The organism is Nocardia sp. CY41, assembly GCF_009829325.1.
GTDB lineage: Bacteria > Actinomycetota > Actinomycetes > Mycobacteriales > Mycobacteriaceae > Nocardia.
This window is the reverse complement of record NZ_VUOS01000029.1, coordinates 1-57,671: the sequence shown is the minus strand read 5'-3', so window position 1 is coordinate 57,671 and position 57,671 is coordinate 1. Positions and strand designations below refer to the sequence as shown.

Annotated in this window: 54 protein-coding genes and 1 pseudogene (1 of these 55 running past the window's edge); 34 read left to right on the top strand and 21 right to left on the bottom strand. The window is 67.0% G+C overall.

The annotated features are described in order from the left end of the window. From GVY64_RS29600 to GVY64_RS29510, 19 genes are all read left to right on the top strand, one after another. On the top strand, positions 1-1,022 hold the 3' portion of the coding sequence (locus GVY64_RS29600; protein ID WP_159848565.1) for a DNA cytosine methyltransferase. It extends 679 nt beyond the left edge of the window; 1,022 of the gene's 1,701 nt are visible here — the last part of the coding sequence; its start codon lies beyond the left edge, outside the window; the stop codon is at positions 1,020-1,022. 78 nt (positions 1,023-1,100) lie between these two features. Beyond that, on the top strand, positions 1,101-1,574 hold the full coding sequence (locus GVY64_RS29595; protein WP_159848562.1) for a hypothetical protein: 474 nt from the start codon (positions 1,101-1,103) through the stop codon (positions 1,572-1,574). Positions 1,575-1,615: 41 nt separating this feature from the next. Further along, positions 1,616-2,410 (top strand): hypothetical protein, encoded by a 795-nt coding sequence (locus GVY64_RS29590; protein ID WP_159848559.1) that lies wholly within the window; start codon positions 1,616-1,618, stop codon positions 2,408-2,410. Positions 2,411-2,484: 74 nt separating this feature from the next. Beyond that, the gene (locus tag GVY64_RS29585) at positions 2,485-3,084 is read left to right on the top strand and encodes a hypothetical protein (protein ID WP_159848555.1); all 600 of its coding nucleotides are present in this window, start codon (positions 2,485-2,487) and stop codon (positions 3,082-3,084) included. 138 nt (positions 3,085-3,222) lie between these two features. Continuing rightward, positions 3,223-3,879, top strand: coding sequence for a hypothetical protein (locus GVY64_RS29580; RefSeq protein ID WP_159848552.1), 657 nt, complete (start codon positions 3,223-3,225; stop codon positions 3,877-3,879). An 87-nt stretch (positions 3,880-3,966) separates the two neighbouring features. Continuing rightward, a complete protein-coding gene (locus tag GVY64_RS29575; protein WP_159848549.1) occupies positions 3,967-4,236 on the top strand; it encodes a hypothetical protein in 270 nt (89 codons plus the stop codon). A 102-nt stretch (positions 4,237-4,338) separates the two neighbouring features. Beyond that, positions 4,339-4,632 (top strand): hypothetical protein, encoded by a 294-nt coding sequence (locus GVY64_RS29570; RefSeq protein ID WP_159848546.1) that lies wholly within the window; start codon positions 4,339-4,341, stop codon positions 4,630-4,632. Then, positions 4,629-5,270: a hypothetical protein gene (locus GVY64_RS29565; protein ID WP_159848543.1), complete on the top strand. Its 642-nt coding sequence runs from the start codon at positions 4,629-4,631 to the stop codon at positions 5,268-5,270. Before GVY64_RS29570 ends, GVY64_RS29565 begins: the two co-directional genes overlap by 4 nt. Before the next feature lie 96 nt (positions 5,271-5,366). Further along, the gene (locus GVY64_RS29560; RefSeq protein WP_159848540.1) at positions 5,367-5,858 is read left to right on the top strand and encodes a hypothetical protein; all 492 of its coding nucleotides are present in this window, start codon (positions 5,367-5,369) and stop codon (positions 5,856-5,858) included. Between the two features lie 321 nt (positions 5,859-6,179). Continuing rightward, positions 6,180-6,548: a hypothetical protein gene (locus tag GVY64_RS29555; protein ID WP_159848537.1), complete on the top strand. Its 369-nt coding sequence runs from the start codon at positions 6,180-6,182 to the stop codon at positions 6,546-6,548. A 123-nt stretch (positions 6,549-6,671) separates the two neighbouring features. Next, the gene (locus GVY64_RS29550; RefSeq protein WP_159848534.1) at positions 6,672-7,070 is read left to right on the top strand and encodes a hypothetical protein; all 399 of its coding nucleotides are present in this window, start codon (positions 6,672-6,674) and stop codon (positions 7,068-7,070) included. Between the two features lie 64 nt (positions 7,071-7,134). After that, positions 7,135-7,446, top strand: coding sequence for a hypothetical protein (locus tag GVY64_RS29545; protein ID WP_201298215.1), 312 nt, complete (start codon positions 7,135-7,137; stop codon positions 7,444-7,446). 2 nt (positions 7,447-7,448) lie between these two features. After that, on the top strand, positions 7,449-8,015 hold the full coding sequence (locus tag GVY64_RS29540) for a hypothetical protein (RefSeq protein WP_159848531.1): 567 nt from the start codon (positions 7,449-7,451) through the stop codon (positions 8,013-8,015). Then, a complete protein-coding gene (locus tag GVY64_RS29535) occupies positions 8,012-8,401 on the top strand; it encodes a hypothetical protein (RefSeq protein ID WP_159848528.1) in 390 nt (129 codons plus the stop codon). The genes GVY64_RS29540 and GVY64_RS29535 overlap by 4 nt, the downstream gene beginning before the upstream one ends. Before the next feature lie 24 nt (positions 8,402-8,425). After that, a complete protein-coding gene (locus tag GVY64_RS29530) occupies positions 8,426-8,962 on the top strand; it encodes a hypothetical protein (protein WP_159848525.1) in 537 nt (178 codons plus the stop codon). A 138-nt stretch (positions 8,963-9,100) separates the two neighbouring features. Next, a complete protein-coding gene (locus GVY64_RS29525; RefSeq protein ID WP_159848522.1) occupies positions 9,101-9,658 on the top strand; it encodes a hypothetical protein in 558 nt (185 codons plus the stop codon). Positions 9,659-9,789: 131 nt separating this feature from the next. Beyond that, positions 9,790-10,077, top strand: coding sequence for a hypothetical protein (locus GVY64_RS29520; RefSeq protein WP_159848519.1), 288 nt, complete (start codon positions 9,790-9,792; stop codon positions 10,075-10,077). Positions 10,078-10,121: 44 nt separating this feature from the next. After that, complete coding sequence (locus tag GVY64_RS37405; protein ID WP_201298214.1) at positions 10,122-10,595, top strand: hypothetical protein; 474 nt, start codon at positions 10,122-10,124, stop codon at positions 10,593-10,595. Positions 10,596-10,777: 182 nt separating this feature from the next. Next, positions 10,778-11,098: a hypothetical protein gene (locus GVY64_RS29510; RefSeq protein ID WP_159848516.1), complete on the top strand. Its 321-nt coding sequence runs from the start codon at positions 10,778-10,780 to the stop codon at positions 11,096-11,098. Between the two features lie 20 nt (positions 11,099-11,118). Here GVY64_RS29510 and GVY64_RS29505 read toward each other — a convergent pair whose 3' ends face one another. Beyond that, positions 11,119-11,697, bottom strand: coding sequence for a hypothetical protein (locus GVY64_RS29505; protein WP_236567334.1), 579 nt, complete (start codon positions 11,695-11,697; stop codon positions 11,119-11,121). 4 nt (positions 11,698-11,701) lie between these two features. Further along, the gene (locus tag GVY64_RS29500; protein WP_159848513.1) at positions 11,702-12,328 is read right to left on the bottom strand and encodes a hypothetical protein; all 627 of its coding nucleotides are present in this window, start codon (positions 12,326-12,328) and stop codon (positions 11,702-11,704) included. 509 nt (positions 12,329-12,837) lie between these two features. On the opposite strand from GVY64_RS29500, the gene GVY64_RS29495 reads away from it, so the two are divergent. The 9 genes and pseudogenes from GVY64_RS29495 (at position 12,838) to GVY64_RS29460 (ending at position 24,573) form a co-directional block, all read left to right on the top strand. Continuing rightward, positions 12,838-13,962, top strand: a complete 1,125-nt coding sequence (locus GVY64_RS29495; protein WP_159848510.1) for a tyrosine-type recombinase/integrase — start codon at positions 12,838-12,840, stop codon at positions 13,960-13,962. Next, positions 13,959-14,300, top strand: a complete 342-nt coding sequence (locus GVY64_RS29490; RefSeq protein WP_236567333.1) for a helix-turn-helix domain-containing protein — start codon at positions 13,959-13,961, stop codon at positions 14,298-14,300. Before GVY64_RS29495 ends, GVY64_RS29490 begins: the two co-directional genes overlap by 4 nt. 65 nt (positions 14,301-14,365) lie before the next feature. Then, positions 14,366-15,757, top strand: a complete 1,392-nt coding sequence (locus GVY64_RS29485; RefSeq protein WP_201298213.1) for a hypothetical protein — start codon at positions 14,366-14,368, stop codon at positions 15,755-15,757. 126 nt (positions 15,758-15,883) lie between these two features. Beyond that, a complete protein-coding gene (mobF, locus tag GVY64_RS29480; protein ID WP_159848507.1) occupies positions 15,884-22,504 on the top strand; it encodes a MobF family relaxase in 6,621 nt (2,206 codons plus the stop codon). 168 nt (positions 22,505-22,672) lie between these two features. Beyond that, positions 22,673-23,464 (top strand): annotated as a pseudogene (locus GVY64_RS39230) (bifunctional DNA primase/polymerase); the annotation flags it as partial. Between the two features lie 50 nt (positions 23,465-23,514). Continuing rightward, positions 23,515-23,709 carry a bifunctional DNA primase/polymerase gene (locus GVY64_RS38125; RefSeq protein ID WP_236567332.1) on the top strand — a complete coding sequence of 65 codons (195 nt, stop codon included), beginning with the start codon at positions 23,515-23,517 and terminating at the stop codon, positions 23,707-23,709. Between the two features lie 8 nt (positions 23,710-23,717). Next, entirely contained in the window at positions 23,718-23,897 is a 180-nt protein-coding gene (locus tag GVY64_RS38120; protein WP_236567331.1) for a hypothetical protein, read from the top strand. Between the two features lie 104 nt (positions 23,898-24,001). Beyond that, positions 24,002-24,247, top strand: coding sequence for a hypothetical protein (locus tag GVY64_RS29465; protein ID WP_159848501.1), 246 nt, complete (start codon positions 24,002-24,004; stop codon positions 24,245-24,247). Then, positions 24,244-24,573, top strand: coding sequence for a type II toxin-antitoxin system PemK/MazF family toxin (locus tag GVY64_RS29460; protein ID WP_159848499.1), 330 nt, complete (start codon positions 24,244-24,246; stop codon positions 24,571-24,573). The genes GVY64_RS29465 and GVY64_RS29460 overlap by 4 nt, the downstream gene beginning before the upstream one ends. A gap of 167 nt (positions 24,574-24,740) precedes the next feature. Here the strand turns inward: GVY64_RS29460 and GVY64_RS29455 are convergent, their stop codons facing one another. Beyond that, the gene (locus tag GVY64_RS29455; protein WP_159848497.1) at positions 24,741-25,214 is read right to left on the bottom strand and encodes a hypothetical protein; all 474 of its coding nucleotides are present in this window, start codon (positions 25,212-25,214) and stop codon (positions 24,741-24,743) included. 432 nt (positions 25,215-25,646) lie between these two features. Here GVY64_RS29455 and GVY64_RS29450 point away from each other — a divergent pair, with 432 nt between their 5' ends. The 3 genes from GVY64_RS29450 (at position 25,647) to GVY64_RS29440 (ending at position 34,868) form a co-directional block, all read left to right on the top strand. After that, complete coding sequence (locus GVY64_RS29450) at positions 25,647-26,288, top strand: hypothetical protein (RefSeq protein WP_159848495.1); 642 nt, start codon at positions 25,647-25,649, stop codon at positions 26,286-26,288. A gap of 224 nt (positions 26,289-26,512) precedes the next feature. Continuing rightward, complete coding sequence (locus GVY64_RS29445; RefSeq protein WP_159848493.1) at positions 26,513-34,252, top strand: helicase; 7,740 nt, start codon at positions 26,513-26,515, stop codon at positions 34,250-34,252. Positions 34,253-34,400: 148 nt separating this feature from the next. Beyond that, entirely contained in the window at positions 34,401-34,868 is a 468-nt protein-coding gene (locus GVY64_RS29440) for a hypothetical protein (protein ID WP_159848491.1), read from the top strand. Positions 34,869-34,970: 102 nt separating this feature from the next. Here the strand turns inward: GVY64_RS29440 and GVY64_RS29435 are convergent, their stop codons facing one another. The 12 genes from GVY64_RS29435 to GVY64_RS29380 all read right to left on the bottom strand — a co-directional run bounded on the left by GVY64_RS29435 (position 34,971) and on the right by GVY64_RS29380 (position 49,941). Continuing rightward, positions 34,971-36,155, bottom strand: a complete 1,185-nt coding sequence (locus GVY64_RS29435) for a DUF1173 family protein (protein WP_159848489.1) — start codon at positions 36,153-36,155, stop codon at positions 34,971-34,973. A gap of 178 nt (positions 36,156-36,333) precedes the next feature. After that, the gene (locus tag GVY64_RS29430; RefSeq protein ID WP_159848487.1) at positions 36,334-37,065 is read right to left on the bottom strand and encodes a hypothetical protein; all 732 of its coding nucleotides are present in this window, start codon (positions 37,063-37,065) and stop codon (positions 36,334-36,336) included. Then, on the bottom strand, positions 37,062-38,942 hold the full coding sequence (locus tag GVY64_RS29425) for a type IV secretory system conjugative DNA transfer family protein (protein ID WP_159848485.1): 1,881 nt from the start codon (positions 38,940-38,942) through the stop codon (positions 37,062-37,064). Before GVY64_RS29425 ends, GVY64_RS29430 begins: the two co-directional genes overlap by 4 nt. Further along, complete coding sequence (locus GVY64_RS29420) at positions 38,939-40,387, bottom strand: ATP/GTP-binding protein (protein ID WP_159848483.1); 1,449 nt, start codon at positions 40,385-40,387, stop codon at positions 38,939-38,941. The genes GVY64_RS29425 and GVY64_RS29420 overlap by 4 nt, the downstream gene beginning before the upstream one ends. 14 nt (positions 40,388-40,401) lie before the next feature. Further along, positions 40,402-42,006, bottom strand: coding sequence for a hypothetical protein (locus GVY64_RS29415; protein ID WP_159848481.1), 1,605 nt, complete (start codon positions 42,004-42,006; stop codon positions 40,402-40,404). Positions 42,007-42,025: 19 nt separating this feature from the next. Then, the gene (locus GVY64_RS29410; protein ID WP_159848480.1) at positions 42,026-44,362 is read right to left on the bottom strand and encodes a hypothetical protein; all 2,337 of its coding nucleotides are present in this window, start codon (positions 44,360-44,362) and stop codon (positions 42,026-42,028) included. Further along, positions 44,244-44,987 carry a hypothetical protein gene (locus tag GVY64_RS29405; RefSeq protein ID WP_159848479.1) on the bottom strand — a complete coding sequence of 248 codons (744 nt, stop codon included), beginning with the start codon at positions 44,985-44,987 and terminating at the stop codon, positions 44,244-44,246. Before GVY64_RS29405 ends, GVY64_RS29410 begins: the two co-directional genes overlap by 119 nt. Before the next feature lie 41 nt (positions 44,988-45,028). Continuing rightward, on the bottom strand, positions 45,029-45,385 hold the full coding sequence (locus GVY64_RS29400; RefSeq protein WP_236567330.1) for a hypothetical protein: 357 nt from the start codon (positions 45,383-45,385) through the stop codon (positions 45,029-45,031). 76 nt (positions 45,386-45,461) lie between these two features. Then, entirely contained in the window at positions 45,462-46,775 is a 1,314-nt protein-coding gene (locus GVY64_RS29395; protein WP_159848478.1) for a MinD/ParA family ATP-binding protein, read from the bottom strand. Positions 46,776-46,812: 37 nt separating this feature from the next. After that, positions 46,813-47,277, bottom strand: coding sequence for a hypothetical protein (locus GVY64_RS29390; RefSeq protein WP_159848477.1), 465 nt, complete (start codon positions 47,275-47,277; stop codon positions 46,813-46,815). 248 nt (positions 47,278-47,525) lie between these two features. Next, positions 47,526-48,359, bottom strand: a complete 834-nt coding sequence (locus tag GVY64_RS29385) for a DNA adenine methylase (protein ID WP_159848476.1) — start codon at positions 48,357-48,359, stop codon at positions 47,526-47,528. 115 nt (positions 48,360-48,474) lie between these two features. Further along, on the bottom strand, positions 48,475-49,941 hold the full coding sequence (locus tag GVY64_RS29380) for a peptidoglycan DD-metalloendopeptidase family protein (RefSeq protein ID WP_159848475.1): 1,467 nt from the start codon (positions 49,939-49,941) through the stop codon (positions 48,475-48,477). Positions 49,942-50,062: 121 nt separating this feature from the next. Here GVY64_RS29380 and GVY64_RS29375 point away from each other — a divergent pair, with 121 nt between their 5' ends. Further along, a complete protein-coding gene (locus GVY64_RS29375) occupies positions 50,063-50,302 on the top strand; it encodes a hypothetical protein (RefSeq protein ID WP_159848473.1) in 240 nt (79 codons plus the stop codon). Between the two features lie 18 nt (positions 50,303-50,320). Here GVY64_RS29375 and GVY64_RS29370 read toward each other — a convergent pair whose 3' ends face one another. The 4 genes from GVY64_RS29370 to GVY64_RS29355 all read right to left on the bottom strand — a co-directional run bounded on the left by GVY64_RS29370 (position 50,321) and on the right by GVY64_RS29355 (position 54,566). Next, positions 50,321-52,276, bottom strand: coding sequence for a cutinase family protein (locus GVY64_RS29370; protein WP_159848471.1), 1,956 nt, complete (start codon positions 52,274-52,276; stop codon positions 50,321-50,323). Positions 52,277-52,288: 12 nt separating this feature from the next. Continuing rightward, complete coding sequence (locus tag GVY64_RS29365; RefSeq protein ID WP_159848469.1) at positions 52,289-52,798, bottom strand: hypothetical protein; 510 nt, start codon at positions 52,796-52,798, stop codon at positions 52,289-52,291. A gap of 164 nt (positions 52,799-52,962) precedes the next feature. Further along, positions 52,963-53,235 (bottom strand): hypothetical protein, encoded by a 273-nt coding sequence (locus GVY64_RS29360; protein ID WP_159848466.1) that lies wholly within the window; start codon positions 53,233-53,235, stop codon positions 52,963-52,965. A 32-nt stretch (positions 53,236-53,267) separates the two neighbouring features. After that, entirely contained in the window at positions 53,268-54,566 is a 1,299-nt protein-coding gene (locus tag GVY64_RS29355; protein ID WP_159848463.1) for a hypothetical protein, read from the bottom strand. A 271-nt stretch (positions 54,567-54,837) separates the two neighbouring features. On the opposite strand from GVY64_RS29355, the gene GVY64_RS29350 reads away from it, so the two are divergent. After that, on the top strand, positions 54,838-55,326 hold the full coding sequence (locus GVY64_RS29350) for a helix-turn-helix transcriptional regulator (protein ID WP_159848460.1): 489 nt from the start codon (positions 54,838-54,840) through the stop codon (positions 55,324-55,326). Between the two features lie 165 nt (positions 55,327-55,491). Here GVY64_RS29350 and GVY64_RS29345 read toward each other — a convergent pair whose 3' ends face one another. Beyond that, positions 55,492-55,692, bottom strand: coding sequence for a hypothetical protein (locus GVY64_RS29345; RefSeq protein ID WP_159848457.1), 201 nt, complete (start codon positions 55,690-55,692; stop codon positions 55,492-55,494). Positions 55,693-56,415: 723 nt separating this feature from the next. On the opposite strand from GVY64_RS29345, the gene GVY64_RS29340 reads away from it, so the two are divergent. Next, positions 56,416-56,895, top strand: coding sequence for a helix-turn-helix domain-containing protein (locus GVY64_RS29340; RefSeq protein WP_159848454.1), 480 nt, complete (start codon positions 56,416-56,418; stop codon positions 56,893-56,895). A 114-nt stretch (positions 56,896-57,009) separates the two neighbouring features. Here GVY64_RS29340 and GVY64_RS29335 read toward each other — a convergent pair whose 3' ends face one another. Next, entirely contained in the window at positions 57,010-57,528 is a 519-nt protein-coding gene (locus GVY64_RS29335; protein ID WP_159848451.1) for a hypothetical protein, read from the bottom strand. Positions 57,529-57,671: the final 143 nt, after the last annotated feature.

Sequence of the window (57,671 nt, the reverse complement as noted above, 5' to 3'; positions counted from 1 at the left end):
TGTGGAAGAAGGAAGGCGCGGACATGGGCCGCTACCGCGCCCAGTACGTCTACCGCTGCCCGCGTGTGAAGTGCCGCAACGCCATCCTCGAGCCGCCCGCCGTCCCGGCCGCCGCCGCGATCGACTGGAGCCTGCCCGGAACCCGGATCGGTGACCGGGAGACCCCGCTGGCCGAGAAGACGATGGAGCGCATCCGGATCGGGTTGCGCCGCTACGCGACCGAGATGCCGATGATGGTGCCCGCCGGTGGCACCTGGCGTGATGCCGCGATGCCGGTGACCGACCCCATGGCCGCCCGCACGACACGTGAGAACGACGGCGTGGCGATCCCGGCACCGTTCCTGGCGCTGCTGAGGTCCGGCCGTCCCCGCACGATCGGCCTGGACGAGCAGCTGGCCACGATCGTGGCCGACGGCAGCGGCCACGGCCTGGTCGTCCCGCCGCCGCTGGTCGTGCCCATGGAGGGCCGCGAAGGCAAGGAAGCCCAGCTCGCTACCAGCCCCTTGCGCACCCAGACCACCCGCAACGAGACCGCTCTGGCCTTCATGCCGTTCGTCGCGGAGTTGCGTGGCGGCGGCTCGGATGCCCGCTCGGCGGCCGAGGCCCTGGCCACGGTCACCGCGTCGGGCAACCACCACGGTTTGGTCACCCCGTCTGGCACGTCGGTCGAGACGTGGAAGGCGATGCTGCTGCCCTACTACGGCAAAACCCGCCCCCGCAGCGTCGCCGAGCCGGTCGGCGCGCTCACCAGCCGCGACCGCTACGCCCTGGTCGACGTCATCACCGAAGACCAGATCGCCGACGTGCGGTTTCGCATGTTGGAGCCGCACGAGATCGGGACCGCGATGGCGTTCGCCCCCGGCTACATCGTGCTCGGCAACAAACGCCAAAAGGTCCGCCAGCTCGGCAACGCGGTGACCCCACCCGCCGCCGAGGTCATCGTCTCCGCGCTCGTCGAAGCAGTGACCGGCCAGGACATCGAGCGCTGGCCCTCAGCAGACCAACTCACTCTCGCCGCCTGATCGACCCACGGGTGGGCCCGGCCACGCCGGGCCCACCCAGAACCTGCCCGAAATCACTGATACAGAACAGGACTCCCCATGATCGACGTGACCACCAGCCGCGACGAATTCGGCAACCCCGTCGTCATCGCCCGTAACGCGCGCGCCGAAGGCCGGATCCACATCCTGCCCGACGGCACCATGGCCTTGAGCGGCGACTTCGGCAACCCGATGCCGACCACCCTGATCGAGCTCGTGCTCATCGCGATGGAGAAGGCGCGAGTCACCGCACCACCGCGGCCCGTGATCGCCGCCGACGCAACGTTCACCGCCCGCATCGTCACCGACGAGTCCGTCGACCCCGACGACCGACCCCGCCAGATCGCCGATGTCGTGATCACCGCCGACGGCTACGGCGGCCCGCCGATCGCGACGTACACGCTGCACTCCAACCCGCTCGTCCCCATCGGCAACGACCCCGCCGACGTCCTCGCTCAGCACGGCTGGCGAATGGTCGGCGTCGGCCAGCTCGACACCGACAGCTACCTCATCGTGCGCGTGGAACGCGCCTGACTACTCCGCTCCCCCAGTCATTTCACGAAGGGAACCGAACCGTGAGCACCATCCCCGCGACCGCATGGCGTGCCGACTACAGCAACGGCTACGTGGACTACTACCCCGCTCGTTCGGCGGCCGAGGCCGCCGCCGCCTCCGCAGCGCAATACCCCGACACCGAAATCATCTCGCTGGAGCGGATGACCGTTTGGGGGCTGCTGGCCGAATCCTACGGCGACGAAGAGTGGACGACCACGCTCAAGGGCGTCGTGGACACCGAACATCCCCGGCTGCCCCGCCAGACGTGCGGACACGACTGGCTCGTGCTGGCCTTCACCGTCGGCATCGACCAGACCGGCCGGATCGTCCCCGAGGCGATCGCGCACTTTCGCATCCTGCAACAGCGCTGGGCAGGGCTGGACTCGGTGCGCTTCGACGGCGGGCGCGTTTCCCTCAACGCCAACGGCGCGGCCCCGGCCGACCTCATCAACGTTCTCGAATCCGCGATGGCGGGCGAACTCGTCGGCCCGCCGATCGAGGACGTCCGCGCCGAACTCGGGCTGGGCCGCAACACATTTGTCCGGGTCGCGGTCAGCGAACTGCTCGACGACGGCACCGACCGGTGGCGGGTGATCGAGGTCCCCGCCGAGGTGATCGGGGAAGTCGACATGGAGCCCGACGTGGTCGGCAAGCACCTGCAGGGCGACTGGAACAGCGACGTCATCCTGCTCGACCCGCTGCCCGGCTTCCGCGTCGGGTGCGCGACTTTCTCGCAGTATTCCGGCGTCGAGGCCGACGAAGCCCGCCGCGGGCACTGGGGATGCGCCCACCACCTGTTCCGGCCCGCCTACTGACCCACCCGGGCACCGGGCGACCACCGCCCGGTGCCCGGCCGTGAGCACTCCATCGAAACGAAAGAGACACCTCGATGTTCGACTCCGACACCCGGCCCACGCCCACCACCAAGGTCATGCGGTTCCTGTCCGAGGTCGCAGAGCAGCAGGCGGTCCTGAACGCCGACGGCATCATCGACTACGCCGCCGAGCTGACCGTCCGTGCGCTCGCCGCGTCGGTCGCCACCGGCCACTTCCACGGCGACACGGAGATCAACGGCGTGGTCGCCGTCCTGGCCGACGAGCGCGACACCTACACCGACGCCGCCCGCGCGTACATGGACCTCGCGCGATCCGGACACAACGACCTCTACAAGCGCGCTTCCGCCTTCGACACGGCGTCTGCGCGGCTGACCGCGATCATCGACGCTCTCGCCGCCGAGTTCCGAGGCGTGATCTCACTGCGCGCCCGGTGGCTCCCGGGTGGCGTAGTCGAGGTCTTCGACTACGAGGGCCGCCCGGGAGGCGCCAACGTCCCTCTCGACCCGCCCGCCACTCCCGCCGCAACGCTGGATGAAGTTACCCGCCAGCTTGCCCAGGCGGGCTTCGTCGTCGTCGGCGAATGGGAACTGCAGCTGGTCACCTCCCAGGTCGAGGAGTACATGGCCGCTCTGCGCTTGTCCTTGTCCTTCTAGCCCTTCGCCGGAAGTGGGGCGGCGACCCGATTCCCGCGTCCGCCGCCCTCCTTTCCTCTCCGCATCCCACCGCACCCCCGAGCAGCCGGTTTCAGAACCCGATCGGCTCGCCGACATCAAAACGAAAGAGACACAGAGATGTTCGACTACGAAACCTGGCACCGCACCTACTCCGGCGTGCTGTCCAAGATGGCCACTGGTCGCGAGGCCGAGCTGGGCGAGCTGGAAGCGAAAGCCGTTCCGCAGCGCTGGTTCACCGACTACGGCGGCTACACCGCCTGGGACGGCGAGCCGTTCCCCAACCTCGACGCATGGGCCGATGGCGGCCCCCACGCCGACGAGATCAACCGATCGGTGCTGATCGCCGAGGCCGAACGGATGCTGCGCGAGGTCACCGACCCCGCTCTGTCCAAGCCCTGGCACCGCGAGGACATCGGCAGCCAGGAAACCGCCACCGCAGCGGTGCGCGCCCTGATCCGCTACCTGCGCGAGGAGCCGACCTACCAGAGCGTGGCCCAGCGGATCTACACCGACGACAGCGCGGACATCGCGATCAGCGAGGGCGAGGCCAAGATCATTGCCGCCGGATGGGCCGGTGACCACTACTGCCCCAGGTTGGCCCAGTGGGTTGACGGCCGCGACGACATACCCCGCGCAGAGCTGGCCGCCGAAGCCCGACAACTGGTCGACGACCTGAGCCTGCACCGCGACAGCTGGCCGCACGAAGGCGAGCCTGGGCCCAACATCGCCGCCGTGGCCGCATTGATCGACCACCTGACCGCCGAGCGCGGCTGATCCCAGCGGGCCAGACCCCCGCCGACCCCGGCACCGGGCGACCGCACCCGGTGCCCCAACCCTCACCGATTCATGGAGGACAACGTCATGAGCACCAACCTGGCTTGCGAATTCATCGAGGTGCAGCCCGGCCGCTGGTACTACCTGCTCGAGAACTGGGACGCACCGCAATCCGCATTCGACTGGCGCGAGTACGCCACCGCGTACGGCCCGTTCTCATCCATGGCCGCCACCGACGCGCATCTGAGCGCCAATCATCCCAACCCCGGCGGCATGGCCGTCAGTCGCTACGAGCCCGGTTTTGAGCCCGACAAGGTACTGGCCGCCCTGATCGCCAAGGCCGAACCGCCCCGCTAGCCGGGATTCCTGCTGGTGAGACCCCTCAACCCCGTGGGGATCGGGTGGCGCCCGAGACCACTCGATCCTCACGTCCTTCCTGACCAGAAAGAAACATCTCCGATGCTCGAACACGAACACGAACGCCGCCACCGCCAGCAATGGGAGCAGGGCAAGCAGGTCCAGGTCGATGCCGCCGCCGTCGGTGTGCTCGCCGGGATCTGTGTGTTCTTCACGCTCGGCATCGTGCCGAGCACGAACCCTGTCTTGGTCGTGGCTCTCCTGACGCCGGTACTGCTGGTGTGCGCGAACAACGCGCGTCTGAGCTGGGCCGAATACCGGCGGATAAGCACCGCGCTGCGCGAAGACGGCTGCACCTGCACGAATTGGACGCCACGAACGGATCGGCAGCGATGAGCAACCACCCGCCGATCTACCTCACCCCACCGAGCACACCAGCGATCCGCGAAGCCATCCGCGCCGGGAAGCTCGCCGCGATCGCGACGCCGGCGCAGGGCAACCGCATCACCGCGGACTACCCGGCGTGGTGCGCCGACAACGGCGCGTTCACCGGCCGATACCCCGGTGACGAGGCCTACCTGCGCTGGCTGAAGACGATGCGGCCCTACGCCGACCAATGCCTGTTCGTCACCGCGCCCGACGTCGTCGGCAACCACTGGGCGACGCTGGCGCGTTCCCGCGACATGCTGCCCCGCATCCGGGATATGGGGTTCCCCGCAGGGTTCGTGGCGCAGAACTTCATGGAGTACTGCACGTGGGATCCGTGGGAAGAAATCGACTGCTTGTTCCTCGGCGGGGACACCGCCTGGAAGCTCGGCGAGGAAGCCGCCAACCTGGCGGCCGTCGCCGCGAGCATGGGCATCTGGGTCCACATGGGCCGGGTGAACTCTCGGCGCCGCTACCAGTACGCCGCCGCAATCGGATGCCACAGCGTGGACGGCACCTACCTCACCTACGCCCCAGACGCCAACCTGCCCACCGTCCTGTCCTGGGCCCGTGACACCGCCGCCCAGCCACCCCTGTTCCACCTCTGACCACACACGCACAGGAGACGGCCCCGGACAGCGGCTATCTGCCCGGGGCACTCCCCAAGCCCCACATTCCCACAATGCAGCGAAAGGACACAGATCATGCCCGTGCGCCCCGACGACCCCACCGGTAGCTACTTCTACAGCTGGGGAGTGCCCACCCCGCCTGGCGAATGGAACTACCGCCTGGACGAGTTCGTCCACTACGGGCCCGGATGGTGGCCGTTCTACACCTTCTTCCCCGCCAGCCGCGACACACCGGAGGGACTGCTCCAAAGCGGCGTCCGCATCTGCCCCGACACCGAGAAACGGGCCTGGGGCAGCGAGACCGTACTGCTATGGCCCAACCGCCACAGCGACCCCGCAATCGCCACCGCCACCTTGCATCTGTGCGTGCGCCCCCAAGGGCTCGGAGTAATCGCAGTCGACACCAAACTCACCATCGACCTGCGCGCCAAGACGTTCTGCGTCTCTCCCAACTGCCCGCAGCCCGTTCGCGAGCAAGCCGAAACCAAAGCCGCCCGCATCCTCCGATTCGTGCAGCACCACCGCAGCCGACGCCGAGCCGGAAAGAAGAACTCCGACACCGAATAGGACAGGATCTGGCGCTGGCTCAACCTGTCCGCCGACGACCCCGATGCCCCTGAAAGTCCCGGTGACCCCACCACTTGGGTCGGAATTGCGGTTACCGACTGCACTCGAGACCGCCTCCTCGGTGGCGAAGACCAACCTCCACAATTTCGCCCTGCACAACGACGAATGAACCCGGCCGCCGCCTAACACCTGCCCGACGCCGCCAATCCGCCCGCCACCAGGCAGGGAACCCATCAAGTTGCGAAAGGTTGGTAAGGTTGGTAAGGTTGGTGTTGTTCGAGTTTTCGAGCAACACCAACCCACCTAGTCGAAGGAGCCCACGTGTACGTCCTGCCTGCCGAGTACACCTTGACGCGCGAGACATTCGACATCCTTTCCGCCGCTGTTGCCGACCGGATTCCGGCCAGCCCCAACACTCCCTGGCGGTCGGCGTGCACCCTCGCCGACTGGCGGCACTTCGGTGAGGACGGCCGACGGAGGAAGTGCTTCGCCATCCAGTGCCCGTACGAATGGGTCGCATACGCCGTTTTCATCACCGCACACGCGATCCTCGCCGCCGAACTCCCGGCCCCTGCCACCACGACCGAGATCGACGCGATGATGCTCGAACTCAACACCCGGCAACATCTCCTCAACGGCGCCGCGGGCGCGCTCGTCTCCTGGCCGACGATCACCGTCGCCTCGGAGTAGTAGCCAGGACCCTTGCCGCAATCGCGGCAACCATCCCCTTGCATGCGAGATCGGCCCGGACAGCGGCTATCTGCCCGGGCCGCCCCTCGAATGCTCCCCCCAGCAATCGAATTGAGGAATGCAATGCCATTCAATCTCAACCAGGCGGTGTACTCCCACAGCGTGGGCCTGCTGCCGTGGCCGCTGCCGCTCGCCGCGGCCGTGGCCCGCCGCGACCTCTACAGCGACATCCGTCGCGCCGCCCCCAGCTTGTCCCGCAGCGGCATCGTGCGCGGTCGCCAGATCGTCGGCGTGGAAGCGACCTGGTACTCCCCCAGCGGCGACGACCGAGGGCATCTGGACCGCATCACCGGGGGCGCACTCAGGGCAGCGGCCGACTGCGGACTTACCACCGCCGCAATCGCGCAGGTGCTCCTTGCACGGTGCGAAGTGCCCGCCGCCGAGGCACGGATCGAGATCCGCTTCTACGTCGACTACCCGTCGCCGCCGGGCGCCTCGCTCCAGCCAGCGCGCCCGCACTGACCGACCACTCCTCGGCTGGGAGGCCACGCGCGGCCTCCCAGCCTCTCGCACCAGGAATCGATCAATGACCGAAAGACCGACCCGCCCACGGTTGTTCATCCTTCGCCGCGACACCGACGTGACGGGCTACTCCGGCACGGGCGACGTTGCCGACATTGTGGAATGGCCCGACGGCACCGTCAGCATGCGTTGGCGCGGCAAGGTGCGCACATTCCAGAACGCCGACCGGCTCGCCGACATCGCCGATATCCACGGCCACGACGGCGCCACCCGAATCGTCGAGGACTGCTTCGTCCGTCTCGCAGACCTCGATCCCGAGCTCGCCACCGCCGTGCAAGCAGCGATCAGCTCCGGCCACCAGGCGGAGGCGCGGTAGCAATGATCCTCACCGACCAGGCCCCGCCCCGCCGCCCCATCACTAGCGGCTGGCAGATCCCTACCTGTGAGCGCTGGGTCTGGACCATCGAGCCCAACCACGACACCGGCCAGGGCGGTGAAGGCTACACATGCAAGCAGCGCGCCACCCACAAGATCCGCGTTGTGCGATACCTCTCCGGGAAGCGAGGGCCCTGGGAGGTCTGCGTGTGCCGGGCACACCTCGCCGATGAACTCGACTACCACAACCGCGACCGCGCCTGGACGCTGAGATTCCAACGCGAGGACCTGCCTGCCCCCCGCGTCGCCGCGCTGGATTTGACGGTGGACATCCGCGCGTACGCGCACGGCAAGCCCCGGCTATGGCTCACCGAGCACGATGCCACCACCGATGCCATTCAACTTGAGTTGTTCGGCAACTCCCCGCGGATCAGGGCGCCGCGACGAACACGCAGGCCCCCCTCGCGGCCAGCACCCGCAGCACCTGAGGTCTCCGCCCTAGTCGATGAAAACGGCCACCTCAATCAACTCGCCCTTTCGGGCCCCGACCGCCAACAAGGAGCGTTATGACTACCCTGCCCGCGCAGCTGCGCATCGACCCGCTCGGCACCCTGGACGGCCGGATCGTCCTGAGCCTGATCCACCTGCTGCGCACAGCTCGCGACGACATCTACGCGGGTACCACCACCCTGGCCGACGTCCTGGACGCCAACGCCCCCATCCTGGCCAGCACCATCGCCATGCATGGACTCGGCGACAACCTCGCCTACACGCTCCACGATTCCATGGCCTATTTCCTGGGCAAGGTCGCCCAGGACATCGTTCCTGGGTTCGCCGCGACCGACGAGCCCGACCACATCGACGTCTTCCAGTTGACCACTCTGCCGCGTCGCGCCGCCTATGACCTGCTCGCGCACGCCTGCGGCCGGGTCAACGCCACCCTCGCCCAGTTCTGAACTCCCGACGAACGAAGGAACCTGATGTCCATCGACAATGCGTTCAACGACGACGATTCGGTGACCGGCCGGATCCTGACCACCTCCGCGCACCTGATGCTCTACGGCATCGCGATCACCATCGCGACGCGCACCTGCTACTACCTCGGCATCGAGCACTGGACGATTCGGGTGGTCGGCTTCCTCGCGTCACTGCTGTATCTGGCTGGGGTCCTGCACAACAGCCTGACGCGGCTGTGTGTGCGGTGCATGAGCGAGGTACCCGCCGATGCGGGGGCCAGAGCCCAGTGCGAGAAGCCGGTTCTGTGGCTCAATCACCGGCTGTCCGGGCGCATGGGAATCCTGATCCTTGTCGCGATCGGGATCGAGGTTCTGGTGAGAGGCTTCGGACTTCCCGGCCAGGTTGTCAGTCTGCCGTTCGACCTGCTCGCGGTGCTCTACATGTACTCGGTCTGGCTGCACCACCGGCTGCGGCCGTGGTGCCCGTACTGCCGCCGCTGGGATGACGGCGGCGGAATCACCGAGCCATCGCCCGTCCCCGTGGTCGAGGCGACTCGCTGACCGTACCGCTATCTCGGCGGGGCGGGCCATCCCGCCCCGCCGCTCAATCCGACCCACACCCGGGCGCCTTCCCCACCCGGGAGGAGCCGACTCCGGAAACGCCGACCGCCGGCGCGACACCAGAAGGAAGACGAGACCATGTCGAACCACGACCACTGCACCGCGGCCGAGACCGCAGAAGATCAGCGCCGCATCGAGTTCGCTCGATGGTGCCGAGACCGCGCTGAGACGGACCCTTGGACGGAAGAGGAGAAAGATCGCCTACGCAACGGCGATGACATCGCGCGGCTGCGTAAGGCACTCGCACGCGAGCTCGACTTCATCGACCAGCGGTGTCGGCGGGCCCAAGACATCATCGGCGAACTGCGATCGCCAGCTGTCTACGATGTCGAGTTCGAAGGCGGATCCGACACCGAGACACGAGTAGCGGATGCCCGCCGCGCGATCGCTGAGGCAATCAAGGTCAACCCGGGCCGAGAGGCCGACGAGACCGAACAACACCACGCCGCCCAACAGCGACTGTCGACCATCGCCGCGCACATCACACCATGCCCGCGACCCATTGACGAGGCCACCGTGTGTGAGCACAACGAACCGTGGCCATGTGCGATGACCAGGATCGCATGGACAGCGCGCGGCTGGGACATCGACGAGGGAACCTGGCGCGCCGCGCCGGAGAACCTTCCGCCGTTCTAACGCCCCATCCGACGACACCAGAAACGCGCGGACACGGTTACCGCTCACGACGCCCCGCTCCAAGCCACAGGGACGCCGCGAGCAGACCGCCGCCCACGCCGACGAACTCACCAACTTCCGAAGGGAATCCGATGACCCACGCTCCTGACCATCCCGAACCGGTGTCGATGCACCCGATGCCCGGCCCGCGGCCCGGCTCGATCGTGATGCTGTTCCAACTCGACCCCGACACCGGCTCCCCCTCGGGCATCCATGCCCATCACGCGATCCTGGCCGCCCTGCGGCAGGCGGGCCTGCTGCCTGCCGCAGACTCCCACCAGGACGCGCGTGATCTGGCCGAGTACCACGACCGCGGGATGCGACTGGAGAAGCCGCAGGTGTGGCGCTACGGCCGCACCGCCGGTTGGCAGCCAGCATGAGCCAACCGCAGACCACACATCCGACGAACGAAAGAAGCAGCCCCATGATCGAATCGACCGATCACCAGTACATCGGAATGCTGGAGTCCGCCGCGGTGGCGCCTGACAAGTGGCAGCAGTGGGTCACCGATGTCGAGCGCCTGCTGGGCCACACTGCCGACGGCGACCATCGCCGTGACGGCTACAGCCTCGACGGCTTCTACGACCTCTGGAAGCGCGGCCTGGGCCCGGTCGAGGCGGTGCATGGTCTGTGGGGAACCCCCGGCGCGGCACGCCGCCAGGACTGCGAGATCCGCGCCACCGCCGCCGACGACTGGGACTGCCGGTGCGGCAACCGTTCCGACCTCGACGGCTTCTCTGCGTGCGACGCGCACGGCCGAGACCGTGACCCCGCCGACACGGACCAGGCAGACCTGCGCTACCGGTGTGACCGCTGCGCGCTGATCGTGAATCCCACGACCTACGACCCAAACCGGGGCACGGTACGCGGGATCGCCCCCACATCACCACCCGCGTAAAGCTGCCACTCACACCCATGGGCGGATGCGCCGAGCTCCATGGCGCACCCGCCTCAGACACCACCCCGGGGCCCAGTTCTGCAACGCGAGCCCGCACTGTCCGCCGAGTGTCGGAGCGGTGCGATACAACCTGACCAACGTGTGCGGCGGGTGCCGCACATCGACATGAGGAGGTGGGCGTGATGACGATCGTGGCCGGTGCCGTCGCGGTGGTCGCGCTCTTGGCGCTGCTGGCGCTGATCGGATGGGCTTGCGGCTCTCTCGTCGCGCGTGTTCTCGGCGCTCTGCTCGTTCTCGACAGTCTGCTCGGCCTGTCGACTGTGTTCCTGAATCCGGCTCGGCTGCTGCCGAGCATTCTGGCGCTCGCCGTTGGTGTCGCGCTGTGGCTTCTCGGCCACCGGATCTATCTCGCGAAGTACGGACGGTGGCGCTCGGATATGGCCTACCGCGCGTTCAGCGCTCCAGGCCTTCGATACCTCGCACCCGCGAGGGCCCGCGCCTGATCGGTGAACGATGCCTGTAGTTACAGAAGGCCGTGCGCATCGAACAGGGTCGGGTGGTCGACGAACTCGCCGTTTTCGACCGGATACCGATCTGCCCGCGAGCCACCGATGAGCATCGCTGCGCGCACCGCGTCCTCATCCCATCCCGACCGCACCGCCTCGCGCAGCGCCCGTGACCGCGCAACTCGTTGTGCGCGAGTCAGTCCGTCGTGCAGCCACACCGGCCGACCACCGTGCGATCGCCTGCGCCGCCCCATCGTGGTCAAGTTCTGCTGCTGAGTGCCGAGCACGACGTGAGGGCGGCGATCATCGACCTGCATGGCACGCACACAGATCGGGTTGTCGCATTCGTCATGCATCGCATAGCGCCCGGCAGGCACGGTGCCGACATAGAGCGCGACCGCGTAGCGAGGTGGGCGGACGACCTGGGCGCGGCCGTCGCGCCGGATCCAGAACCGGCCATACCCGTCATCGCCGATGCCGCCGATCCAGATCCAGCAATCATCACGACCGGGCCCGCGCACCACCTTCGCCTCGAACCGTGCACGCTCGGCAGTGTCCCCGGCCTCCAGTCGCTGCGGTGCATTGTGCGCCGTCACATCGTCACGATGCCAACGGAGCAGCAGCGGAGTCCGGTGAGCCGTCGGCCGGCGGTTCAGCCGCAGAGACGTCAGGGGCGGGAGCGGAGTCGGTGCCAGTGACGGCATGGCCGTCTTCTACCAAGCCGGTCCGGTGCTGACCAGGCGAGGACTGCGGGGGCTGGGAAGCCGACGCGTCATCGGTGGGTTGCGTCTCCTCTGGCTGGAACTCCGGCACGGACTTGAGGTACTTGCGAACATCTGTCGGCTTCAGCCCGGTCTTGGTGGCGATGTCGGCCTCGGTCAGCCCCAGCGACTTCAACGCGGTGATGACCCGACGGTGCGGCTCGTACTGTTTGGCTACGGCTCCCTCGTAGCGCTGGGCCGCCCGAGCGAGCGCGGCCTTGTACCGCTTCTCCGCCTCTGCGATCTGCTCGTCGCGCCGCCGCGAGGCAGCTCCGATCGCCTCTTCGGCGGCCTCGTCAGCGGCAAACAGATCCGTCAGCAGCGACTCGATCTGGTTCAGACGCTTGCGCTCCGCCGCCGCGGCCTCCGCAGCGCGAAGCCGTGCCCTGGCGCGGGCACTCACCGGTGACGTCTTCGCCTTACCCGTCTGCTTGCCGGGTTCGGTCCCGGCCGCCTCATCGGTCATCTCCTCGACTCCTCACCTAGCGCTTGCCAATTCACGGTATCCCACGCAACCTTCCGTGCGCAGGGGCAACTTCACCCCTCGCCTGCGGGGGCTAGCGGTTGCCGATCCGAAACAAGCGGTGGCGCCGAACCTAGCGGTTGCCGTGGGGCGGGGTGTGATTCCTCCGGCCAGGCTCGAAAGTCTCACCGTAGCTCAGCCTCCCAGCACTACCGGCGCGCATACACGAGTCCGGTGGCGTCGCTGTGGGCCTCCGGCCCCTCTCTGACAACCCGATCTGGGCCGTGGCAGCTACCAGCCGCGCGCTCCGAATCTCCGTCACACCTCCTGCACCTCTGTGAGTAACCGGGACTATCCACTAAAAGGTGACTGCTCAGAGGCCTCGCAGGTGGACTATCGCCGATCGCATTCACGACACGATTCCGGTGACCTGGCGGTCCTTGACTTCGTCGTGAACACCGCTACTTTGAGGCGACATTGTCGCCTTTCCATAGACGGATGGGAGTGGGCTGTTGAGCAAGATCCCTGGCGCGGCGGGGCTGGTTCTGGTCGAGGGTGTCCGGCATCTCGACGAGCCCGCAGCGGTGTTCTCGGGGATGTTGCAGGGCTGGACCAAGCAGCAGGCGTCACGAATGTTGAGCCCCGGCACGATCGATCCGCGAATCAGTTTGGTGCGCCGGTTCGTCGAGTTCACCGGCTCTTACCCGTGGGCGTGGACGCTGGGTGACGTCGAAGATTTCACGGTTTCGCTGAAGTCGGATTCCGGTGGCCGGTTGGCGCCGTCGACGATCCGTGGCTACCACCTGACGTTGCGGATGTTCTGCGACTACCTGACCGACACCCGCTACGAGTGGGTTCGCCAGTGCCGGGATCGGTTCGGGCAGGTTCCGGTGCAGGTCTGCCACGAGTGGAACACCGTGGTCCACCTGACCGACTACGAAGGCCGACCAGGTCGCCGGCCGCTGTCCTACGACGAGCTCCAGAAGCTGTTCGACTACCTCGACGATCGGGTCGAGAAGATCGCCGGATCAGGCCGCAAGGGCGCATTGGCGGCGTTGCGTGATGCCCAGATGCTAAAGACCGCCTACGCCTATGGGCTGCGCCGCAACGAGTTGTGCCGGTTGGATGTGGTGGATCTGCGACCGAATCCGCACGTCGCCGAGTGGGGCACCTACGGCTCGGTGCACGTGCGCTACGGCAAAGCCACCCGCGGTGGAGTCCCGCGTCGGCGGACCGTGCTGACGGTGCCGGAGTTCGACTGGGTGGTCGCCGGGATGCGCCAATGGGTCGAGCACGCCCGCCCGATCTTCTCTCCCGCCGACCATCCGGCGTTGTGGTTAACCGAGCGGCTCACGCGCGTCGACGCCCACTTCCTGGAGAAGCGGTTCGCCCGCATCCGCTCCGAAGCCGGTCTGGATGCTGATCTCACGCTGCACTGTTTGAGGCACTCGTACGTGACGCACCTGATCGAGTTCGGCTCCCCGGAACGGTTCGTCCAAGAACAGGTCGGCCACCACTTCGCATCCACGACCGCGATCTACACCTCGGTGAGCAGCGACTTCAAGAACAAGACGCTACGTTCGGCGCTGAGCAGGGTTTACGCACCGAAACACGACACAGTGAAGGAGGACCGGTGACCGGTCGACGTCTCGTCATGCGTTGGCATCTGCGCCAGATGATGGCCGCGCGCGGCATCTTCCAGACCAGCGAACTGGTCCCGCTGTTGGCCGATCGCGGGGTGAACTTGACCCGCCAATACGTGCACCGCCTTGTCACCACGGCACCGCAACGGATCAACACCGACCTGCTCGCCGCGTTGTGCGACATCCTCGACTGCCAACCCAACGACCTTCTCGAACCCGCCGTCGAACACGACGAACTCACCGCCACCGGCACTGGTGGAGCAGACTGCGAAGGCCTGGAGATCGGTGCCCTGCGCCCGATCCGGGCCACTGTGCGCCAGCCTCACCACTGATGGGCGGCGAGCGCGTCCCGCCGAGAATCTGCCCCGGCTGCGGGCGCTCGACGAAGCAAACACGCGTGTTCCTCGACCAACGATTCTGCGATGCCTGCTGGGCGCGACGCCGGCGGGCGACGCAAACCTGCCCCGGCTGCGGGCAGACGAAAGTTCTCGCCTTCTACGACGAACACCAGCGCCCGGCCTGCACCAGCTGCACCGGCAACACATCCTCCTTCGGCTGCAACAACTGCGGCCGCGAGGACAACGTCTTCGGCGCCTGCTGCGCGACCTGTACCCTGGCCGACCGGCTCACCACTCTGCTCGCCGACACCACCAGCCGCGTCCACCCGCAGCTGCAACCCGTCTACGACGCACTACTCGCCGGACCCCGGCCCCAAACCACCCTGTATTGGCTGACCCGACGCTCGGCCAGACCCGACATCCTGGTCATGATGGCGCGCGGTGAGATCGCGATCAGCCACACCGCGTTCTATGACCTGCCCTGCAACCGGAACGTCAACTACGTTCGCGATCTCCTCACCGCGACCGGTGTTCTGCCGCCCTACCAACCGCTCGTCGCCCGCATCCCGTCCTGGCTGCGCGCTCTGCTCGATGCCGAACCCAAGCACCGCGCCGACCTTGTTCACCGCTTCGCTCGATGGCACGCCCTGCGCCGACTGCATATGCTCGGCGACCGAGTCACCCGCGGCTCCGTGCTGCAGGCACGCAACGCGATCCTGTCCACGATCAAGTTCCTCACCTGGCTCGACGACCACGACACCGAACTGGCCGATCTCACCCAAGCGATGCTGGATGACTACCTGCTCGCCCATCCCGGCCACGCCGCGATGCTCAGACCGTTCATCGAATGGACCGCACGAACCGCCCTGACCTCTGAACTCGAACTGCCGAAGCAGCCAACCACCCAGCCGGAAGTCATGCTGTCGGACGAGCAACGCTGGGACCACGTCGAAACCCTCATACACGACAACACGATCCACCTCTACGCCCGCATCGGCGGCCTGTTCATGCTGCTGTTCGCCCAGCCGGTCGCGCGGATCTGCCGCATGCGCGCCAATCAGATCACCATCGATTCCGACATCGTGACTGTCACATTCGACACCGAACCGATCGAGCTTCCTGCCCCGCTGGACCAGCTCGTCCGCGACCACCTCAACCGCCCGGGATGGGCCTCCTACGTGAGCCGACCCAACACCTGGCTATTCCCGGGCGGGGTTCCCGGCAAGCACCTGACCACCGAAACCATGCGGTCCCGGCTCGTCTCCCGCGGCATCCACCCCAACCACGCCCGCAAAGCCGCCCTGTTCCAGCTCGCCGCCACGATGCCCGTTCCCGTTCTCGCCGACCTCCTCGGACTGGACCCGAACACGGCCGTTCGGTGGGCGGCACTTTCGGCCCGAGACTGGGGCCAATACACCGCAATCCGACGCGAAACCGACATGCCATCCTGAGACCCGCCGGGCTGCGTCTCTCCACGGATCACCCGAATAGTCCGAGGTTGGAATACTCCCCCTCCACCGACAATCCCAGGGTGCAGCTCATTTCAGGTGCGCGAAATCCGCGCTATTCTCGGGCGCATGATGTCAGGCCCGCACGCGCTTCACGCGGGCGACGGCTACGAGTATTTGACACGTCAAGTTGCGTCAGGTGATCGCGAACGCGATCGCGCACGTGACCTCACTGACTACTACACCGAGCACGGCACTCCTCCTGGGAAATGGTTCGGGAAGGGCGCGGAACAACTCGGAATCAGCGGCGAAGTCACCGAGCGACAGATGCAAGCACTGTTCGGAGAGGGCCTGCACCCGGACGCTGATCGGATAATCGCCGAAGCCCTGGCACAGGGGAAGACCGCGCAGGAGGCAGTGGAGGCGGCGAAGCTCGGGGCCGTGTATTCGGAGTTCACCTCGAAGAAGACTCCGATCAGCGAAATCTATGATCGTCGCCTCGATCAGTGGATCGAGGAGAACCATGCACGGCCGAACCACGATGTGCGCATGATGCTTCGCACCGATGCCGCACGAGAATTCTTGCACGGCAAACTGGGACGCAAGCCGACCACCGAGGAGATCAACAACGCCCTCGCCACTGAGAAGAAGCAGACCAAGCGCGCAGTCGCCGGCTTCGACTGTGTGTTCACCCCGCCGAAGAGTTGGAGCGTGGCATGGGGCTTGGGTGATGACAAACTGCGTCGTGCTCTCTACGAGTGCCACCGCGACGCTGTTCTGATCACGTTGGGATGGGCAGAGGATCACTTCGCGCTCGCGCGCCGGGGCAAAGGCGGAGAGAAGCAGATCGACGCCGACGGCCTGACAATCGCGATGTTCGAGCACTACGACAATCGCACCGGAGACCCCAACCCCCACACGCACTGCGTCATCAGTACAAAAACCTCTGCCGATGTCCTGGACAAGGACGGCAACCCGGTACTCGACAAGAATGGCAACCCGAAGAAGAAGTGGAGCTCGCTGGATGCACGCAGCCTCTTCGGTGGAGCAACCGCACTGAGCTGCATGTACAACGCGGTCTCTGTCGACTTGGCGAAGCGCCGACTCGGGTTCGACTTCGTGGCCGAGGACCGAGGTCGCGGCAAGGAGCCAGTACTCGAAATCGCCGACATCCCGCGCGAACTGCGCGAGGAATTCTCCCGCCGCGCTGACATCGTGCGGCGCACCGAGGAACTGGCCGCCGACTACCGCGCCAAGCACGGACGCGATCCATCAAAGCGGATTCAGCACAAGCTGGCTCAGCAAGCGACCCTCGATACCCGCAATGCGAAGCCGGTACCGAAGTCGCTGAGGGAGATGATCACCGAGTGGAATGATCGCGCCCGCGGCCTGCTGAGCGGGCTCAGCGGCGCCGAGTTCATCAACCGAGTGCGACGCTGGCATACCGATCCGTCATCGCGACCTTTCGACCCCGAGCGGGTCGCGATCAGCGTGGGCGTCGCGCTGGGAGGCAAGCTCGCCACGATCGCCTCCGATCCGGTCGAGCGAAGCCGCGTCATCGAATCTCAACTTGTCCCCTTCGAGTTCGCCTCTCGTGCCGCGCGTGACGACGCATGGTGGGAGGTGGCGCAACTGCTGGATCCGCGCAGCACCAACAACGTGCTCGACAAGGTGGCCCGCGCCGCCCAGGACGCCAAGGACCGCGTCTACGACCGGGAGGAAGTGTCACGACAGGTCTTGGAAACTGTGTCGCGTCGGCGAGCGACCTGGAACGAAGCCCACATCCGGGCAGCCACCTACGATCGCCTCGCACGTTGCGATTTCAGTGATGACTCCGGTCTACGAACAGCGGCCGAGGAAGTCGTCGCCACGGTCCGTGACAGGCATTCGATCCTGATGACGATCGACCCGGACGAGCCACCCAAGCGCGTTCAGCGGCGAAACGGAGAGTCGCAGTACAACACCCTGAACATGACCACAGTGCTCTACACCTCGCAGGCAGTACTCGACGCCGAAGACTTTGTCCGCGAAGCCACGCGCACCCCCACCGCACACATCCTCACGCGCGCCGCGGTCGACGCCGCGATCGGTGAGGTCGAACGCTCAGGTCAGCAGAAACACGGCTCGGATTACCGACTCAACGACGGCCAGAAGGCCATCGTGCGTCATCTGTGCATGTCGGGAATGCGCCACGATGTCGCGGTCGGGCCCGCCGGCGCGGGCAAGACCACGGCCATGGAAGCCGTGGTCAAAGCATGGCTCAACGACGGCCGCGACGTGATCGCACTGTCACCGCAGAAGTCGGCCGCCGAGGTGCTTGCCGCCGACATCGGTATTCCCGCAACAACCATCGACAGCCTGCTGGTGCGGATGCGCACCGGCAACCACCCGGGCATCCAACCGGGAACGATGATGCTGGTCGACGAAGCCGCGATGGCCAGCACAGCACAGCTCTACCAGCTGCAAAAGATCGCCGATCAGCACGGCGCCGTCGTGCGTTGCATCGGTGATCCCTACCAGCTCAGCGCCGTCGAATCCGGCGGACTCATGCGCCTGATCGCCCAGGAGACGAAGGCGCCGATCCTGTCCGACGTGGTGCGGTTCACCACATCCGGTGAGGACAAGGCCAGCCTGAATGTGCGCAACGGCGACCCCGTCGAGGCGTTCGAGTGGTATCAGGATCATGAGCGCATCACGTCGGGAATGACCGATGATCTGCGCAGCAAGATCCTGCACGAGTACCTGCGTGACCAGGCCACAGGAACTCGAAGCCTGATGATGGCGGCCACTCTCGCCGATGTCGCCGCACTCAACGGCGCAGCACAGGCCGCGCTTGGCCTGTCCGGCCAAGTCGCGGTCAAAGGGGCATCCCACCGGCTCGCCGACGGGCACCGCGGCTACGTCGGCGATATCATCGTCACCCGGCGTAACACCAACAAACTCCGCGTCACCGGAGGCAAGAAGAACGGCGCCTCCGTCGACAACGGCAATCTCTGGACCATCAAGAAAGTCCACCGCGACGGCTCCCTGACCGCCGTCGGCGTGGGCCACCGCGGCAAGGTTCATCTGCCGTCAGAGTATGTGAAAGCCGACGTCGAACTCGGCTACGCGACCACCGTGCACCGCGCCCAGGGCATGACCGTCGAGCGGGCATATCTGTTGCTGAACAAGACCTTGGGGCGCGCACTGGCCTACGTCGGACTCACCCGCGGCCGCCGCTACAACGGTGTCTATGTGGCGACCGACGCCGTCCCAGATCCCGCCATCGAGATCCAGCCCGATGACGAAGGCGACGAACTCACAGAGCTGGAACTGTGGATGCGCGTCATGGCCTGCGAGGACGACAACCTCACCGCCACCGAGGTCATGCGCCGGGAGCAGGCGCGAATGAACGACCCGAAACGAACACGCGCGATCTACGACGACGTCACCGCGATGCTCGCCGAGCAGCGCGCCCATGCCCTGCTCGAGCGCGCACTCCCCACAGCACTGTGGCGTGAAGTCAGCACCAGCAGCCACCTCCAGACGCTGATCGACACCATCGCCGTCGCCGACCACCACCGGCTCAACACCCAAGCCATGGTGACCAGCATCGCCACCAACGACGACGCCGACCTCGGCGAAAGCCTGGCCGAAGCCAAGGACCTCACCGCGGTCCTGCGCGCACGCGCCGACCGGTGGATTCGCGAGCGAATCCAACCGCTCGCTGCGCCGATCTCGACGGCCGCGGTGGAGACCTTCGCCGTCGACCCGTTGCTAGATCAGTCCGCGCTCATCGCTAGCGTCACCGCGACGAACACCACCAGCGAAAGCCTCTCCACGACCGAGCGAGGTGGACGCTTCTACGCTGTGCGTGACGCCCTTGTGAGCGGTGTGCCTCCGGTGCCGCCCCGGCACTCCGGGATGGATCCCGAACTCCTCGACTACGCCGAGGAGCTGCGAACGCGACTGATCGGCGGCACCACTGCGCCCACAGCCAGCCACCCGCCGGCACCGACCAACCCCACCGAGCGTGCGGCCGAACTCGACAGCTACAACGACACCGTCGACCCCGCCGCACGGCGGGCGAAGATCCGCCGCGACTACGAGAGCTACGTGGCCGAGCTGGTGCGCGACCACGCCCGATACCTCCTGGATCGTGCCCTGCCCGCCGCGCTGTTGCGCACCGTGGAGCACGGCCGCAGCTTCCGCGATCTGCTCGACACCATCGCACTGGCCGATGCGCACCGGCTCAACACCGCGGCACTCGTCGCCGACATCACCAGCAACGGCGGCCGCGACTACGGAGAAAGCCTGCTGACAGCGCGCGATGCCGCCGCGCTGCTCCGCGCCCGCGCCGACGACTGGATCCACCGCAATCTGGTCAACGTCTCCGTTGACAACCCCACCGTCGCGACCTTGGCCGTCACCGACGACACCGACACGGCAGCGATCACGCAGTCCATCATCGCCAGCAATACCGGCACCGATGTATTCGCCGTGTCGGCACAGCCGGGGAAGTTCCGCGCTCTCGACGATCTCCCACTGCCCCGCGGTCTGCGCCCGATTCCCGCCGAGTACCCGGGCATGGATGTCAGCGTCGCCGACTACGCCGACGAACTGCGCCGCCGCCTGCTCGGGCTACCCGACGACGCACCGGACTGGCGTGCCCGCGCCGCCCAGCAGCAACCGCCCGAGGTCGACGAGACCGACGAATTCGACCTCGCCGATGACGACTGGCTCGCCGCACCGCAACCCGATCTGCCGTATCCAGAACTCGACAGCGGCGAGCGGGTGCGCCGACTGCGCGCCGAACTCGAAGCCGCACGGACGCAGGTCGCACTACTGAACAACCCGGCATGGGATGCCGCCATACCGCACATCCTGGCCATCGAGCCGATACTCGACCACGTGCGCGCCCGCCGCGACGAACTCGCCGCACCGCTGCGCAGACTTCGCAGTATCCGTGCCGAGTGGGAAGAAGCCGAGCGCGACGCCGAAGCCGCCGAAGACACTCTCGAGCGCGCCCTGCGCAGCGATCCCGAACCAATCGACGAGCAATGGCTCGCACTCATCGAAAGCGAAGCCGACCCTACCGTGGGCGACCAGCTTTCGGCCGCACTCGATGAACTCCGCACGGCCATGGAACAGACCGCCGTCGCGCAGCGCGACGCCACTATCGCGCAGGCTCAGTTGGTCGCCGACAGCGCCCGCAGCTGGGCCGACGAACTGCGCACCCAGGTCGATGCAGCCCAACGCGAACTCGACACTGCCGCCGCCGGCCGGATCGTCGCCGATTCCCGCGACGTCGGCTACATCCGCGACTACGCGGCCGCGATCGCGACCGCCGACCTAGTCGCTGCCCGCGAGCGAGTGATCCCGCTCAACCACTACCTCGCCCGCGCCCGCGCCATCGCAATCGACGAACTGGTCGATCAAACCGGCCTTACCCGCGGCGCGGCCGCACTCGAAGTGGACACCAGATTCCAGCCGACCCGCGAAGAGATCGACGCCGCACTCACCACCGTGGTCGGCCGCGGACAGCCCCAGTCCAGCACCGACCTGACAGGACTGGACAACAACGGCACCGCCGACGCCACCATCGAAGCAGCCCGCCGCCACCTCGCCGAGGTCGCAAGCGCAGTCGACAACGGCCTGAATCCTCCACCGATCGGCGACGAGCCGGTGGCCCGCATGGTGCGCGCGCACGCCGACGCCCTTATGCCGTGGGCAGTAGCCGCCCACGCCGCCGAACTCGCCGCCACGATCGCCGAAACCCAGGCGCTCGATGCTGAAACCGACTACGCGCGGCTGCGCAACGCCGAACCCAACCCATGGGCCGAGAAAGACCCATTCCTCACCCAACTCGCCGCCGACCTCGCCGCCCTGCCCGAGGACGCGCCCCAGCGCGACCAGCTCAGCGCCATGCTCGACCAGTACCACGCAGCGGCCGCCGACTCCGCAGCCGCGACCACCCAGGCCAGACTCCACAACGCCGAGCAGACAGCCGCCGCCGCCCGCGCGCACGCCGACCAGTTGCGGGCCGAAGCCGAACGTGCCCGGCAGGAACTCGCCAACCACTTAGCCGATCCTCTGGGCTCTGACACCCGCACACCCGTACAGACTTTCACCGATACCGAGGCGGCCCAGCCGACGCGGTCGGTCACCATCAGCACCCGCCCGCACATCGACCTCCTCACCCAGCCCGAGATCACCGTCGACACACCGCTGAACCAAGCCGCCGCGATCTACCTGGCGACACTGAACCGCGACGGACACATCGAGTCGGGACAACGCGACCACCACGCTCCCGCCTGGCTGCCCGCACCCCCGCCGGTTGAAAACACCACTGCCATCGCCGACCTCGCCCGCCGCCAATACAGCGCCATCACCGCCCGCACCACCGCACTCGCCGAACAAGCCACCGACACCCAACCCGACTGGACAGCGCACCTGGGCCCCATCCCCCACGGCGCCGTCGCCCGCGCCGAATGGATAGACCTCGCCGGACAAGTCGCGGCCTGGCGCGAACAATTCAGCATCACGACCCAAACCAGCCTGCTCGGCGAGCACCCCGACGACGAGAACCAAGCCGAAATATGGGAACGGCTCACCGCCCACGCCGCTGAACTACGCACCCGCGCCATCGAACGCCACCAACGCGATCACCAACACCAGAGCGAACGAGGACGACAGGAACGCGAGCACGACACCCAGCGGCGTCCGATCCAGCCCAATCCACCCGATCACCACCGCGGGATCGACATCTGAACAACCGCTGACCCGGCCGGAGAACCGCTGGGTTCCGATGCTTCTCGACCTCCTGCTCGCCGGCGCCGCTCGGCAGCGGACCAAGGTGCTGGGAATTGTCGGTGCAGATCGATATCCTTGCTTGCGGCTGGACGCCAGCCGGTCCGAACTCACCCGCCCACGTCGGGTATGAGTGCTCCACGGATGAAGACGTCTCAGACTCAGCGTCCCAATTCCCTTGCAGTGGTGTGCATCCGGGCTGTGGTGGGGTCGACGTGGGCGCATCTCACCGGGAAGCGAGTGACCATGCCACGCGACACCAGGGCGCTGACCCGAGCCGCCCGAAAACGCTCCGACGAGTACCAGATGCCGTACCAGAAGGCTCGCGACGACGTAATCGCAATTCAGCAGATCGCAGCCGAAGACGAGATCAGCTTCACCGAGGCCGAAGCCATTTACGACGATCCAGCCAACCAGCTCCTGTGCGCCACCTGCGGATGGACGCTCGCGATGGTGTGCCCCGAATGCCCAGGCTGCGGCTGCTACAACGGCCGATGCAGCGGGTGGCGGCACGAGGAGTTCATGTCCGACGACGAGCGAGACGAGAGACGAATGCGGCGGCGACACCCGCACCGGCTACGACTGCCAGTGCTGGGAGTGACCGACGTGCCGACGACCAACCTGCCCGATCCGACCCCCGCTCTCCGACGGGGGCTGGCTGTGTTCCCGCTCCCACCCGGCCAGAAGGCCGCGCCGAAGGGCTGGCAGCACACCATCCTCACCGGCGACATCGACCGCGTTCGAAGCAGATGGCCCGCCGGGGCGAACATCGGCGTCGCCTGCCGCGCCTCCGGAATCGTCGGGATCGACCTGGACCGCCACACCGCCGGTGGGGCCAACGCCGGTGTCGACGGTGTCACCCGGTTCGCCGAGGTATGCCAGCGGTGGGGTCAGGAACGGCCGGTGACATTGGAAATCCGCACCCCACACGGCGGCCGACACCTGCTGTTTCGGGTGCCGCGCAGCCGATCGTGCCCTCGGTCTCCGGTGGAACGTCACGGCTCGGCCCGGGAATCGACATCCGCGGGCCCGGCCGCATCCTTGGCGGCTACCTCGCCGGACCCGGATCGATCGTCGACGGCCGCGAGTACGTCATCGAGGTCGACGCGCCCATCGAGTGGCTGCCCGGCTGGCTGGCAGCCCTCATCGGCCGGAGGTCACAGTGAAAATCCGGTTGACCGGCACGCTCGCCGAACTCAGCGAGGCCAGAACCCTGCTCGGCGATGTGTTCGAGCTGATCGAAGCTTCCGAGCCCTATCCCAACCGCGGTGGCAGCAAGCTGCACCGGGTATACGTCGAAGCTGAGATTCGATCGCACACCACGTCAGCGGGAGCCCCGCACCCCTCATCGTGAGATACGCCGCGTCGCGCGGCGCCGCCCTGCAACAGCCCCGACGCCGTGCCTACCACCTGTCTTGCCACCTGGCCCCCCACCCGGTGAGGAGTATGGTGTATCGCATGGCCAAGATAACGATCACCGTGCCCGACGCGGACGTGCCCTTCTTCGAGGCGGCGGCCGCGAAGAATGGTGAGAAGTTCGCGCCCTACCTCGTGCGGGCTGCCAAGATCGGCGCGCTGTGGGAGGACGCCAACCGCCCCCGGCGGCGCGATCTTGCCGCCGATCTTGCCCGCGCCGAGGAACAGCTCGCCCTCGACCTGGCCGCCGACGCCGACGAGCACGGCCACCACGGTCACGCCGCGTGAACCGAGGCGACATCTACACCTTCGACCGAGAACGACCCAGCCGCGGCGACGACGATGAACGCACCCCCTACCGCGTCATCGTCACCCCCGGCTATCTGCTGCCTAAAGGGGAGAACTGGGTCACGGTCGCGCCCATCGAACGCTTCGACCCCGACCGGCTCGTTGCCGTCGCACTCGCCGACGGAGACCCCGTCCAAGGCTGGATCCGTCCCGACCGCGTGACCACCGTGTACCGGCCGTGGCTGTCCGGACCTGTCGGCCGCCTCACCGATGATACGATCGCTGTCTTCGATGAACGGCTGAAGGCGGCCCAAGGCCTCGACTGATCAGTCCCCCGCTTCCAGCGGGAGTCACCTTGTTCCTTTCAGCGTCTTGTCGGGCTCGGTTGGAGCCGAGTTCGGTGAAGCGCGTTGCGCTGCAACACATCTATGCGATCCGGCCGCGACCTCTTGAGAGGGGGAACGCGGACGGTGCCGTAGAGGTGCGTTGATGGTCAAGGACTGCGCTGGTCGGAGTTTCGGAGTCTGATCTGCCACCGGTCGACGAGGTAGTCAGCCAGCTGCGCCAACGCTTCCATCACCGGCAGCGCCGGATCAACGGCGCTGCCGCTACCGTCAGCGCCGGCCACGGCGGCGCCGCGTGCCTGATCCCACTGGGCGAGGCGATCAGGAAAGACGAACGTGAGGGTGTCGACCCCCACCGCCCAGAGGTCGCGCAGTGCGGCCGCGCCATCGAACAGATGCGGGTCGGGTCCGTCCGGCCCGCAGGCATCGCAGAACTCCCGGACCGCAGTGCAGGTCTGCGCAACCAGCGCCCGCCATGTCCGGAACGGACCCTCAAGGCTGGCCAGATCGCCGGGCGGCAACTCGTTGCCGGCGGCGAGGACGGCCTTGCCCGCCTCGCTGGACTTGTCGAACGCGCGTAACGCCGTGATGAGCGCCGATAGCTCTGCGGCGCAGTCGGCCATTTTCCCTCCCGGAATGCCTGAGCCCTCCCCCGTCGCGACTGGCTTACCTACCCGAGGAGGCTGTCCGATCTCCAGACATCGGCAATCCAGACCACTATTGAGGAAATATATGGGAATAATATAGGAATCTGAAAGGAATTTCGTCTGGTCGCATGGGGTGGGTGTCCAGACGAAGAGTGGGCCCTGGCGGGTGGTGAGACCCGCCAAGGCCCGGTAGCCGGAACACAGCAGAAGGGAGCTCCGGCCATGGAAAACGATAGCGACGACAAGATGCGCGGGCGTCGAGGCGGGCCGTGCGAGGGGAGGACAATATGGCTGAGTCGCCCGAGAACCGGGAGAACCAGCAGGGTGCGCCGACCGGCCGAACCCGCCGTCGCCGGTCCGCCGACGACGGGCAGTTCGAGCTTTTCGCGTTCGGGGAAGGATCCGACGATGACCAGTCCGCAGCAGTTCCCGATCGATCCGACAGTGCGGGCGGAGGTGTCGCGGATCTGGCGGGAGTGGATCGGGATGGACCCGAGCCTGCCGGAGGTAGAGCGGGAGGCCCAGATCGACCGGGAAGCGGCGCGGCTGACGCAGCTGATCGAGGAGATCGTGGGCGACTCGCCGCACGGGTTCCTGATGCAGCAGTGGCGGGCCGAGCACCCGGGCCAGGACCCGGATCACCAGACGACGGTGGCGCTGATCGAGACGGCTTGGCGATCGGCGCGGTCGAGGGTGCTCGAGACGGAGCTGTACCCGCAGCTGAGCGCGGAGGATCAGCAGCGGACCGAGGACGAGATGCAGGAGCTGGGGGAGGACAGCGCCCTGCAGGCTCAGCGCCTCAAGGACGTTGGCGATCCCGAACGGTGGCGCACGGCGATGGTGGAGCCGACCGAGTTGGCGACCCGGATCGTGAACCGGGTGTGGGGCACCGCGGGCAGCCTGGAGTTCCAGGAGCTGGCGCTGGCGCTGGTGCAGCAGCGCTTGGAGGACGATCTGCCGACACCGACGACTGGCGCCGACCCGCTGCGCGAGGAGCTGGAGTCGATGATCGACGCCGAACTGAACCGCCAGCGCAACAAGATGTTCTAGAACTCGTCTACTCCTGGGCGCAACGGCGCCGGGACTTCGACAACATTCGTGAGCGGGGGCTTTCGACCCGCCGATCGCTCGACAACGCCCGCGCACGTCTGGCCGCCGCCGATCCTCGCGACCGCCGGACGCACGCCCGGCTACGGCAATCGGTCGCCAAGCTGGAAGCACGCCGCGAGCGGCTGCTGAGCGACTACCGCGAAGCTCAGGCCGCTGTCGGTGGCTTGGATACCCGCCTGCGCGAGGCGGGTATCGACCCCGCCACCATCAACCACAAGGCGGCACTGCGCGCCGGCCGGCGCATCACCGCGCCCCAGCCCGCCAGCGGCGAACAGCTGGAATTCCTGACCGAGATGCTGTCGCGGCGCGGCATCGAACCCGCCGGCGTCGACGAATCGCTCACCTCTCGCGAGGCGACCCGCGCGATCAAGACCGCCCTCGGCGGCAAACAGCCCGCCCTGCGCGGTCCGGCCCAACCCGACCAGACCCGCGATGACCGCCTTGTCGACGGACCCACTGCCGACAAGGCGGCTCCCGCCGAGTCGGTCGCCGAGCAGGTCCGACGCCAGATCGCCGAGACGGTCACTCGTGATGCCGACCTGCGGCTGAGCGCATCCAGTCCCGCCAACACCTACGAGCAGTACTACACCTCGGCGTTCACCCGAGCCTCCGATCTGACCGCGCTGGCTCTGGGTGATCTCGCCGAGCACACCGAGGACTCGGCCGAGCAGATCGCGGCATGGGATCTGCTTGCCGATCCCGCAGTGATCACCCAGCTCGCGCACCAGATCACCGAGCAGACCTGGCAGGACGAGCGCGGGACGCCCGGTCCGGCGTCAGCCGAAGCACAGGAACTCGGCGAGCGCATCGCCGCCGACACCGCCGCGTTGGGACTGCCCGCGGATCGGGTACAAGCCGTCGTAAAGGCGAGCCCCCTGCCCGCGCAGACCGAGATCGAGCGGCAGAACCTCACCCAGGACGCGATCGACATCGCGACCACCGCGACGACTGCCGACTGGTGGGCGCTGGGCCGGGACTCCTTCGACCCGTCGGCGCCGCTGCTGGACGCCGAACCCGGCGAGCACCCGCAGGTCGTCGCCGCGCTCGGCGAACTGAGTCGCGACAGCCAGATCGCGCAGACCATCCTGGCCGACTTCACCGCCGGATACGACACCGCCCGCGGCGGCTACTGCGCACCCACCTGCGAACGGCTCGTCGGCGAGATAGCCCGCGACCCGGAAGTCCGGGCCGTGGCCCGGAAGCGTGACCTCGGCGAACTCCTCGACGACCCTACGTTCACCGGGCTGATCACCGGCAAACTCGCCGGCGTCGCCATCGACAGCGACCTGACCGCGGCCGCGGTCGCCGAACTGCGCGCCACGGCGCAGTTCGGTCTGCTCGTCGCCGACCACCTACGCAGCAGGCCGGACCCTTTATCTGAGGTCGACGCGCCCGAAGCCACTGCCAGCGCGGTCGACCAACCGACACAGGCAGTGGACACCGCAGCCGAGCCGCACGCCAGCGAGCATGAGCCGGAACTCCCCGCCGCCGACGCGCTCGCACCGCTCCCGTCCGTCGATGCCGCCCCCGCGCCGGGCATCGAGGCCAGCGAACCCGAGACCACCGCCAGCGCGGACATCGCGCCGTCCGAACTCGAGCCCGGGTCGGTCGCCCCGGATGCCGGGGCGCTTCCGCAGGTTCCCCAGGACACACAAAGCGTTCCGCTGTCGCAGTGGGGCAGCCGCGCACTCGTCGAGGCGCAACGCCCCGACGGCAGCAAAGTCCTGGTCGACGCCGCGACGATCGCATCGACCGCCCCGGGTGAGCCCCGAACTGACAGCGAAGCCGCTGCAGAGGCCGCGGTCGAGCTGCCGGATATTGCCGAGCAGGTCGACATCGACGAGCCCGGCCCCGCCGCGCCCGCCGCGGCGCTGGCTGGTGAGCCGGTCGACTTCCGCCTCGGCACCGACGTGCTGGTGCCGACCTCGGCTGCGGCGCGCATCGACGCCAACATCGAGGCGATCAAGCTGGTCCAGCGCCTTGATGACGAGCAGCGATACGCCACCCCCGCCGAGCAACAGGTGCTCGCACGCTGGAGCGGCTGGGGCGGCGCATGGCAGGTGTTCGACACCGCCAAGACCGAATTCGACGCACAGCGCAACCAACTGCGAAGCCTGCTCGGCGACCGCGAATTCCGCGCCGCACGCCAATCCACCGTCAATGCCCACTACACCGACCCCGCCGTGGTCGAGGTCATGTGGCAGGCCATGGTCGCCGCCGGCCTCCCCTCCGGCGCCAACGTGCTCGAACCGGGATGCGGTGCAGGCCATTTCCTCGGCCATGCCCCCGACGGCGTGCATGTCACCGGCGTGGAGGTCGATCCGACGACCGCCGCGATCGCGCACTACCTCTACCCGAGCCAGCAGATCCGCAACCACGGGTTCGAGCGCGACTTCGCATCGACGGACCGCTACGACGCCGCGATCGGCAACGTGCCGTTCGGCGACTACAGCCTCTACGACGACCGGTTCAACCCCAACGGGCTGTCGGTCCACAACCACTTCATCAAGAAGTCGCTGGCCATGACCCAGCCCGGCGGCTACGTCGCGGTCATTACCTCCACGTTCACCAGCGACGCCGCCCGCGAGGCGCCGCGGCGTGAAATCGCCGAACTCGGCGACCTGATCGGCGCGGTTCGGTTGCCGTCCAAGGCATTCGCGCGCCAGGCCGCCACCGACGTGGTGACCGATCTTCTGGTCTTCCGCCGCCGTGAACCCGATCGCGAACCGAGCGCGGAGACCAAGCGCTGGTACTCCACCCACCAGATGCGCGTCGGCGACCGGTCTGTGCGCATCAACGACTACTTCGAGGCGCACCCCGACCACGTCCTGGGCCGCATCGACGTCGGATCCGGCATGTACGGCCAGGACACCCTGATCGTCCACGCCGACACCAGTGTCCCGTTGGCCGCCCAGATCCGGCCCGTGCTCGACCGCGTCGTGGTGCGTGCGGCCGCCGACGGGCTCGCGCTGACCACGACACCGCAACCCGGCGTGGTCGTGGCAGGCATCGACACCGGCAAGGCGCTGACCGCCAACCCGATGCCGGGCACGCTGCGCTACGACGAGGCCACCGAGAGCTTCGAGCAGTACGCCGTCGGCGCGGGCTGGGAGCCGGTGTCGGTGCGCGGCCGCGCCGCCGCGAAGGAATGGCAACGGTTGCTCGCCATGGGCGACACCGTGCTCGCGTTGAGCGAGGCCAGTCGCACCGAGACCAGCACCTTCGAGGAGCGGCAGGAGCTGCGCGACCGGCTCAACGAGCAGTATGAGGAGTACGTCGCCGCCTACGGGCACCTCAATCGCTACAAGTGGACCAGCCACCGCGAACGCAACAACGATGAGCAAGCTCGCGCGAAATTCGCTCGCCTGGAACAGAAGTGGCGCCTGGACAACGGCGAACCCCGCCTCAACGAGTACGGCGAACCGGTCATCGGCGACGACGGCAAGCCGATCAAGGTCCCCGCCCGTGGGCCGCTGCCCGACCATATCGCCGAGGAACTGCTCGAACGCTCCTACGAGCCGGACCAGAAGCCGTACAAGAAGCGCTCGCAGTTCGAGGGCGCGATCAAACTGGATCCGCGTATCGCCATGGTGAGGGCGATCGAACACTACGACGACGACACCCTCACCGCCCGCAAAGCGTCGATCTTTACCGAGGACGCTGCCCGCTTCCGCGAACCGGCCAGCTACGCCGACAGCGTCGATGAAGCGATCGCGATCACCTTCGACGAACGCGGCGACATCGACCTGGGCCGCATCGCCGAACTCCTCGGCACCAGCGTGCCCGAAGCCCTGGAGCAGGCCCGCGGCAAAATCTTCCCCGACCTGGATACTCCCGGGAAATGGGTCTCGGCGGCACGATTCCTCTCCGGCAACGTCCGAAAGAAGCTGGAACGCGCCAAGGCCGCAGCCGCCGCCGACCCCCAGACCTACGGGCCATCTGTAGAGGCGCTGACCGAAGCGATTCCACCTGATGTCGATCTGACCAAGATCGGTATCCGTCCCGGCGCGGAATGGCTCGGCGCCGACACCTACCGGGAGTTCTTCCGCGACGAATTCGAGCTCGAACCCCACCAGATCACCGTCGACTTCTCGGAGATATCAGGTTCGTGGCAGTTCGAGACCAAACGATTCCCGCAGTGGGCCGCCCCCGACACTGGCTACCGCGACGACTGGGGTCTGGAATCCGCTGACGTCTCCGGTGTCGAGCTGTTCGAGATGATCGCCAACAACCGGGCGGTCGAATCACCGAAAACAGCCGCCGAAATCCTCGTGAACCCGAAGCCGAAATTTCACCCCGAACGCACTGAACTGCTGCGCGCCAAAGCTGTTCAGCTCGAGGAGAAGTTCACCCGGTGGCTGTGGTCCGACGCCGAACGCGCGGAACGCCTTACCCAGCGATTCAACGAGAAGTTGAACTCGTTCAACCGAGTGCGCTACCCCACCGAACACAAGACATTCCCGGGTCTGAACCCGAAGTACGTTCCCTACGACTACCAGGTGCAGGCCGCGGTCCGGCAGCTGCACGAGGAAACGATCCTGCTCGACCACTGCGTCGGCACTGGCAAGACGCTGACCATCTCCATGTCGTGCATGGAGATGCGCCGCCTCGGCCAGATCCGCCAGCCCTGGGTTGTCGTGCCGAATTTCCTTGTCGACCAATGGCATCGGGAAGTGCTCGACGCCTACCCCAGCGCCAACATCCTCGTCGCCACCGACCTCAGCGGACCGGCGGCACGGCAACGATTCCTGGCCCAGACCGCCCTCGGGGACTGGGACATGGTCATCGTCCCGCAAAGCGTATTCGGATTGATCGGTGTCAGCCCAGAGTGGGAAGCCTCCTACATCGAACGCCAGATCGAGGCACTAGAAGCCGCACACGAGGCGGCCAAGGAAGCCAGCGGTGACGAGAAGTCCCACAGCGTCAAGCAATTGGCCAAGGCCATCGAACGGGAACGCAAAAAGCACACGAAGCTGGTCGAGGGCAAAGACCGCGACGGCGGACTTACCTTCGAGCAGTCCGGCTGTGACTTCATCTTCGTCGACGAAGCCCACCTGTACAAGAACCTGACCCGCGGCTCCAACTCCGCTGATCTGGCACTGGTCGACGGCTCGCAGCGCGCTTCTGATCTGGAGATGAAGGCGCTGTATCTGCGGGAACGCGCGACCGCCCGCAACATCGCCGACGGCCGTCCGAACGCCCCGGCCCGCGCGGTGTCCTTCGCCACCGGCACCCCGGTGTCCAACAGTCTGGCCGAGTTGTGGGTCATGAAACGTTTCCTGCGCCCTGATCTGCTCGAAGCCGCCGGGATGATGCACATCGACGCCTGGGCGCAGACTTTCGCCAAGCAACGCACCACGGTCGAGATGAACATCACTGGCTCCCAGCTGCGCGCGGTCTCGCGAATGGCCGAGTACAACAACATGCCGCAGCTGCTGGCGATGCTCGATCAATTCCGCGACGTGGTCACCCGCGACCAGATCCCCGCGAAGCTGCCCCGGCTCAAGGACGACAAACGCACGCTGATCGAGTTCGAACTCGCGCAGCAGGTGCGCGATTTCATGTACGACCTCGATGCGCGCATGGCCAGGACCAGCGGCAAGACGATGCACATCGACAACGCGCTCAAGATCGGCTCCGACGGTCTGAACGCCAGCCTCTACCCGCCGCTGGCGAACCTTCCCGAACCGGATCCGGAGAACAACCGGCTCGCGCTCACAGCCGATGTCATGTGGCGTATCCACACCGAGAACGCGCACGTGTTTACTCCCGCCGACGCCGCCGGGCCCGATTCCTACGGCGTGTTCCAGCTGGTGTTCTGCGACCGCGGCACACCGAAGCCGACCGACACCGTCCGCACCCGAAACCTCTATACCCGGTTACGCGACGAACTCGTCGCCCGCGGCATGGCCCGTGAGGAGATCGCCTTCATTCACCACTACCCGAGCGCGCGAGCCAAGCAGCAGCTGTTCGCCGACTGCCGCGCCGGCCGGGTGCGAGTCTTGATCGGGTCGACCGAGAAGATGGGTGTGGGCATGAACGTCCAGCGGATCGCCAAGAGCCTGGTCCACCTCTCTGTCCCCTACCGGGCCTCCGACCTTGCCCAGCGCGAAGGGCGGATCATCCGCCAGGGCAACCGGATGGAAGAGATCGAAATCATCCAGCCCGTCGCCGTGAAGTCCTATGACGGCACGTCTTGGCAGATCATCGAACGCAAAGCCCACATCGACACCTACCTGCGCAGCGCGGACTGCCCTACCGCGATCGAAGACATCGGCGGCGACATGTCGGTCTCGGCCGCCCACACCAAAGCGGCCGCGACCGGTGACCCTGTCTACATCGCCGCCGTGGACAAAGAGGCAGAGGTCAAGGCTATGCGCGCCGAACAGACGATGATCGCGCAGTCGGCCGCCTCCCGAACCCACACCCTGCGCAAGCTCGAGCAGAAATTGACTATCAAACGGCAGGAACTGACCGAGCTGCAAGAGATGTCCGGGCCGCTGGGTCAATGGCGCGCCAGCGACCGCGACAAGCGCGCGATAGTGATCGGCGGCCGCAGCGTCAACGATGATGACACCACAGCACTCGCCGAAGCCACCCAGGCCGCACTGAACGACCTGGTCGACACCAACGCCCGCATCCGCTCCACGTCGCCGGCCGAGCCGGAACCCTACACCTTGTTCGAGGTCGGGGGCGTGCCGATCCGCGCCACCCTCACCCCCACCACCAAGGCGATGACCCTCACCATGGACGGCAACATCACCCGGGTGATGGCCGACTCCGAGGTCACTGCCGCCAGGGCGCAGAGCAAAAGCGCCCACGGCCTGCTCCGGCGCGTCCGCAACATGGTCGACGACGCACTCGGCAGCATCGACCAGGTCGCCGAGGATGTCGAGGAAATCGGCCGTCGCATCGAGCAGTTGCGCTCCGAGCCTGCACAAGAGTTCACCCGCGGCGAGGAGCTGCTGGAGGCAGAGCGTGAGCTGGCGCAGATGAAGGCACGCATCAGCGCGCAGGAGAACTCACCGGCCGCGTTGTCCGCCCGTGCCGCCGACTTCGAGCGCCGCCAGAGCTTGGGCCAATACTCGGGCTGGACGTTGGATCTCAACCCCACCCAAGGTCGCGCTGACGACCTCGGCGTCGACCGCGAAACCCTGCCCGAGCTCGTTCCGATATGGATGAACGACCACGCCCGCGACTGGAAGAACGCCGCTGCCGACCGGGAAGCCAGACGCCGTGACGACCCATGGCAACCCTCAGCCCCGGACGGTTCCCGCTACCGCTACGGCGCCGACCCCGATACCGGGGAACCAGGCGCGAGTATCGAATGGACCGGCGAGCATTGGCACTGGAAAGCCTGGGACGGTGCCGGGCGTATCGAAAACGACCTCACCGAGCGCCGCGACTCCGCCCAGCACGCCGCATCCCGTGCAGTCGCTCTGTTCAAAGACCCCGACGCGGAGATCGAGGCAGCCGTCCCCGCCGAGGACCGCGACGTCGCAAAGCGTCGCGTCGAGCTACGGCGTCTCGGCGAGCACGCTGCCAAGGAACAGCCAGACTGGACCGCCCACCTCGGGCCACTGCCGGAACGACCGATTGCTCAGGAGCATTGGATCAACACCGCAGCGCTGATCGCGGCCTATCGCCAGGAACACGACATCACTGAGGCCACTACCCTGCTCGGTGATCGTCCAGGCAGCGCAACCTGGGCACAGCAATGGGACCAGCTCACCCAGCAGGCAGCCGAACTGCGCACCGCCGCAGCCACGGCGGCCGAGCACACCGAGCTACCACTCCCTTCGGTCGAACACACCGAACACAACCGCCAGGCCGCCGAACAGCAGCGGTGGCGGCAAGCAGCATCACGGGAACCCGTCGAACACCGGCTTGCCCCATCGATCTGACGGCCGCACCCTGCGGTGGCATGAGTTCATGCTCGAAGTCGCATCCAGTTGCTACGTCTGGCAGGCAGCGCGGCGCATACTGATGTGGCCGGAGACACCCGACAGGGATAGGGGGCCGCTCGTCGTGACCAGCGCGTACATCTCTCGTGTGACCGAAATCGCCGAACTGGCACCTCAACTGGCCGAACACGATGAACAGTTGAAACGCCGCCGCAGTGACCTCGACCGCCGTCGCAGCTACCTGCTCAACGACGGTGAGCCGGTACCCGAGCAGCTGATCGATGAACAACGCCAGGTCCGAAAGGAACTCGCTGCATTGACAGCCCAGCGTGAACAGCTGCTATCGGAACTGGCTGGGCTGCGCGCCGCCTCGGGGCTCTCACAGCGACTGGCCCGAGTTAGAAGCCGCAACTCTGCTCGCAAACATGGCCTGGCGCGCACCCGCGAAGAGTACGAGAGCATCGTCGCGCAGGTGCGCAATGAGCAGGGCATCTTCGATCGCACCCGCAACTGGCTCGACGGCACAACCGTGAGGGCGAAAGCCGAGGGCGCCGCGATGGCCGCTATCCACGCCAGCTGTGGCGATCCGATGTCGTTCGACAGCAACGACTGGTAATCATGCGGTGCGGGAACCGCGGGGATCATAGTTCGCTCAGGGCGTCAGCAACCCCGCTTGAGCGCGGCCTCGAGTTCAATACCGGGGCGAGCCACGACGTGATCAGGCGTGGGTGGGCAGTTCCGGCAGGTCGGTGCGCGCATCCCAGATCCAATGAGGCAGATCGGACTCGGCGACCAGGTCATCGACTGCTTGGCGGGAGGCGTCGCTGTCGGCCAGGTACAGCGCGGTGGCTTCGGCAGTGTCGGTGAGCAGCGCAGAGGCCAGGGCCTTGGAATTGGCCAGGTTGTAGCGCAGCCCCTTGACGAAGCTGCGCTTCTGCTCGGTGAGGTGGTTGAGCAGTACCTGCTCGCTCATCGACTCGTAGGGAATCCAGTTCGCAGTAACCGTCATCAGCGTCAGTTCCTGCCAGGTCGGGACGCCGGATCGGTTGACGTGCACGGTTCCGGCGACGATGAGGCGGGTGTGCTCATCGGCGGCCCACAGCTCCAGCTCTGTGGCGAACCGTTTGGTCATCCGCTTGTGCATGTCCTCAGGCAGCAGGAAATGGCAGTCGGGTTCCTCGGTGAGCAGTATCTTGTGCCCGAGCCGCCCTTCAGTGACGGAGGCGACCTCGGCAATCACCAGCAGCAGGCGACGCCGTCTGCCGCCGGAATCAGCGACCGAGCCCAGAATCCGGGTTCGGCGAGCGGCAAGTTCGGTCTTTCGGGCGGGGTCGAAGGGATGGGGCAGATACAGCGATTCGACGAACCGCTGGCCCTTGGTCGTCTTGTTCTGCGCGGCCCCCAGCAGATAGCTGCGTATGACTCTCCAGCTGCGCTTGCCGTCCATACGGGGTGTCCACCGATTGAACTCGGCCTGCTCCCACAAGTAGTGGAGGGTTGCTCGTAGTGACAGTTTTGCTGGATCCGCGCCGACGGAGTCTGTGGGTTCGGCGCCGACAGCCGGGATGTGGGAGGAGCCGTTGAGCGAGAGCGCGAATCCGAGTTTCAGGTTCGTCTCCTCCCCCTCGTCTTCGATGGCTGCCCCGAGGACCTGACCGAGGCCGGTCAGTTCGGCGGGTGGTTCCCAGGAGTCGCAGGCCGGGGCGTGCGTGGCCCCGGAGTTGGGCATCCGTTTGACGATGAGGTGATCACCGACCGTTGCCACATACATTTCGACGCCGCTCGCGGTGCACATGCAGCGCGGGCGCACGCCGGCGCGGCGGGCTTCGGCGAGCAGGTGCTGCCAATCCGCATCGGTGCTGGAGGCGGTTCTGCCGAGCATGCTGTAGGTGGCCGTGGCCATTGAAACCCCCTGGTGGGTGAACCGTTCGTGATCCGGTGGGTTGAGGGTGTGGATGCGGTGCCCGGGGAACGGTCCGGGCGGGCAAGCAGTTCCCCGGGCACCTCCGCCGGATCTGAGCGCTGCGACTCCGCGCGGGCGGGTGCGCGGAGGTCTCGACGATCCGGTGGCTCATGGATGCTCAGCTCTCGGAATCCGGGCGGCGCCGGTACAGCTGTTCAGTGGAGTCGAAGTCCCAGATCGACCCCTCATAGCGCAACGAGTCGTCGGGACGGCTGGCGTCGATCGGCTCGGCCAGGCCTACGCGGAAGGCGCGCGTCATGTCCTCCGCGCTCATGGTCGGTTGGTCGGCTGGCGCGTCGACTCGATCAGCGAGGTCGGCGACGATCGCCTCTTCGACGCCGCCGTGGGTGGAGTCGCGGTAGAGGCCGGTGGTGTGGGTTTCGTGGCCTCGGCAGTCGTTCGGGTTGCAGCCGGTGAGGTATCCGGCGTCGGCGATGGCCCGCAGGCACGGCCACATCCGTTGGGTGTGCCAGTCCATAGGGTCGTCGCGAACGTCCTCAGGGGCGGTCTTGGGGCGGTAGGCGCGGCGATGGGAGACCATGAGCGCCCACAGATGCTCCACGACCGGTGGATGCCGGTACCAGCAGCCGGTGATCTGGGCTATCACGTAGCGGCGGCGCCACCATTCCACCCAGTCGATGAGCTCGAACCACGCGGCCAGCGCCCGCTGGCGGGGCATATGCCGCCACGACCACACCAGGTCCGGTTCGACGGCAGCGCCGATGGTCGCGCTGTCGTCGAGCAAGTCGGCGAGCGGTTCGAGCCGCTGGATATCCGGCGTCCATGCGCGACCGGGATGGCTTGTGCCGGGGTCGGAGTCGGTGCGCTGGTCGGTGGTGGTGTCGGTCATTTGCGCTTACCCCATCCCTTGGTGAAGTCCATGACCCAATCCGCCGATGAGGTGGCCTCCACCGCGGAGGTCGGGTCGATCACAGGGGCTGGCTCGGCTTCGGGGATGGTGCCTGTGGCGATGATGCGGTCGTAGTGATCCATCGACGCTCGCACCAGCGCGGCCTGCTGCTCGTCGCCCTCGAACCAGGCCCGCACCCGCAGCTTCACACCGGGCTGGTTGCGGTAGAGCAACAGACCCTGTCCGTCGGGCATCATCCGGATCGCCTGGGTGGTCATAATCCGGTGTTCGCGCAGGTCATCGCGCCACTGATTCGGTCCTACCTGGATCTGCCGGGACACCTCGATGTTGCCCAGCAGCGCCGAAATCTCCTCCAGCAGTTCATGAGACATCAGGCCCGGCAGGATCAGCAGGGCACTGGCGGATTCGACGAGCTGGCGAGCCTGGCCGTCGCCGAATCGGTTGCGCAGCTGACTGCGGCCGTGGGCGAATGCCATGATCGATATCCCCCGGCCGCCGCTGTCGGTCAACATGTCCGGCAACCCCGGGATGGGGGCAACGTTGGCGACTTCGTCGAGCACCATCCGCATGTAGGGATCGAGCCTGCCCTCGCGCTGCCGCAACGCCAGTCGCTTGGCGCGGTAGTGCACTTCGGTGGTGAGCGCGGACACGAACGGCGCCATCGACTTCGCTCCGCCCTCACTGAGCAGGTAGAGGGTGTTCGCGCCGCCGATGAACTGCTCCACATCGAAGGATTCGCTGGCCTCGACATCGACAGCCGCCATGAGCTTCGGGGAGGCGAGTGGCTTGAGGATGTCGGAGACGGTGGACATGGTGTTGGCGTCGGTTTTCGGATCACCGGATGCGGTGGCTTGGCGGAAGTCACCAGCCCAGTCGGGACGGTGCTTCTCCAGAATCCGCAGCACCTCCCCGTTGTTGGTCAGCGCCGACCAGCGGCGGATCTCGGGCATGCGGCGTCCGTCGAGGGCGGCGGCGTGCAGGTAGCACTGGATCACCACAGTCGCCCGGCCGGCGTAGAAGGCGGACGCCTCGGAGTTTCCGGTGCCCATCGGCCGGGCGGCGACGAGGCCTTCGGCGCGGCGCGTGGCGGCGTCAGGGTCTTCGGAGCCCGCGATTGGTGACCACCGCAGCCGATCGGGCCAGCCCTCGGCGATCTGCTCGGGATCGAAGACCGCGATGAAACCCTTCTTCGACCGGGCGAGGCAGGTCGCGCGCAGGATGTCGGGCTTGGTCGTGGTGAGCGCGACCGCGCCGGGTGCGAACAGGATCTGGCGCACCGCGGTGCGCCAGGTCTTGCCCGACCCGGACCCGCCGAACACCAGCAGCGAGTCGTTGGGGCGCAGTGCGATCGGCTCACCGTCGGCGTCGTTGTCTCCCAGCGGCGTCACCAGCTCGGCGGCGTCGATCTGGGGTGTCGGCGCGGCCGCGTTGGCGGCGCGTAGTTTCTTCGCATGCTCGGTCGCGCCCCGGGCATCCAGCACGCCGGCGACGTCGCGGGTTGTTGCCAGGCCGGGGGTGTGCGCTTCCTGGCGAAGCTGGCGTGAGCGCCATTCAACCGCGGCGAACCACCATCCGGTCAGCAGGACGGCGGCGATCGCGAAGACCAGCGTGTACACCATCCACGCAGGCCCTGGCCGGGGTTCGCCTGTCCAGGCCGCCGCGGGGTCGCCGGGATGGCTCAGCCAGCCCGACAGTGTGGCGAACAAGCCCCGGTGCGGACCGGCGAATCCGTTGCCGACCAGCACTCCCGACAGTCCGGCGCCGCCGAGCAGCGCCGTGAGCGCGACGGCGATGAGCCCGGCTGTGACCTTGTAGCCGGTGGGCAGCATCGGCTGCGGTGCATTCTGGGAAGTCATGCGCGGGCCCTGCCCTTGATCGCGGCATCGGTGTTGGTGAGGATCCGTTCGAGGGGACTGCGGATGTGCCGCATGAGGATCGGGTCGCGTGAGCCGATCTTGAGCAAGCACTGTCCGGGGCCGAGCTGCATGATCGTTTCGATCGACCCGGCGGGCAGCTGGTACATCTGCGCGCATGCCGCGGCGTCGTCGTAGCGTTCCTGGCCGTAGATGTAGACGATCGAGGACTCCTGCATCAGCGCCCGCGCCGGGCTGTCGGCGGGGAAATCGCTGATGTGGTGAAACGCCGACACGGTCGAAAGGCCCAAGCCGCGGGAGAGCTTCATGTTGCGCCGCAGGTGCAGGCCGGTCGAGCCTTCAGCCAGGTGCCAGCCCTCCTCGACCACGAACTCGGTCTGCTGGAAAGCGGAGGACCGAGCGGCCAGACGGTTGGACAGCCATGTGTTGACCAAGGTCATCACCACCCGCAGCGCGGGCCCGGAGTCGGGCAGGCGAGAGACGTCCACGTGGACGAAGGGGTGCTCGAGGGCAGCGCGCACCGAATCGGTGGTCGGTGCGTCGACGAGGCCACGCAGGTCGGTTTCCGACAATCGCCGCAAAGCCAGCGCGACATCCCGGCCCCACAGCAGCGCCTCTTCACGATAGAGCGGGCCGAACACTTCGGTGTCACGGTGGTCGGGGTAGAGCAGCCGGTGGGCGACATCCCCGATCACTGGTTCGTGTCCGGTGTCGAGTCGTTCACGTGTGACGATGCTGAGGGTGTTGGCGACCGCCGATCGCTCGGTTTCCAGCAGTGGGCGACCGAGGGTGTCTTCCAGGACGGCGTAGACCAGCTGTGCTTGTCCTTCAGGCCGGTATTCGGCGTTGGCGTGCTCACCTTGCAACGAGATCGCCGGATCGAGCAGATTCAGCCGAGGCCCGCCAGTGGCGCCGGTGGTGAATTGGATCGAGGGCGCGCCCACTTGATCGGCGATGACGGCATACTCACCGCGCCCGCTTTGGCGCTTCTTATCGACGATGATGACCTGTCGTCCCAGCGGCAGCGTGCGGGTGGTGTACACGGTTTTGACCAGCGATGATTTCGCCTTGCCGACGTCGCCGAGGATCGTGACGTTGATGTTGGACACGTCCTCGCCGTAGGCGGTGAACTGATCCAATGCGATGGGCGCGTTGTTGGTGGCGTCGATGCCCTGGAGGATGCCGCGATGCCCGGACGGCATCCGCGAGATCGCCAGGTTCAGCGCTTCGCCCTGGCGTGTCGTCGAGGCGCTGCCCTCCGGGCGTGGCTCGTAGTAGCCGACTCGGTCCAGCATCCGCCGCCGTCGCGGCACTGGCCGCCGAGGCGGCGCGACCGGCACGAGGCCGTCGTCGGCTTCGTAGTCGAAGCGCAAGGGTGTGCCGAAGCGCGACAGTTCGGTCATCGACACCGGTTTCGTGTTCGTCATCGTGGTCTGCCCCTCTACGCCGTCCGTGCTTCTTTGCTGCCGGCCATGCCCCGCGCCAGGGGCAGATTGGTGATCTGGGTGACGTCATGGATTTCGTCTTGCCAGGCCAACTTCTTGATCGCCGACTTGCCCGCGGCATTGGAGACGCGGATGCAGGCCCGGCGCAGGTCGTCGGGGTCGCGGCCGGTGACCGACACCCACATCGACCACGTCATGCCGTGCACGTTGTTGCCCGGCTTGAGGTCTCGGCGCCGCCGCTGCGAGGAGGTCATCATCACTTCGCCGGTGCCGTCGTCGATCTGTCCCTTCTTGGCCTCGTCGGCTGCCTTGGCGGCGTCTTGGGTCAGGTCTGCTTTTGCCTGTTCGCGGGCGATGTAGTCGGGGGTGAAGTCCATGCGCACGCTCACGGTGCGGATGGTGGCGGCACGTTCCTGGTCCTCGCTGCCTTCGTCGGCTTCCACGCCCACCAGCAGCGGATGCAGCCACAGCGGGCCCAGCGGTGTCGGCTCGACCGCCCCGGGAGGGACATGCGCGATCCTGGTGTACCAGCGGTCGTTGACCACGACGGCGTCCTTCTCACCCCAATAGGACTGCCAGCAGGTTTCCCAGTCGACGTCCCGGTCGTCGTCGAGGGCGAACGACGGGTCCATCAACGCTCGGATCACCGCGCACGTGCGGCGTTCGCCCAGCACGGTGACCTCGCCCATTCCGGCGCCGCGCAGCAGCGACTCGAAGCGCTCCAGCTCGTCTTTGACCACGCTGGCCCAGCCGATCTCGGCGCGGCGGCCCTGCCCCCAGGCGTCGCGGCCGGCTGCAGCGGTGATGAACTGGTCGTCGACAGGGATCTTCAGCACGTACCAGACGCGGTGCTCCTCGGCGAGCGGCCGAATCTCCTCGAGAGCATCCCAGTAGGAGTCCACCATCGGCTCCAGCCGTCCGTCGGTGTTGACCAGTTGGTTGGCGTACCAGTCGATGTGCGGGGTGAGGTCATAGGACACTGAGCGGTGCACCTGCTGGGTTCCCCGGATAAACGATCCCGCCTTGGCCAACTCGGCTTCCAGATAGCCATACGACTGCCATGACGCCGCATACGCGCCGTTGGAGCGCAATCCGCCCTTGAGGCCTTCGACCTGCACGACGACGCTGAGATAGTCATTCTCGCCCGGGTTGGAGTGGCGCAGGATGAACAGCGAGTCGAATCCAGTGCCTTGCAGCGGCAGCGGCTCGACGCGGCCCAACGGCACCGGGTGAACCCACGCCGGGTCCGTGTCGGGGTCATACCGCGGCGAGGGCACGCCGGTGAAGTCGCCGCGGTCGGCGGCCGACCAGAAAATGTGCTCGCCGCGGCGGCGGCGCCAGTAGTTACGCCACCGGAAGATGCTGCGTTGAGCGTAGGACGGCTGGTCACCGAATTCGATCGTCGAGAGCGCCAACGCCACCAGCAGCAGACCGCCCGCGATCGCGCCGGGCCATCCTCGCACCGACAGCCACAGCAGGATAGCCAGGGCGATGGTGACCGACCAGGCGATCACCATGATCCGCGACAGCCCGAATATGCCGCGGCGACGGACCTCCGGGTCCAGTTGCGCGATCCGGACTTCCACCGTGGGTGCAGACATTCTCGGCTCCTTTCCCGGCCTATCGGTCGTCGTCCGCGCGTGGTGCGGTGTCGTCGGCTTCGCTCTTGGCCTTGTTGATCGCCGAGGACACTGCCTGGATGCCGACCGCGGCCGCGATGGTCGCACCACCCGATGCGGCCCCGGACGCGGCGGCACCGACATCGGCCGCACCCTTGTCGCCGGTGGCCGCAATGCCGGGGTGAGCACCCGCCGTCCCGATCGCCGGAGAGGTGCCTTGGCCGTCGGTGCCCTTCTCGCGGTATGTGCGCGTCAGTGGATTGCTCGCGTCGCCGGTGGGGCCCGCGCTGTCCCCCGTGCCACCACCACTGCCAGCGTTGGCGTTGGTTCCTGCGGTTCCCCCGCCGTCTGCGCCGTCCACACGGGCGATAGGCTGGGCGGCGCCGACCCCGTGGTCGCCGCCGCGGGCGAACATCAGTGCGTTACCGGCAGAGTTCACCGTGTCGCCGATTATGGAGGACCCGGATCCGAAGTCTTCGCTGTCGGCCGCCGTGGGCAGGATCGGCGCCCACTTCAGCAGGGCCCGCGGGGCCAGACCGACCATCACCATGGCCAGACCGACCTGGAACACCTTGGCGACCATGCCGAGCCCGTCGTCAGAGCCTTCGACGTAGACGGTGTTGGCGGCAGTGAACAGCACCGACAGCAGGAAGAACAAGGCCGGGACGCTGAAGGCGATCCCCATGAACAAGAACACCGGGCGCAAAGCCTTGTGTCGGTATTTGGGGTGGATCATCAAGAACACGGAGACACCCGACACCGCGCCCGCCAACGGCAGCCCGTAGTCGTGCAACATCAACCCCAGCCACATGACCAGCGCGCCGAGCAGCAGCAGCCCGAACATGATGATCGCCACCAGGGAACCACCGGGGAAGGAGGCGTTAGTGGCGGTGTTGAACTCGCCGATGTGGGCGATCATTTCCCCGGTCGGGGTACCGCCCCATTCGGCGAGGCTGTCGGACAGGCTGCTGGTCAGCTCGATCAGCAGTGCGGCGAACCCCGGTGCGAACAACGCCAGGAACACCGACAGCGGCAGATACTGGAACAGCGACTCCGCCAGCTCCCCGGTGGAGCCGCGCGTGGCCGCGCGCCGCACGGCCAGCACCGACATGAACGCCATCAGGATGAAGCCGATCGCGACAGCCACCTGATATTGGCGCACGAACCAGTCCGCGCCAGGGTCGAAATGCCCGCTGCCCGACAGCGATTTGAGAACCTTGGTGGAGAAGTCGATGGCGGCCGGTTTGATGCTGTTGGCCCAGTCGTCGGCGATCGAGGTGGGATCGTCGATGAACTTCACGGTCTTGATGACCGCGTCCCCGATACCCGACAGCGCGGAGACAACCCACTTGCCTTCTTGCCAGACCGGGGTCTTCGAGACCACTGCCCCGAGGAAAGAACCGACGCGGTCCCCGAGCGAGGTGTTCTGATCGATCCAGTTCGCCGTGCCCGCGAACAGTCGTCCGACGGCGGCGTTCCAATCCCGGCACCGCTGCAAATCATCGACGTTGCCACTGTCGCCAGCCTTTTGGCAGTTGACGAAGAAGGCGTGAGAGCAGTAGATACCGGTCTCTTCCGAAGCACACGACTTGGTCCACGCCTCCTCAGGCACCTTGTCACCGCCACGGGCCGACTTCGCGGCCCGCACCGAGGTGGCGTCGGGTGCTACCCACTCGAAGCCCCAGGTATTCGACGATGCACTAGCCCAGCCCTTGAGATCGTCGGCGCACACGCCTTTGGGCGGGTGATAGGTGGCGTCCCCGGCTGGGAACACCTTCGGCAGGTGCTCGTCGCCGGGTTCCTTGCCCTCCTGCACGAACTGCTCGGCCGCAGCCTCGGCGTTTGCCCGGTTGGTGGCGGTGAACGCAGAGTTCCCCACCAGCAGAGCCTTCTTGCCCTCATCGGGCAGCGACCACCACAGCAACCGGTTCTCGTTGGTCAACATGCCCGACAGGTAGGTGCCCATGTCGCCGCCGCGTGCCTGGCAGGGACCGGTGAACCACTCCGCGGACTTGAATTCCTCGGTCCCGCCGACATATTTCCGCAGATCCGCCGGGAAGTTCTGCGGCAGCGACGTCGTGTTCGACACTGCCGCGGGGCCGTTGCCGGGTGAGGGCGAATTCTGCGGCTGCGCCGCGGCAGCACCCGTCCCAGGGACGATCGCGGTCACCACGGCGGCCGCCACCAGCAGAACGAATCGACGAATCATCGCGGCCGCCCTAGTTGATGAAGAAGCTGTAGTAGCCGGACTCGATCGCCTTGGGATCGTGGTTGGGGGCTGACACCTCTGCGGGCTCCGGACCGACCTGGAACCGCCAGTTTCGGGCCTTCCAGTCACCGTTCTCCCACACCAGCCCGACGGTGGTCGTCGCCCACACGGTGCTGGTCGCCTTCTGCCCTGCGGCGTTGATGACCGACTGGCCGGCGGTGACCGTCCACACGGCCACCTCGGCTTCCTGCTCGGTGATGGTCCCCACGGTGACCGTGGCCGGGACGGTGTTGAACACATCGTCGGTGGCAGGACGGTTCTTGGCGTCGGCGAGCACCTTGGTCAACGCCTCCGAGGGATTCGACGCGATCAGCCGCTGCGAAACCGTGGTGATGTCGGCGCGGCCGCGGTTGGCCTTGCTGATCGCCTGGATCACATTGACCGCCGCTGTGGCCGCACCACCCTTGTCCCGGGTGTAGCCCGAGGGCAGACCATCGGCGAACGAACTGGGCCCGTGCACGGTCGCCGCCTTCGGCGCGGCGGCCGGGGAGTCCTCACCACCGCCGCTGGCGAATGCCAGCACCAGCACAAGCACCAGCGCGAGGAATCCGGCGATCGCGAAATACAGCCTGGGCGGAGAGGTCCAGCTGGTCTTCGCCGCGGCCGCGCTGCCGCCGCGCGCGGTGCTCGCCGACGATGGTGTCGATGATTGTGAACTTTGCCCGCGAGATGCCTTCGAGAAGTCCTTGGCCATTGCAATTCCCCTTCAGTCGTTAGGATTTCGGTCGAGCAGAGTCAGAACACCGAGATGATTGCGCCGACGATGATCGGCAGCCCCGACAGCGCGCCCAACGCGATCGCCGACGACTTCGCCGACTCCGCCTTCTCGGCCACGCCTTGGGCATAACCACCCTTCTTGGCGCTCTGGTAGTCGATGATCGCCCGGATGAAGCCCGCGCCGACGATGACGAACGCGATGGCCCACAGACCGGCAAGGATCTTTCTCCAGGCGTTGTTGAACTCGGCACCGAAGATCGCGAAGTCGGGCACAATCCCGTCGAAGGGGTTGACGCCCTTGGCGTAGAGTTCGCCGACCTCGGCCGCCGCGGTACCGGTGGACATCAGCATTGTCGCGACGAACACCGCTGCCACAACGGCGGTGCGAGTCGCGTTCGATCGGAGAGGAGTACGAGGGCTGTTCATGGTGGCTTTGTTCCTTCCTGACGACTCAGGCGCCGAAGCGGTGCAATCGGTCGGTGGTAGTGGGTAGGCCGCTGTCCTGCTCGGGCAACAGCCGTGTCTGGTGGGTGGTGAGCCGTTGCCCCGACAGCGGTGGATCGTCGGGGGTGGCGTGGAAACGACCGGTGGCCGAGGGCAGGTAGCTCGGCGCACGCAGCTGCGAGGAGGCCGCCAGCGAAGTCGCCGCCATTGCCGCCACCCGCGTCCACGCGGTCACGGTGTTCTCGGCGAGCTTGGCGTGGTGGATGATGCCGCCGTCGGCGAGCACCGGATCGAAGGGCACCTCCACCGCGTTGCGGATGCCGTGATCGCGCAGCGCATGCAGGATTGCCTCGCGGCGCTTGGCGATGATCCCGCTCGGAGGCACGGTGAGCACCACGATCGCATTGGTGATCAGCGTGTACAGACCCAATCGATGTAGCGACGCCAGCATTTGGCACACCACCCGAGCAGAGTCCTCACGCAGCGTCATCGGAATGACCAGCAGGTGCGCGGTGTACGCAGCCCACAGCCACGTCGAGCGGCTGCGGTTGTTCCCAGTGTCGAGGATCAGCAGCTCCCGGAACCTGGCAAGAACGCGATGGATGGCGCGGCAGTCGTCGGCGGTGAGCTGGCGACCGGGCTCAGGCGCCGCGGCAGCCAAGATTTCCGCGCGGGTGGGCTGCATCCGCAGGAACGCCGTCAGCGCGGAGACCGGGGTCGACGGGTGCGCCAGATCCTCCGCGTGTTCGAGCAGATGCGCCACCGTGGCCGGAGGCTTGGCCACGGCCGCGCGGTATCCGAGCGTGCCGTCGGCTTCGTTGGTGTCCCACACCACGACGCCCGTGCCGCGGGCCTCACCGAAGATGCTGCCCAACATCAGGGCCGCAATCGTCTTGCCCTCCCCACCTTTGGGATTGGCGACCATGATGGTCTGCTGCCCGACCCACTGCTGACGCACCGCGGCCAGCGCGGCGCGGGCCTCGATCTCGGGGGTCTTCGGCTTGAGCCGCAGCACGCCGCCGCTCGCGGCGTTGGCCCATCCACGGAATCCCCACTGAGCCGGATCACCGTCCATGCCTTCGGAGTCGGGCATCAGCCCGGCCAGTTCCTGCACCGCCGGACGAGGCGCGGAGACCTCTTCCTCGGTGGGAGTGAACGTGTCGGGGGAATCGGCCAGCGGTGTTCGGCGAGGCGCGCCACCGGATGCCGGGACAATGGCGTCGTCGTTACCGGCGCTGTCGTCGTCGGCGGGCCGCGGAGAAGTCTTGCGGACCGCACGGAGGTTCACCGGCGGTTCGGCGGGGTAACTGCGATCGGTCATGAAAATAGGAGTCCTTTCATCGAGGCGCGAGACGTGGTCACCGTTGTTGGACAGAGGCCACCTCCCATCCGCTGGCGCCCCGGGTGAGCTTGACGTCGACGATGGTCTGCACGGTGGTGGTCACCACGTCGTCGGGCAGGGTCACGGCCTGCTCGACCACCAGCTGGGTATAGGCGGTGGTCGCCGACGGCGGCGGGACCGGCTCGGCACCCCGGCAGGCCGTGGCCACCAGCCGCGCGTGCTGCGCGCTCCAGCCCATCCAGTCCGCGCCCGGGGAGCCGACAGGGGTGTTGCTGGTCATCGCCTGAGCCAGGGAGCTGGTCAGCAGCGGCGCAGCGCGAGCAGCAGCGTCGTTGGGGCCATCATCGGTAGCGGTGTCCCACGTGAACCACACCTGCATGGCCGCGATCGCCACCGCCACCGGATCGGCGCGATCGACACCGGACTGCTGCGGCGGCAGGGCGGTCGCGGTGATCACCGGAGGCCGAGTCGTGCTCTGCATGCCCGGTGTCCACTGCTGGGCCCACGGCCGCGTGGGCGTCGTCGACGGGCTCACTGCCCCGTCGTCGGGGTTGCCACATCCGCACAACACAGCGAGCGTGCTAACTGCTACGCCAGCACCCCGTAGGAGTCGGCGGCGTAGGCCGCCGCGCGGGCTACACAAGATCGACACAAGGTCGGTCATTCGGTCCTCTGGTCTCACAGCGGGCTCGAATTGTGGCGGTGTGGGATTTCCTGGTTGCACGGTCATCAACGCGCCTCCCCCGCTCTGAACAATTCGAGATCCAACGTCGGTTGCGAAATTTCACGGTTGGACCACACGACCTCGGTGCGCGTCCCTGATGCTGCGTTGCCGTTGAACGACGAAATCTCAACCCGCGCCCACCCCGTCAGCGCCGTGTCGTACAGCTCCGATGCATATCCCGACAACACCACAGAAGCCCTGCAACGCAGCAAACGCTCCAACAGCGCCGAATGCTCGGCGTCCGAGAACATCTCATGCGCGTAGTTCGTGCCGTTCCGGGTCGACCCGAGATACGGCGGATCGGCGTACAGACACACATCCGGAGACCGTCCGTAGGCGTCGATCACCTCCAGCGCGGGCCTGCACTCCAGGCTCACGTCATGCAGTCGGTCGGCGACTGCGGCGAACCGCCGCACATACCCGGAGAGGTAATTCGGCATCGACGAGCTGCTGCCAGCAGGATCGATATAGAACCGCCATCCGGTCCTCTTCCCCAGCAGACCACTGCGCGACTGAGACAGGCGTACCCACACACGACGCGCGACCTCCAGGTCGTCACCGTTGTCGAGATCGGACGCCGCAACATACTCGGCCCGGGAATGCGGTGTCAGCGCGCATATCCGCGCCAACTCTGCGGGCCTGTCGCGCAGCACCTTCCAGAACGTCATCAACTCCTGGTGGAGATCATTGACCGTCTCGAACCGAGTCACTGGCTTGGCCAGCAATACTGACAAGCTGCCTGCGAATGGCTCAACATAATGCTGGTGAGGCGGAAGAAGATCCGCGATCTTCGCAGCCACAGTCATCTTGCCGCCGAAGTAAGGGAACGGTGGCCTCATCTCACCACCTCGCGTCCAGGCGAACCTTGCGATGGAAGACTCCGGCCACGCCAACCCTGTTCCCACTCCAGTTGCAGGACGCGCCATCTCGGAGGCAGAGAACTTGCAGTTGTGTTCATGCGGTGAACCTCCGGGCTTGGAAGGTGGAGCCGACGGCTTCGGCGATCGGTGAGACCTTGACGGGAATTCCGAACGTCGGTGCGTGAACGACCTGCCCATTGCCGATGTACATAGCGACGTGCTGGGGGTCGGCGCCTGCGGGGAACACCAGGTCGCCCGGGGCGATCTGGTCGGCGGGTACGGACTTGCCGCGCGGGTCGTTGAGTTGCTGGGCGGTATAGTGCGCCAGCACGATCCGGCCATTGCTGGCCGCAGCGATGGCGTAGATCATCAGCCCGGAGCAGTCGAACCCGACCCCGCCGCCGTCGCGGCCACCGGTGGGTCCTTCCGTGTTTCCGCCGCCCCACACAAACGGGGTGCCTTCCCAGCGGCGCGCGGCGGTGACCGCGCGCTCACCGAAGGCGCCAGCGAGCATCGACCGGGGTTGCGGAGTGGGCAGCGACCACTTGCGTGCGGTCGCGGGAATCTCTTTGACGTATGCCTGTGTCTCGGCGTTCGGGCACACCGTCCCAGCGGCGAGGGTGCCGCCGGGCCCGCAGTTGTACATGCTCAGCAGCAACTCGACGGGATCGCCATGGAGTCTGCCGGCGGCCATCTCGTCCTTGACGATCTTCATCAGCACGCAGTTGTAGTTGGCCTGCGACATGACCGCGTCGCCGATCGAGTTCGGGTCGCGGGTACCGTCACCGTCACCGTCCACGCCGTAGGTCGCCCAGGTGCCATCCATGAACTGCGCGTAGCCCTTCGCGCCGGCCGGGCTGACCATGCCTTTTCTGAACCCGGACTCGTTGCGCAACTGCGCGGCGATCAGCGGCGCCGAGGTGGCGGTGCATGCCTGCGCGCCCTTGTTGATCCAGGGCACGAACGGTGCCGCGCCGGGGTAGTCGGCGAGGAACCTGGCCACGTCCAGGCCCGCGCTGCCGACACCGGGCCCGCACCCGACACCAGGGGACGGCCTGACCGCGGCCACCAGAGAGACTTGGCTCTGCCCGGTCGTGGTCGGCGCGCTGGTGGCCGCGTCCGCCGATGTATCGGAGGGTGTCTTGGCGCGAGCGAACCAGCCTAGAGGGTCGATGGCCTGCCCGCCGGAGAACTTCCCGCCGGGGTAGACCTCCAGATGCAGGTGCGGACCAGAAGATTCGCCGTCTGAGCCGACCTTGGCGATCGGCTCGCCCGCACGGACCTGCTGGCCTTTGCGCACCAGCACTCCCTCGGCCCACATGTGCCCGTAGACGGTGGAAACGGTCTTGTCGCCCACCATGCTGTCCAGCACTACCCAGTGACCGAACCCCGAGGCCGGTCCGGCGTCGGCGACGGTGCCGTCGGCGGCGGCGTAGATCAGGGTTCCGGCGGGCGCGGCCAGGTCGACGCCCTTGTGCGTGCCGCCGCGGGAGCCGAACACGTCGGAGACGACGTAGGTCCCTTCTCGCATGGGGAACACGACCGACCCTGACGGCGCCATTGGCCCGACGGTAGGAAGGCAATTCGCCTCCCGCGGATCTTCCGGCAGCCGCCCCGACCCGATCAGCGCGGCAGCGCCGAGCAGCACCAGGCTGCACACCGCCACTCCCAGCATCCAGCCCTTGCTGGATCCGCTGGCCGCTGAATCGCTCACCTTCACCGTCTTTCGTGTCAGTCGTCGTGTCGACCCCGCCCAGGGCACGAACAGAACAAAGTCGAAGCCTCGAACCGTCTACAACCGGTGGCGTCCTCCCGGCGCCGCGCTCGAGTTCGCCGAGCACACGATGACCGTGCCGGGCAGCGGCAAGCCCGCCCAGGCCGTCGATGTCGGCACGATCACCCTCCTCCCTACGTCTCGATGAATCACTGGAATGCGTTTGCTATGAACCGATTTGGCCAACCAGGAACACCAGCAAAAGCTGGACCCCTTGCCCGTAGTCGGTGTGCGCGTTGCTGGCGTAGAACGACGCGACATCCAGGCCCTGGCGGGCCACCTCGAGCAGGTCGCCGACTCCTTTGGACCCGGCGATGCTGGTCAACGCGCTCGCCATGCCGCCCAGATCGCCGTTGCCGACGGCGGAGACCAGCGCGGTGCGCTGCGTGTCGACCGCACCGGGCTGCCCGAGCTGGGACGGATCGAGCTTCTGTCCGCCGGTGAACATCCCGGCTACGGCCGCGGCGAGATCGATGCCGACCGGCGCCAGCCCGGTCATCGCCGCGCCCGCCCCGAGCAGGTCACCCTTGGCGAGTTTGTCGACCGCGCCCCACAGCACCTCTTGGGCTTGGCCAATGTCGTTGGCGATGCGAATGATGTCCAGATTCGCCAGCACACCCACGATCAATCCGGCGATCGTCGTCCACCCGGAGGGGTCGAAAACACTGGCCGCGTTGATGATCGATGCGACCAGCCCCAGGTCGACCCCGGCGGCCATCTTGATCACCGGGGAGAACAGGTTGTTGATGTCCCCGGCCAGCTTGTGCGCGCCGTTGATGTCCCCGGCGGCGATAGCGCCCGGTAGCTTGGCGAAGCTGTCGAGGATCTGGGGCATGTTGCCCGCGGTCTGCGCGACTCCGGAGCCGATATTGGTGACCTGCTTGATGATGGTGTTGGGCTTGAGCAGCTTCAGGATGCCCAGCCCTTGGGTGAGGGTGGAGGTGTCCAGACCCCGCAACGGCGCGGTGGCCGAGGCCAGCTGTTCGGCGCGCGGGCTCAGCGCGCCCAAGGCGTCGGCGCCGCCGCTTTGTGCAGCCGACGAGCCCGCAAGGATCTGGGACGCCAAATTCGCCAGCGACGCCGCACTACTGATTGCGCCCACGATGTCGATCTGCCCCGCCGCGTCGAGCACCTTCGCTGCCGAGGACTCCGGTGACCCCGCCGGCGCGGACTTCAACGTCTGCGCCGCACCTGGGTTGTTCTTCACGAAGTTCTGCACGTCCTGCAACGGCGACAGGGTGCCCACCAGCGAACTAGCGCCCGCTCCGACACCGGCCACACCGGTCGCGGTGCCCAGCGAGCCGACCTCCGAACCGGTTGCCAGCGCCCGAGCACGATCGCCCAAAGTCGACACCGTCGAGGCGATCCCGGTCAGGTCGGCGCGGGAGAAGTCGGAGACCAGCGACTGCGACAGCTGCCCCTGCGGGGTGGACTTGTCGGCATTGCCGCCCAGAATCTGGCCGATCGAGGAGATGAACGGACTGGCCGACTCCGACACCGAGCAGTACAGATCACCCTCACCGCAGATCGAGCGCACCACCGCAGCCAGCGCGCCGAACCCGCCGGGCCGCACACCGGCCAGCCCATGTCCGGGCTGCTGGGCGCCCAGCTCCTGAGCGGCCTCCGGATCACGACGCGGATCCGACAACAGCCCGACCCCGAGCACCCGGTCAGCCGCGATCGGGCCGCGGCCGTTGCCGATCGCGGAGGCCACATCGCCCATGCCGTCCGCGCCCTGGCTGTACCCGGCGAGCACAACCTTCGTCGACCCGCACAACCCGCTCAGCATCTCAGTGATCTTGCTGACGAGCGTCGCCTTTGACTGGGCGTAGGCCAGCCCCTGATCGAACGCCGATGCCGCATAGGGCACATACATCACGGTGATGCCCGAACCGAACTTCTGCTGCAACCCATCGCCGACGGGCTTGAGCATCCCGACCGGTGCATACGGGTCGGCAGTGCTGGTGGTCTCCCAGGTCCCCGGCGCGAGGACGGCGGTGTAGGGAGTGCAGCCCGACGAGGCGAGCGCGGAGGCCTGCCCAGCGCCGGTCATCGACACGGTGGAGGTCACCGACACCGCGGCAACCACTCCGACGATGGCTCTGCGAGCCCACTGCTTCATCGCCTGGTCCTCCTAGGCCCTGTTGATGCTGGTGATGAGGGTGCGGCCGTCTCGCACCGTGGTGGTGATGCGTTGGCGAAAGAAGGCGTTCGTCCCGCCTGGGCGAAACTCGGTCAGCTCGACGAGAAACTGCCCAGGAGCTTCGGGGCGGATCACGACGCAATGAGTGGTGCCGAGCGGAATGCTGTTGGCTCCGGCCTGAATCCGGTCGGCGTCCGAGACCGCCGCATCCTCGGTGACGACCTCCCGAGCTTTGGCGCCGTTGCGCAGCACGTAGTAGCTGTGCTCGAACGCCAAGATCGCCGCAGGCCCGGAATCGGTGCCACCGGGCCCGTTGCCGCGCACGACGCCCGTCTCGGTCGAGGGCCCGCACTGCCTGGCCGCCGCGACGGCCGGAGCCGTCGACGGCGTGGTCGAGGCCAGCCCAAGGGCCGTCGAACTCGATTCCTTCCCCGGTCCGCCGCTCAACGCCGCCGCCGCGCCCGCGGACACGGCCAGTGCCGCGACCGTCCCGAGCAACACCCGACCAGTGCGTCCTGCCCGGCGTGCGCGCGCACCGAACGTGCGGTGTCGGCGTGGTTTCGGTGCACCTACCAGCAACATCGCATCGCCCTTGCGGCTCGCGCGGCCCGCCGCGTCGAACCAGTCGACAAGACCGACCTGCTCAGACGGAGGTCGCTGCGTGTTCACTCGTAGAACCCGTCTGTGCCGGGAATCAGCTGCTCACAGATGTGATGCGTCTGGCCGGGAGACCCGTGCACCGGGTACGCGACGATCTTTCCGAGCGGCCCAGGACCGAGAAAGCACGGTGTCCCCGGCGGATACAAGTGAAAGTCGGTGTTCGGGATAGGCGGTAGCGCCGACACCGTCGGCGTGGCAGCCGACGCTGCGAGCACCGCCAGTGCCGCCCCGCCGGCGAAAGCCACCGCGATCAGGACACCACCACTGCTTTTGGTCATGGTCTTCACCTCCGAGCGATGGACTGGGAACGTCAGCCAACAGCGGCTTGCACGGCCGCGAGCGCCGCGTTGGCCTGGTCGGTGAACGGTCCAAGCTGGCCGGGTGCCAGCGGCGGAGTGTGGTCGATGACGTCGACCGCGGCGTCGATGACTTCAGCGAGCTGTGGCTGAGACTGCGCCCACTCCACCGCGTCCTGCGCGGCCCTGGTCACGGCCACGGCGGCGGGCGCGGCCCACGTCTGTTGTTGCACCCACTCGATTCCGTCCTCGGCGAATGCCGCAGCGTCGGCGAGTGCAGCCTGTCCCCTCGGCTGAGCCTCGGCCCAGTCCACCGCCTGCTCACCGGCGAAGATGGTGTTGTCGACGACGGCTTGCACCTGATCGTGGATGGAGGGTGGCGGTGCGGCCTCCGCAGGCGGCGGGGTCTCCGGACGCGGTGGCAGCGCCGAGCCGTCACCGGCGGTAACCGCAACCCCGAGCACCGCACCGGCCGCGCCACCGAGCGCGGCACCAACCGCACCAGCCGCCGCGCAGCCCGCGGCGGCACCGGCCGCCGCACCGATCCCGGCACCCACCACCGCACCGGGCAGGCTGTCGACCCCGGGCACCGGAATCGGCACTGTAGCCCCCAGCGCGGCACCGACTCCGGCGCCGATCAGCGCACCACCGGCACCGGTCACGATTGCCACGGGCACGCATGCGGTGGTGAACCCGATCGCCGCACCCAGGGCGCCACCGGCCACGCCGCCGACCGCCATCCTCGTCGAGCGATTCTCGCTGAACCCGATCGACTGGAACCATCCGTCGGTCACAGCCTGCGCCTCGGCCAAGTGCTCGTTGATCTCCCACGTCGCGTCCGCCGGAAGCGGAGAGACGATCGTGGCGTCGCCGACACCGAGCAGATTCGGCGGGGGCGGGGTCAGCAGCTTGGGCGGCTCGACCGGCTGCGGTGCATGCAGACCGCCCAACTCCTCGCCCAATGACGGTGCCGGCGTGCTGGGCCGACCCGGGCCCTGCCACAGACCCGAGCCATCGCCGCCGCTATTGCCGCTGCGATTGTCCGGGCGTGGCAGCGCGCGATAATCGCTGGGCGCGCGGGGGGCCGGGTCAGGAATCACTGCACCCAGCGGGGACTGCTCCTGCGGGCGCGGCGGCGGCGCCGGTGTGCGCGGCGGGGTCGAGACGCCCGCCTGTTCATCCGGGACAGAGGGAGTCGTCACCCCGCTCTGATCCGCCGACGGGTTATCGGTGACACCAGCCTGATCGCCAGGAACGGCATGCGCGATGCCGCCGCCGAAGATCAGCACCGCCAGCGGCAGCGCGGTGGCCACCACACGGATTCGAGTCGGCCTGACGCACCGACGAGATCGATCTACTGTGAACATGCAGATCCTCCAGGTTCTGCCGAAACTCCCGGACCAGGTGTCCAGCCAGTAGTCCATGGAGTGGTTTCTCCCCGTCCCCCCTGCGCCAACAGAGGGGACGGGCCATGCCCTTTTCACTGCCTACGAGTGGCTATCCGATCGACCACCCCCGCGATTCTCGGTATTGCTTCTCGCTTTTACCAATCGCCTGTGACGATCGTATATGGCAGGTGGCATCGTGTCGACGCATGAGCGGCCGACGCCGAGGGGCGGCGTGACCAGAACGATCATGACCGGGTTCGACCCGGCCGCGTTCGTTCACGCCTACGAACGTCGTGGCTACGACAGCCTCGCCGACTTGTCGCGGGCGACCGGTGTGGGTCTGGCCACGCTCTACCACTGGGTCAAAGGCAACCGCAAACCTCAGGTGCTCACGCTGGCGAAGGTCGCCACAGAACTCGACGTGCCGCTGAACGAGCTGATCATCGTCAAGCCCGAGGCGCGGATGTTGAGCTACTACCGCAACATTCGTGGGCTGACGCAGACCGACTGTGCGAGGCTTGCAAAGATGCCGACCAGCACCTGGTCGTCGATCGAGCGTGGTGAGGTCGCGACGATCACCGACCAGACTGCCGCGAAATTTGCTGCTGTCCTCGATATCTCGGTCGATGACGTCCGGGCTGCATTCAAGCGGGTGCGCGAGCGCGAGCGCGGGACGCCGCCGTGATGGGTTCGACTCCCCGCTTCCTGGCTGAACGTCGACTCCGACTGCGCCCGGTTCGATCTCGCCGCGCATAACGCAGCAGCCTCTATCCCAGCTTCGCGCATCACTTCTGGTCGCGTGGACGATGGTTCTGAACATCAATCCCTCCCCCATGACTCCATTGCAAGATCACAGCCCCGCCGATCCCTGGCCGAGTGGCAGCCGCAAGCCTCCCGCCGCCGTTCCGCGGTCGGCAGTCGGCACGCACGGCGACAGGCCGGTGACAGGGGGGTCCGGCGACAGCACGCACACCGCGACCACGGCAACGGCGATCAACGCCGCCACGCTTCCGATCAGCTGCGGAATCGCGTGCATCAAACTCCTGTTCATCGCTGATCCATCGCAGCCGTTGAAACTGCAGCGGGTCTGCTGCCCCCGGTGATCGGAAACTCGCCAAACCATCGGCCGCAGCAGTGGCCCCTCGTTGCGAAACCCGCAACCAGCCCACGGTTCTCTCGCTGAATCCCGGGTTCGGGCAGGCGAGCCCGGCCGCTGCGACTTCCGCGAACACTGGCACATGTCTCGCCCTGCCGACCTCGATCCTCGTGGCGAGCAACCCGCCCGGAATCCGCTTCGCTGGCCGCCGCAGAATCAGCCGAACGCAGCATCACCAGTGTCGCCAATCTCGGGCGGTCGCCTGCGCGCAACCACCGATCGGTCATTCGACACGACCACCTCCATAACCCCTGAACGGGAGGGCCGTGACCCCGTACCCCAGAACTCCATCTCTCAGCTCGAAGACCGCCGAGATGTGCGCGGTCGCTCAGGACGACCGTCGACCTGTGTCCGTAGATGCCCATTCGCACCGCCCTGCCTGAGGAGGCTGCCGCCGACTCGACGCGCCCGCAGCCTCCCTCCGCGGACGCTCAGGTGCATCGAACCACCGCACCAAGTGAAGCTAATGTGAAATCGGTAGGAATGTCAACGGAAAAGATTGCCACTTCGTGCAGTGAGCGCTGGCGCTGTTTGATCCGATCGAGCTGGGATTACAGGTAGGCGGCTGACATGGGAGTGTCACACAAGCCGTATAGGTTGCCGGTACTATTCCTGTCCATGGACGTGGCGCAGCTCAAGCGATTCGGCGAACTAGTACGTGCCCGCCGACTTAAACTCGGCCGGACCATCGCCCAAGCCGCCGCAGTTGGCGATATGTCCGAAAAGACGCTGGGACAACTCGAACGAGCCGAAGGCCACATTCCCAGTCTCACCACCCTCGGCAAGGTGGACGTCGCGGTCGACTGGAAGCCCGGCAGCGCGGTCGCTGCTCTGCACGGCAACACTCCGCCCAAGCCGCTCGAGGAAGACGAGCTCAACGACGAGGAGAAGGAACGCCGGATACGCGAGGACATGGAGCGTCGGGTGCGCGAGGATGTGGAGCGCCAGGTACGCTTCGAACTCGCGCTCAAGCATGCCGGCGTCGCCCAAGCCGCTGCTCGCAACCACATCTTCGACGAGGAAAAGGGCTACAAGCTCAGCGGTGCGATGGTCGACGCGCTCATAGAACTCCTCTACACCCTGCCGCCGTCGTCCTGATGTGGACGCCGTTGGCGGCCTGTCCCCCGACGACTGCCAGAAGCATCAGAGCTGCCAGGGTGCGCCGATCCGGCAACCCGTCGGGCTTTCCCACCAAACGTTCGCCGCGAGCGATCAATGCCGTTCCCCGTCGTTGCCCCGTGCACGAGTCATGATCAGCGTCGCAAAGAACTCGGCCTCGTACTCGTCACGTGCGGCGTAGCTGTTGGCCCAACGGGCGGCTTTGATCATGGACGCCTCCATCTCACCCTCCGGCGCGACGCCCATAAGCATCTGTGCCACCTTCGCCGGCGAGGCACGATGGCCATGACCGAGCAGCAGATGCGCCACCTCGTGGCCGATTACGTGCCGCTCCTGAGTCGGGTCCGACGAGAGCCGATGCACGATGACGTCGTCATGCGCACGCGCCAGCCACAACCCGCACAGCCCCACCGGGGCGTCCACCGGCAGTGGCATACAAATGACTTTGCGTCCCCGCACGCGCTCGAGCGAGCTCAAGAAATCCTCTACACTCCAGTCCTCCGGCAGCTCCAGCCGATCGACCAGCGCTTCCAACTGCGATCGCGTCGCGGACTTACGCCTGAAACGAGCGAACAACCTAGCCTTTCCCTTCCATACGGTGTTGCTCTGCACCTGCCGCCACTCGGAATGAGGTTCCCCCGCTTCCTTGGAGGGCTTTGAGCATGGTCCGATAGGACCGGGAAGGAGCCCCGCGTGGCAGCACCGAAGAAATACCCGGACGAGCTGAAGGCACGAGCGGTCCGGCTGTATCTGGA

What these genes read in the sequence shown, in the direction of transcription:
- GVY64_RS29595 (WP_159848562.1), top strand. Translation starts at nt 1,101, where the DNA reads ATGATCGACGTGACCACCAGCCGCGACGAATTCGGCAACCCCGTCGTC.
- GVY64_RS29585 (WP_159848555.1), top strand. Translation starts at nt 2,485, where the DNA reads ATGTTCGACTCCGACACCCGGCCCACGCCCACCACCAAGGTCATGCGG.
- GVY64_RS29580 (WP_159848552.1), top strand. Translation starts at nt 3,223, where the DNA reads ATGTTCGACTACGAAACCTGGCACCGCACCTACTCCGGCGTGCTGTCC.
- GVY64_RS29575 (WP_159848549.1), top strand. Translation starts at nt 3,967, where the DNA reads ATGAGCACCAACCTGGCTTGCGAATTCATCGAGGTGCAGCCCGGCCGC.
- GVY64_RS29570 (WP_159848546.1), top strand. Translation starts at nt 4,339, where the DNA reads ATGCTCGAACACGAACACGAACGCCGCCACCGCCAGCAATGGGAGCAG.
- GVY64_RS29565 (WP_159848543.1), top strand. Translation starts at nt 4,629, where the DNA reads ATGAGCAACCACCCGCCGATCTACCTCACCCCACCGAGCACACCAGCG.
- GVY64_RS29560 (WP_159848540.1), top strand. Translation starts at nt 5,367, where the DNA reads ATGCCCGTGCGCCCCGACGACCCCACCGGTAGCTACTTCTACAGCTGG.
- GVY64_RS29550 (WP_159848534.1), top strand. Translation starts at nt 6,672, where the DNA reads ATGCCATTCAATCTCAACCAGGCGGTGTACTCCCACAGCGTGGGCCTG.
- GVY64_RS29545 (WP_201298215.1), top strand. Translation starts at nt 7,135, where the DNA reads ATGACCGAAAGACCGACCCGCCCACGGTTGTTCATCCTTCGCCGCGAC.
- GVY64_RS29540 (WP_159848531.1), top strand. Translation starts at nt 7,449, where the DNA reads ATGATCCTCACCGACCAGGCCCCGCCCCGCCGCCCCATCACTAGCGGC.
- GVY64_RS29535 (WP_159848528.1), top strand. Translation starts at nt 8,012, where the DNA reads ATGACTACCCTGCCCGCGCAGCTGCGCATCGACCCGCTCGGCACCCTG.
- GVY64_RS29530 (WP_159848525.1), top strand. Translation starts at nt 8,426, where the DNA reads ATGTCCATCGACAATGCGTTCAACGACGACGATTCGGTGACCGGCCGG.
- GVY64_RS29525 (WP_159848522.1), top strand. Translation starts at nt 9,101, where the DNA reads ATGTCGAACCACGACCACTGCACCGCGGCCGAGACCGCAGAAGATCAG.
- GVY64_RS29520 (WP_159848519.1), top strand. Translation starts at nt 9,790, where the DNA reads ATGACCCACGCTCCTGACCATCCCGAACCGGTGTCGATGCACCCGATG.
- GVY64_RS37405 (WP_201298214.1), top strand. Translation starts at nt 10,122, where the DNA reads ATGATCGAATCGACCGATCACCAGTACATCGGAATGCTGGAGTCCGCC.
- GVY64_RS29510 (WP_159848516.1), top strand. Translation starts at nt 10,778, where the DNA reads ATGACGATCGTGGCCGGTGCCGTCGCGGTGGTCGCGCTCTTGGCGCTG.
- GVY64_RS29500 (WP_159848513.1), bottom strand. Translation starts at nt 12,328, where the DNA reads ATGACCGATGAGGCGGCCGGGACCGAACCCGGCAAGCAGACGGGTAAG.
- mobF (WP_159848507.1), top strand. Translation starts at nt 15,884, where the DNA reads ATGATGTCAGGCCCGCACGCGCTTCACGCGGGCGACGGCTACGAGTAT.
- GVY64_RS29465 (WP_159848501.1), top strand. Translation starts at nt 24,002, where the DNA reads ATGGCCAAGATAACGATCACCGTGCCCGACGCGGACGTGCCCTTCTTC.
- GVY64_RS29455 (WP_159848497.1), bottom strand. Translation starts at nt 25,214, where the DNA reads ATGGCCGACTGCGCCGCAGAGCTATCGGCGCTCATCACGGCGTTACGC.
- GVY64_RS29450 (WP_159848495.1), top strand. Translation starts at nt 25,647, where the DNA reads ATGACCAGTCCGCAGCAGTTCCCGATCGATCCGACAGTGCGGGCGGAG.
- GVY64_RS29435 (WP_159848489.1), bottom strand. Translation starts at nt 36,155, where the DNA reads ATGGCCACGGCCACCTACAGCATGCTCGGCAGAACCGCCTCCAGCACC.
- GVY64_RS29430 (WP_159848487.1), bottom strand. Translation starts at nt 37,065, where the DNA reads ATGACCGACACCACCACCGACCAGCGCACCGACTCCGACCCCGGCACA.
- GVY64_RS29425 (WP_159848485.1), bottom strand. Translation starts at nt 38,942, where the DNA reads ATGACTTCCCAGAATGCACCGCAGCCGATGCTGCCCACCGGCTACAAG.
- GVY64_RS29420 (WP_159848483.1), bottom strand. Translation starts at nt 40,387, where the DNA reads ATGACGAACACGAAACCGGTGTCGATGACCGAACTGTCGCGCTTCGGC.
- GVY64_RS29415 (WP_159848481.1), bottom strand. Translation starts at nt 42,006, where the DNA reads ATGTCTGCACCCACGGTGGAAGTCCGGATCGCGCAACTGGACCCGGAG.
- GVY64_RS29405 (WP_159848479.1), bottom strand. Translation starts at nt 44,987, where the DNA reads ATGGCCAAGGACTTCTCGAAGGCATCTCGCGGGCAAAGTTCACAATCA.
- GVY64_RS29395 (WP_159848478.1), bottom strand. Translation starts at nt 46,775, where the DNA reads ATGACCGATCGCAGTTACCCCGCCGAACCGCCGGTGAACCTCCGTGCG.
- GVY64_RS29390 (WP_159848477.1), bottom strand. Translation starts at nt 47,277, where the DNA reads ATGCAGAGCACGACTCGGCCTCCGGTGATCACCGCGACCGCCCTGCCG.
- GVY64_RS29385 (WP_159848476.1), bottom strand. Translation starts at nt 48,359, where the DNA reads ATGAGGCCACCGTTCCCTTACTTCGGCGGCAAGATGACTGTGGCTGCG.
- GVY64_RS29380 (WP_159848475.1), bottom strand. Translation starts at nt 49,941, where the DNA reads ATGGCGCCGTCAGGGTCGGTCGTGTTCCCCATGCGAGAAGGGACCTAC.
- GVY64_RS29370 (WP_159848471.1), bottom strand. Translation starts at nt 52,276, where the DNA reads ATGAAGCAGTGGGCTCGCAGAGCCATCGTCGGAGTGGTTGCCGCGGTG.
- GVY64_RS29360 (WP_159848466.1), bottom strand. Translation starts at nt 53,235, where the DNA reads ATGACCAAAAGCAGTGGTGGTGTCCTGATCGCGGTGGCTTTCGCCGGC.
- GVY64_RS29345 (WP_159848457.1), bottom strand. Translation starts at nt 55,692, where the DNA reads ATGAACAGGAGTTTGATGCACGCGATTCCGCAGCTGATCGGAAGCGTG.
- GVY64_RS29340 (WP_159848454.1), top strand. Translation starts at nt 56,416, where the DNA reads ATGGACGTGGCGCAGCTCAAGCGATTCGGCGAACTAGTACGTGCCCGC.